Genomic DNA, 55409 nt, shown 5'->3' on the forward strand with positions numbered 1-55409 from the left:
GATCGCCTCGATCCGGGCCTTGAGCCCGAGGTCATTGTCCAGCGTCTCGCGATCCTCATAACCGCTGATCCCGACATCCTGCGCCTTCATGACGACGCAGGGCATGCCATTGTCGATCAGCGTGACGCGCACGCCCTCCACCTCGTCGCAGGCATTGCCGGTGGGGAGCAGCGCGCCGCAGGACGAACCGGCGGTGTCGCGGAACTCCAATGGGATCGGCGCGGCGGAACCGGGCACGCCATCAATCTTCGCTTCCCCGTCATAGCAAACCCTGCCGCCGGGCGTTTCGACCGTCGCAATGGCGATCTGCCCGGTATTTTCCATGAAGATGGCGACGCGGGTTTCGCCGTCCCGTGCCGCGACCAGTCCGCGTTCGATGGCGAAGGGGCCGACTCCGGCCAGGATATTGCCGCAATTCTGCGCGTCGCTGACAATGGCCTGGTCGACGAAGACCTGGAGAAAAAGATAGTCGACGTCGACGCCTTCCCGCTGCGATTTCCTGACCACGGCGACCTTGCTGGTCAGCGGGTCGGCGCCGCCCATGCCGTCGATCTGGCGCGGATCTGGCGACCCCATGATGCGCAGCAGGAAGGCGTCGCGCGCAGCCGCGTCGGCTGGCAGGTCTTCGCCCAGGAAATAGCCGCCCTTGGACGTGCCGCCGCGCATCCACATGACGCGGGCGCTGGCGTGCGGGGCGGAATCAGACATATTTCAGTCCCATTTCCTCAAGGCGCGGGCGCATATTGTAGATGTCGAGGCCCAGTTCCCCTGAAGCCAGACGCACGCGCTTGGCTTCCTCCGCAGCCTCCCGGGCCTGCGCCTTCTCCAGCACCGCGGCAGCATTCGCGCGCGGTACGACGCACACGCCGTCATCGTCCGCGATCACCACGTCGCCGGGATTGACCAGCGCATTGGCGCAGACGACCGGGATATTGACGCTGCCCAGCGTCGCCTTGATCGTGCCCTGCGCGTGGATGGCCTTCGACCAGACGGGGAAGTTCATCTGCTTCAAATCCCGCACGTCGCGTACACCGGCATCGATGATCAGGCCACGGCAGCCGCGTGCCTGCGCCGAGGTCGCCAGAAGATCGCCGAAATAGCCATCGGTGCAGGGACTGGTCGGCGCGAGCAGGAGGACATCGCCTTCCTTCAGTTGCTCGATCGCCACATGGACCATCCAGTTGTCACCCGGAGGCGCCGAAATCGTGACCGCGCTGCCCGCGATCCTCGCGCCGGTGTAGATCGGGCGCATGGTGGGGGCCAGCAGGCCCGTGCGGCCCTGCGCCTCATGTACGGTGGCGACGCCGCATTTCGCAAGGCCGTCGACAACGGAAAGGCTCGCCCGTTCGATATTCTGGACAACGATGCCGGACATGATCCTGCTCCCATGGAATAAAGTTGATTTCCCATGACGCAGCGGAGCGGTCCGGCCAAATCCGTTCTATGCGGCACCCATAAATTTTTGCTAATCATACTATATGTCCGCCGACCAGTTGAATATCCGCCACCTTGCCGCCATGGCCGCCGTCGTCGAACGGGGCAGCGTCTCGTTGGGCGCTCGCGCGGTGAATCTGACGCAGCCCGCCGTCACCCAGGGCATCGCCAAGCTGGAGGCGCAATTGGGCTTGCCCCTGTTCGAACGGCAACCCGGCGGCATGGTCCCGACCGAGGCGGCGCTGGTGTTGGCGCCGCGTGTCGATGCGGCGCTGCGCCTGATCGGCAGCAAACGGGTGACCGCGGCGCAGATCCGTGCATTCGTCACCCTCGCGCGGACGGGCAGCTACCCGGCGGCGGCGGCGGAAGCGGGCGTGACCGAACCCTCGCTGCATCGGGCGGTGGGCGATCTGGGGCTGGCCATGGGCTACAGGCTGGCCGACCGGCGCGGCCGGGGGCTGGTGCTGACCCGCCAGGGCGCGGCGTTGGCGCGCCGGCTGCGGCTGGCGCTGGCGGAGCTACGGTCGGGATTGGAGGATATAGCCGATATAAGGGGGCAGGAGAGCGGACGGATCGTGATCGGCGCCATGCCGCTGTCGCGCGCGCGGCTGTTGCCTGCCGCCATCGCGGGTTTCCGTGCCGATTTTCCGCAGGTCGACATCAGCGTTCATGAAGGGTCTCATGCGGAGCTTGTCGCGCCGCTGCGCGATGGCGAGGTCGACATGATGATCGGCGCGCTGCGCGATCCCTCCATCGGCCAGGATCTGGTGCAAAAACCCCTGTTCGAAGACCGGCCGATCATCATCGGCCGTGCGGGGCATCCGCTTGCGGACGGATGGCTTCCTGACGATCTGCGCCGCTTTCCCTGGATACTCCCGCCCGAAGGCGCGCCGCTGCGCCAGTTGTGGCGGCGCATGTTCGATGCTCTGGACATCGAACCGCCCCCGGTGCCGATCGAATGCGGGTCGGTCATGACGATCCGGCAATTGCTTCTGGGCGGCGATTATCTGACGTTGCTGTCGGTCGACCAACTGGCACTGGAACTGAAGGTGGGGGTGGTGATCGAAATCGGTTCCGCGCCGGGATCGGTCAGCCGGACCATCGGCATCACCACACGGGCCGACTGGCGTCCGACGCGCCTGCAAAGCCGTTTCCTGGATGCCGTGGAAAAGGAAAGCAGGAACATATATTCGTAAATTCTTATAGCGGACACATGGATTCGATTGGCGCGTTTGCAGGCGCTGCGCCATGTCGCCGTCCATGGAGCAGGAAGTCGGTCTGATTGGTTTTGGCGAAGCAGGCGCCACCTTTGCCCTGGCGGGCGAATGGCGCGAACGCGCCCATGCGTTCGACTGCAAGACGGACGATCCCGCCGATCGCGAAGCGATGCTGGCGGCTTATGCCGCTGCCCAAGTATCGGGCGCGGCGCTTCTGGAACAAGCCTTGTCGGGTGTCGGCCTCGTGCTTTCGCTGGTGACCGCGGACCAGGCGCTCGCCGTGGCGGAGAAGGCTGCTTCATGCCTCCCGGCCGGAGCGCTCTATTGCGACATGAACAGCGTGGCGCCACAGACCAAGCAGCAGGCCGCGCGCCTCATCGAGGCGGCGGGCGGCCATTATGTCGATGTCGCGGTGATGGCACCGGTCAACCCGGCGCGCCTGTCCGTCCCCCTGCTGCTGAGCGGGCCTGAGGCGGCGGAGGCCGGGCGACACCTGGCGGCTTTGGGCTTTGCCAGGACGCGGTTGGTGGGTGAAGCCGTCGGTCGCGCCTCTTCGATCAAGATGATCCGATCGGTCATGGTGAAGGGCATGGAGGCGCTGACCGCCGAATGCGTCCTTGCCGCGGAGGCCGCTGGCGTGCGCGAGGAGGTGCTCGCCTCCCTCGATGCCAGTGAAAAGGCGCAGTCCTGGGAAGATCGCGCGGACTATAATCTGGACCGCATGCTGGTCCACGGCCTGCGCCGTGCCGCCGAGATGGAAGAGGTGGTCCGGACGCTTGAAGGGTTCGGCACCGGCGCCGCGATGAGCCGGGGCACGGTGGCACGGCAGCGTGGGATGGGCATGCTGGGCGTCAAGACGCCGCGGGAGGGGCTGAGCGCGAAGATCAGCCAGATCATTCAATCGAACGCACGAAAGGCAGATGCCGCATGAGCCTGATCATTGACTGTCACGGCCATTATACGGTGCTCCCCAAGGGGCATGACGCGTGGCGCGAGGAACAGAAAGCCGCGTTCAAGGCTGGCGTTCCGGCCCCGGCCTATCCTGAGATCAGCGACGATGAAATCCGCGACACGATAGAGTCCAACCAGTTGCGTCTGATCAAGGAGCGCGGCGCGGACCTGACGATATTTTCCCCGCGCGCTTCGGCGATGGCCCCGCATGTCGGCGACGCCGCCATGGCGAAGGAATGGGCGATCCGCTGCAACGACCTGATCGCCCGCGTCGTGGCGATGTTCCCCGAAACCTTCGCCGGGGTGTGCATGCTGCCGCAATCGCCGCAGGCCGACATGGCGAACAGCATCGCGGAGCTGGAACGCTGCGTGGGGCTGGGCTTCATCGGCTGCAACCTCAATCCCGATCCGGGTGGCGGCCATTTCCGGCATCCGCCGCTGACCGACCGTTACTGGTATCCCTTCTATGAGAAGATGGTCGAGTTGGACGTGCCGGCGATGATCCATGTGTCGGGAAGCTGCAACCCAGCAATGCACGCCACCGGCGGCTATTATATCGCCGCCGACACCATAGCCTTCATGCAGTTGCTGGAAGGCGACCTGTTCGCGGACTTCCCGACGCTGCGCTTCATCATTCCGCATGGCGGCGGCGCCGTGCCCTATCATTGGGGACGCTACCGGGGGCTGGCGGACATGCTCAAGAAACCCAGCCTTGATATGCACCTCATGAACAACATCTTCTTCGACACCTGCGTCTATCACCAGCCTGGCATCGACCTGCTGGCCGACGTCATCGACAACAAGAACATCCTGTTCGGGTCGGAAATGGTCGGCGCGGTGCGCGGGATCGATCCGACCACGGGCCATTATTTCGACGATACCAAGCGCTACGTCGACGCGCTCGACATCAGCGACGCGGAGCGGCACGCCATTTTCGAAGGCAATGCCCGCCGCGTCTTCCCGCGTCTCGACGCGCAGTTGAAGGCGAGGGGCCTGTGAGCATCGACATTCACGAATATCTGGCCGAGTTCGACGATATTCCCGGCACCCGCGTCTATACCGCGAAACGGGCGCGTCAGGGCTATTGGATGAACCAGTTCGCGATGAGCCTGATGAAGGCGGAAAACCGAGAACGGTGGAAGGCGGACGAACGCGCCTATATCGACGAATGGCCGATGAGCGAGGCGCAGAAACAGGCTATATTGGATCGCGACTATAATCGCTGCCTCGATCTGGGTGGGAACATCTATTTTCTGGCGAAGGTCTTTTCGACCGATGGCCTCAGTTTCTTGCAGGCGGTCGGCACGATGACCGGCATGACGCCCGAAGACTATCAGGCGATGATGATAGCCGGCGGCCGTTCCCCGCAAGGCGTTCGTTCGATCAGGGAGAAGCGTTGATGGCTCGCATTACCGCCGGGGTCGCCACCAGCCATGTGCCCGCCATCGGCGCGGCCATGGATCTGGTCAAGACCGCCGAACCTTATTGGCAGCCCGTATTCGCGGGCTATGACTGGTCGCGGCGCTGGATAGCGCAGGAAAAGCCCGATGTCGTGATCCTGGTCTATAACGATCATGCCTCGGCCTTCGACATGAAGATCATTCCCACCTTCGCCATCGGCTGCGGCGAACGCTACAAGCCCGCGGACGAAGGCTGGGGCCCCCGCCCGGTTCCCGATGTGGAGGGCCATGCCGACCTCGCCTGGCATATCGCCCAGAGCTTGATCCTCGACGAGTTCGACATGACCATCATCAACGAGATGGATGTCGACCATGGCCTGACCGTGCCGATGAGCCTGATGTTCGGCCAGCCCGAGCAATGGCCGTGCAAGGTAATCCCGCTGGCGGTCAACGTCGTCACCTATCCGCCGCCGTCGGGCAACCGCTGCTGGCTGCTGGGCGAGGCGATTGCCCGCGCGGTGGAGAGCTTCCCCGAAGATCTGAACGTGCAGGTCTGGGGCACGGGCGGCATGAGCCATCAGTTGCAGGGGCCGCGCGCTGGTCTCATCAACAAGGAATGGGACAATCGTTTCCTCGACCTGATGAGCGATGACGATGGCGAGGCGCTGCGCGCCATTTCGCATATCGAATATCTGCGCGAAACCGGGTCCGAAGGTATCGAGATGGTGATGTGGCTGATCATGCGCGGCGCCTTGGGCAAGAAGGTGAGGCCGCTGCATCGCCATTATCATGTTCCCGCATCCAATACGGCGGTTGGGCATCTGGTGCTCGAACCCGTCCGCTAAGCTCGTTTCAAGGAGAACTCCCCATGCGCATTGCCCTCGCCGGCGCCGGTGCTTTCGGTGAAAAGCATCTAGACGGCCTCAAGAATATCGATGGCGTGACCGTCACCTCCCTCGTCGGCCGCAATCTGGAGCCGACCCAGACGGTTGCCGCCAAATATGGCATCGGCCATGCGACGACCGACCTCGATGAAACGCTCGCCCGCGAGGATGTCGACGCGGTCATTCTCTGTACGCCGACCCAGATGCATGCGCAGCAGGCCATCGCGTGCATGAATGCGGGCAAGCATGTTCAGGTCGAAATCCCCCTTGCAGACAGTTGGGCCGATGCACAGGCCGTGCTCGCCAAGCAGAAGGAAACCGGCCTTGTGTGCATGGTCGGGCACACCCGCCGCTTCAACCCGTCGCACCAATATGTCCATAATCTGATCCGCGCGGGCGAACTGACCATCCAGCAGATGGACGTCCAGACCTATTTCTTCCGCCGCAAGAATATCAATGCCAAGGGCGAACCGCGTAGCTGGACCGACCATCTGCTCTGGCACCACGCCGCGCATACCGTCGATCTCTTTGCCTATCAGGCGGGCAGGATCGTTGACGCGCACGCCATGCAGGGTCCGATCCATCCCGAACTTGGCATCGCCATGGATATGTCCATCCAGCTCAAGAGCGAGAGTGGCGCGATTTGCACCCTGTCCCTGAGCTTCAACAATGACGGGCCGCTCGGCACCTTCTTCCGCTATATCGGCGACAGCAGCACCTATATTGCCCGTTATGACGACCTGGTGAACGGCAAGGAAGAACCGATCGATGTCAGCAAGGTCGCTGTGTCGATGAACGGCATCGAACTTCAGGACCGTGAATTCATCGGCGCCATCCGCGAAGGCCGCGAACCCAATAGCAGCGTCGCCCAAGTATTCGACTGCTATCGCGTGCTCGGCGAACTGGAAAAACAACTCGCATAAGAGGGGCCGGCGAGCAGGGCGTTGTCCCTGCTCGCCGGCAAGGCAGTGTGCTTCGTGAGTTCCTTTTGCCTCGGCGCAAGGTCGGTCGAGCCAGCCTCTCGGCGATCGAGCTGCGCCGCATGAGTCCGTCCCGCGCCTATCTGCCAAAGGCCGAACCGGCCGATGCCGGGCGCCTGCTGCTCCACGCGTTCGATCTGGGCGTCACCTTTCGGTACGGCAGCGCTCCATGGCTTTGGCGCCCATGAAGAGCCGATCGGTCGAACGATCATGCATCGCCCTGCTGGTCGGGCGGCGCGGGGTACACATGACCGGCTGGAGGAAATGGCCGAGGGGGCGTGAAGGAGGGTTCAGGCCGGTCTTTCGTCGATCAGCATCCGCACCAACGGCTGCATGCCGGCGTCGAACTTGGCGAGCATGACATGATCGTCGGCCGTTTCGAAATGGGTGATGAGGCCATGGTCCGTCCAGCGATGCAGCGCATAGGCAGGTGGGTCCGCGACGATCATCGGGCGGTTGTCGGGGGTTTCGGGGTCCATGGGACGCATGTCGAGCGCCAGTTGTGGGGCGGTGGAGGAGCAGATCGCGATGGTCGTGCCGTTCCATGGCGCCGTGATCGCGCGATGGATATGGCCGCAGACGATCGCCTGAATGTTGGTCCGCCCGGCAATGGCGGCAGAAAAGCGCTGGACCCAGGGCTCTTCCGGATGCGTGTTCATCCAGTCTATGCCGACCTCGACAGGGGGGTGGTGCATGACGACCAATGTCGGCGTGGTGGCGTCCTCATCCAGCCGGGCGGTCAACCAGGCGGCGCGGCGTTCGCAAAAGGCGCCGCCATGGCGGTCCGGCTCCAGCGTGTCGAGCATGATGATCCGCCGTCCTTCCAGCGGGATCACATAGTGGAAGAAACCATCTTCCTGGGGGATATGAGGGAAATGCTGGGCGAAATGGGCTCGGTCGTCATGATTGCCCATGCAGGGCCAGACCGGGAAATCGCACTGGCTGAAGGCGTTGGCGAGGCGACGATAGCTGTCTGCATCGCCCCGGTCCGTCAGGTCGCCCGTTGCCAGGAGCAGGTCGGGCCGGTTCGGGCCATCGTTCAAGGCGCGCAGCACCTGGTCCAGCCGCTTGCGGTTGAATTCGGCGGGGTTGTCGGGATCGAACCCCAGATGGATATCCGTGACCTGTGCAATCAGCATGGCCTTGCTCCCCTTATATCTCTGGGCCGGTCTTGCGCGGTCTGTCTGCCTGATCCCGTCTGGCCGATCGGTCCGCGGGCGTCCGGGGCGCACCGTCGCCGATATGATAGCTGTGGCACATGGCGCAACCCGAAGGGACGTCCGCCTTCGCCTTTTCCCCGCCATGGCAGGTGCGGCAACTGTCGATGCCGGGCAGCAGCAATTGCCGGGCGTCGTGGGATTTGGGCGCGGCGTGGCAGCTCTCGCATTTCTCCGTCCGGTGCGCGGCATGGTCGAACCAGCCGTTCATCATATAACGCATCGGCTGATGCACCGGCAGCACCTGCCAGTTCGCATTGCCGTTGGCGCCGGGCGGAGTGACCGTGTGGCAATCGTAGCAGGCGCCCCCCTTCGAGAAGACCGCCCTGATGGCGTCGTCCGCGCGGGAAGGGCGGGCCGCAGCGGCGCCGAAATAGGCGTGATAAATCTGCCCCTGCGCATAGTCGCCGGGCCGCCGCCGCGCCATAGCGCCCAACGCAACCGGCTGGGCCGGGCCAGTCGAGCGATAATAGGCGCGCAGATCCGCGATCACCTGATCGGGCTGGCCGTGGCGCAAGGTGCGGACCGTGCCGCCGATCGTTTCGAAGGCCAGGCTGTGGCACATCTGGCAGTCGCGTTCCATCTCGACCGGCAGGAAGCGAACCCCGTCGGCGGTCGGCTTGTGGCAATCCTTGCAGGCGAGCGCGTCGCCGAAACCATATTGCGCCTTCATGGTGCGCGCCATCCTGGCGGCGCCGCCCGTGGCCGACAGGTGAATGTCGTGCGGGAATTTGAGACCGCTGTCGTCCATTGGTTTCGCATCGAGCGAGGCGCGGGTGAAGCGGGGGTGTTTGCCCGGCACCGTCTGAACGAGGGCCGAGAATTGCGGGTGACTGGTGCCGAAATCGGCTGCGTTGCCGAGTTTCGTATCCTTGAGACGATCCTTCAGCGTACCGTGGCAGTCGGCGCAGAAGGCTTGCGGAGCGGGCCGCATCGGCCCCGCGCCTTCATGTTCGCGATGGCAGTCGACGCAGGCGCCCTCGGGCGGCTTGCCGAAGGCCGATGCGACCCCCGCTAGGAATTTGCCGCCGAGCCCAGGTTCGGCGCGGGCCATGGTGATGCGGACGGCCGGGGCGTGGTCGTGGACATCCTGGTGACAGGTCTGGCAGGCATTGTCGCGAACCGAGACGAAGGCCTTCTGATGGCAGGTTTCGCAGCGGCCCTCGAGGGCGTGGTGGGCCTGGCTGAGCGGACCGGAGGACCAGGCCTTGTCGCCCACGACGGTATAGATGTTGCGCGTGTCGTTCGCCGGACGGCTGGCGTAGCTCCAGATCGGAATGGCGAGGAAGCCGATCAGGATCGCCAGCGCCATGCCCCATGCCGTCAGCCGCTTGGGCGGAGCGAGGCCCCGCAGGGAGAAGACCCTTGTCTCCTCCTTTTCCTCCGACGCCTCCGATACGGCGTCGACGCGGCGGATCGAGAGGATGGTGGCGCCATCCTCATCACGCGACACGGTGATGCGATGGCCGCCGAAGCGCAGTTCAGCACCCTTGGCGGGGTCGATTTCGGCGCGCAGGACCGTGCGGCCTTCAAGGTCGAAGCCCAGCGTGCCGGTGGCACGGACGCGGATGGTGCGTTCGTCGACCTGCTCGATCCGGGCATGGTCCGGTTCGAGCGCGAGGTCGGGAAGGTGGATGTCGTTTTCCGCGGACCGGCCGAGGGAGAGTTGCGCCTTTTCCAGCGTGGCGGCGCGGACGATTTCGCGGCCATCGGCGGTAAGGCTGATCTGACGTACCAGGAAGCTCATTGCATGCTCACCAGTAGAAGAAGACGCTGACGATGTGCGCGGTCAGCGCAGCCAGCAGGGCGAAGGTGGCGGGCACATGGACGTAGAGCCAGATTTCGAGCAGCGCCTTGAGCTTGAGATGCCGTCGCAGGCGTGCGAGCATCGCCTGCTTGCGTTCCAGCAGGGCGTCGATGCGTTCGAGCGGGTGGTTACTGGAATTTGGACCGGTGTCGGGCTGGTCGCCAGTCCATTGGCGGAGCGCGGCCTGCGCCCTGGCGGTGGCGCAGCGGGGGTAGCGGCCCGACAGGCGGTTAAGCAGGCTGCCGCCGAAGGGGTCCTGCTCCAGTGACTGGCGGACCAGCGCCGCTTTGTCGTGGGGCAAGGGTTGGGCGGCGTCGTGCAGTTGGCGGTCGATAGCGCGCACGGCGTCCAGCATCTGCACCTGCGTCATTTCGGCGCGGTTGTTGCTGAGCGCGGCGGGCAGGGTGGCATAGACGGTGATGCCGAACAGGCCCGACAGGATGACCAGCATCATCAGCGCATAGGCCAGGGTGTGGACGTTCCAGCCAAGCTGGAATCCCGTGTGCAGCGTGGCGATGACGATCAAGCTGAGGCCGAGATAGACGTGGGCGGAGGTCCAGGCCTTCAAGGACCAGCGGCCCCGCGTCATGGCCCGCTTGCGCAGGCCGAGCAGGGTCAGCCAGAGGATCAGCAGCACGCCGATCGTTCCCATGGTGTAGCCGTACCAGCTACCGCCATTATGGTGCGGCGTGACGTCGACCAGCATGTAACTGGCGATGGCGAGGACGCAGATCAGCGTCGCGATTTTCAGCCAGCGGAAACCGGCATGGCGCAGGAAACCGTCATGCAGCGCGTCTTTGGCGCGGTTGGGACCCTTGGTGCGACGGGTGGGAGCGGCTCTGGTTGCCATCAGTTTGCCTCCCGATCGAGGCGGGCGACGGTCAGGAAATCCTCTGGCGCGACGCGGATGGCGGCGCCGGTGGGGCAGGCGCGGACGCAGGCCGGGCCACCCTCGATACCGGAGCACATGTCGCATTTGATTGCCTTTTTCGGCTTTTCGACGCCCGGTTCCGCATTCTTGTACCGCCATTTCTTCGACGGTTCGCCGGGGCCGGGGCCTTGGCCGAAGAACATCCAGCTCAGCAGGCCGGGCTTCTTGGGTGGGACGCTGTCCATGCGGATCACGCCATAGGGGCAGTTGCGCTGGCAATTGCCGCAGCCGATGCAGGTCTCGTCGATGTAGACCTCGCCGTCCGGGCCGCGATGGATGGCGTTGGGCGGGCAGTCGGCCATGCAGTGCGGATGCTCGCAATGGCGGCAACTGGTAGGGACGTGGAGATGGGCGTAGGTGCGGCCCGCTTCGCGATCGAGGCGGGAAAGGCCGTCATGGCTGTCGGCGCAGGCCTTTTCGCAATTGTCGCAGCCCACGCACAGATGCTCGTCGATCAGCAGCACGTCGGTCGCTTCGCCGATGCCGTTGTCGACCAGGAATTTCGCCGTTTCCGAATACATGTCGACGACGGTCGAGAAGCTGTCCTTGCGGCTTTCGATGAAGGCGTTGACGTCCTGCCGGGCGGCCATGTCGCGGCGGGCGCGTTCCAGCAGGGCGGGCTTGGACGCCATCAGCCGGGCGAAGGCGTCGCCGTTCAGCTTGATGACTTCGGACTTGACCGTCGCCTTGACCGTGGCGGTACGGGCGCCGCCCGCGATGAGGGCCATTTCGCCCACATAGCTGCCTGCGGGCAGGTAGGAGAGGAAGACGTTCTTTCCTCCGATCTTCTTCTCCACGATCATCGATCCGACGCGAATGACGTAGATGTCGGTGCCGAGGTCGCCTTCCGTGATGACATGCTCGCCCGCCTTGACGGTCTGGATTTCCGCCGTGTCCAGCACTTCGGTGAGGTCCGCCGGGGTCAGGCCCGCGCCGAAGAGCTGCAGCAATTGCCGCTCGGTCGAGATGCGGGTGATGGCGCGCTTGGCCGGGGGGTTGGAGGACATGAGCTTCAGCGCCGCGGTGCGCGACACCTCCACCATGATCGAATCCGCGCCCGCCCGCACCGTCGCGCCCCGGCGGCGGCCGGAGATCAGACCGACTTCCCCGAAGATCGACCCCTGGTCGATGGGAACCTGGAGCGTGGGGCCGACCTCTACCAGCGCCTGTCCCTGCGCGACGCCGAACAGCGAGGAGCCGGGGTCATATTTCTCGAAGATCGCGTCGCCCTTGCGATAGGCGCGCACCTCGCTGTCGAGCATGAATTCGCGCATCTGAAGCGGCGAAAGCCCCTCTAGGATGGAGACGTTGGAACGCAGGAACTCCAGCCATTCATCGACGCTTTTCTTCTGGGGCAATTGCGCGAATTTGGCGGCCAATATGGGTTCGTCGGCGGGTTTCAGATCCTTGTTGCCGTTGATATACTCGACGACGTCATAGCCCTGGTTCATGCAATGCTTGATCAGCGGATAGCCCGCCAGAGCGCCGATCACGAAGATGCCGGGCGCGGTGCTTTCGAAGACCGGGGACAGTTTGGGGAAGGCGAGGCGATCGCCGCTGGTGAATTCGATGCCGCAGCTTTCCACGAAGGCACGGGGCGGGGCGGAGCCCATGCGGGCGATGATGCGGTCGCATTTCAGCTTCACCTCGCCGTCGCGGCTGTCGAGCGTGATATAGCCCGGCTCGATCTTCGCCGTGGTCGCCTCGGTCATGATGGTGAGACGGCCAGCCTCCGACGCGGCCATCAGCGCCTTGACATTGGCGGCCTTGGCGCTGGCGAATTCGGTGGATCGGTTGAGGATGGTGACGGCATTGCCCTGCGCCTCGTCTGCGGCTAGGCCGAGGGCGTTTTCTATGCCCGCGTCTCCTGTGCCGACCACGAAGATATGCTCGTCATTATAAGCAGCTGGATCATCCAGTTGATATTGGACATGAGGAAAGTCGGCGCCGGGCACGCGCATGAGGTTGGGGTTGCCCTGCGTGCCGATCGCCATGATCACGGCGTCGGCGATGACCTCCCGACCGTCGCTCAAGGTCAGGCGATAGGGCGGAGCGAGGCGCTGGATTTCCTTCGTGGCGGTGGTGCCGTCGCGCTTGCGCTCCACGATCTTCTGGACGCTGCCCGGGATGGGCTCACCGGTGCCGGTGATCGCCTCCACCTCCGCACGATAGGCCACGTTGATGCCCTGTTGTGCCGCCTGCGCGTTCCAGCGGTCGAGGATCGATTCGCGTTTTCCGGCCTCGAAATCGCAATCGGAACGCAGCACGAGCTGACTGGGCGTCGCCATCACATGCTTGCCCTTCTGATATTTGAAGATGGTGTCGGACAGATGGTCCGTCTTCTCGATCAGCAGGTGGGAAAGCCCCAGCCCGGCGGCACGCGCGGCCGCACTCAGACCCGCCGGCCCCGATCCGACGATCGCGATACGCACGCGGTCAGTCAAAGATTATCCCCCAAAATACCCCTGTGCTCCGGATGTTACCGGATGCCTGTCCCGGCCCCACTCTATCATTTCCGCAGCGTCACGCTAGAGAGGATCGGCGGGTAAAGATCGGGGAGAGCAAGAATAATGGGTTGGGGCTTTGGACGCGTCGTGCTGATGGGTGCGGTCGGCATTGCCGCCGTGTCGATCGGCTATAATATGATGCACACGCCCGATGAGGCGAAAGAGCCCGCGGCCCCGTCGCCCCTGATGAACGGGCAGGCGAGCGATCCGGAGGCGGTCATTCGGGGGCTTCAGGACAGGGTGGGGGCTAATCCCAACGATGCGGAGGGCTGGCAGAGGCTGGGCTGGGCCTATTTCGAGAACGGCCGCCATGCCGATGCGCTGCGCGCCTATCGCCATGCGACAAAGCTGGTGCCAGGCAATGCCACATTCTGGTCTTCGCTGGGCGAAGCGGGGTCGTGTCCGTCAATGTGGTGTAAATTCGGGTGTGGCCAGCGGGCGGCATTTTCAGGCGGCCTTTTGTGTAACCTGTAGCGGCTGAGCCTCCTCGATTGTTGGTGTGGCGAGCGCCGCCATGCCCTCGATCTGCATGTAGCGGTGCTGGAGCTGGTATTCGTCGTTTTGCTCGAGCAGGACGGCGCCGACGAGGCGGATGATGCTGTCCTCGTTGGGGAAGATGCCGACGACATCGGCGCGGCGCTTGACCTCCTTGTTCAGCCGTTCGAGCGGATTGGTGCTGTGGAGCTTGACCCGGTGCTGCTCAGGGAAGGTCATGTAGGCCAGCACGTCATGCTCGGCTTCATCCATGCAGGTGCCAAGCTTCGGCCAGCGGGCGCGCAGCTGGTCGGCGACCTGACGCCAGACCTGTGTCGCAGCGGCATGATCGGGCTGGAGGAAGACCTGACGGATGGCGGCGGCAACGACCGTGTTCTGCCCCTTGGGAACGTAGGCCAGCGCATTGCGCATGAAGTGGACGCGGCAGCGCTGCCAGGTGGCGCTGAGCACGCGGGTGATCGCGGCCTTGAGGCCCTCGTGGGCGTCCGAGATGACCAGCCTGACCCCCGTCAGCCCGCGGCGGGCGAGGTCCTTGAGGAAGTCCGACCAGAACACCTCGGCCTCCGAAGGGCCGATATGCAGGCCGACGATCTCGCGCTTGCCTTCGGTGTTGACGGCAACGGCGATTATCGCGGCAACGCTGACGATCCGGCCGCCCTGGCGCACCTTCAGGTAAGTGGCATCGAGCCAGAGATAGGGCCAGTCGCCTGCGAGCGGACGCTTGAGGAAGGCATGGACGCGCTCGTCGATGTCCTTGCACAGCTTCGAGACCGAGGATTTGGAGATGCCGGTCATGCCCATCGCCTGCACCAGATCATCGACGCGCCGGGTGCTGACGCCGGCGATCCATGCCTCCTGGATCACCGCGACCAAGGCCTTCTCCACCGTCTTGCGCGGCTCCAGGAAGCCCGGGAAGTATGCGCCGGTCCGCAGCTTGGGGATCTTCAGATTGAGCGTGCCGAGCCGGGTATCGAGGCTGCGGTCGCGGTAGCCGTTGCGCCAGGTCGTGCGCTCGCAGGAGCGCTCGTGCCGGGCGGCGCCGACCAGGCCCTCGACGTCGGCCTCCATGATGATCTGCAATACGCTCTCGGCAATGGTGCGCAGAAAATCTCCATCTCCGCTCTTCGCCAAAAGCTCGGCAAGCGGTAGTCTGTCTTCGGTCATCGGGATCAACTCCTTGGTTGGTGTGAAGTCTGGAAACTCCACCTTACCAATGAGCCCGGTGGCCACCGAGATCGAAATCGCATGGGGTGGGGCATGCCCCACCCCATGCGATCACCTCAATCTACACCAGAAATTACACCACGAGCGCGGACGCTAGCCGAAGCGGCGGTGATGGCGAGCGATCATGATCCGATGCCGCAGGAGGCGGCAGCCGCGTTCGACAAGGCGATCGCGATCGATCCCAAGGACCCCAGGGCGCGCTATTTCCTGGCGGTGCGAAAGGATCTGGCCAAGGATCATGAGGGCGCAATCCGGGACTGGCTGGCGCTGCTGGGCGACACGCCGCCGGGGGCACCGTGGGAGGCCGACCTGCGCCGGACCATCGAGCAGGTGGGGAAGATCAACAAGATCGACGTGGCCCCGCGATTGGCGGCGGTGAAGCCGGTCGCCCCCCATCCCCCCATGGGCGGCATGTCAGTGGCGGCGGCGGCAATTCCTGGGCCGAGCAGCGAGCAGATGCAGGCGGCCGCGCAGCTTCCCAAGGGGCAGCAGGATGCGATGGTGGAGGGAATGGTTTCGGGGCTCGAGGCCAAGCTGAAGGCGAATCCCGGCAATGTCGACGGCTGGATCATGCTGATGCGCAGCCGGATGACATTGGGCGAGACGGCCAAGGCGGCGGCGGCTTATGCGCAGGCGAAGGCGGCCAACCCGGCGCAGGCGGGACGGATCAGGGATGAGGCGCGGATTTTGGGGGTTCCGGGTGTTTGAGCGGACGTTCTATTGAACGCTTCCGATCCTGAGCAGGCGGCAGTTGCGGCTCGCCGCAGGATTTTTCTTCGCCGTTTGGACCGGGCTCCCTGTCGGCGCAGGAGCGCAAGGCGTTACTGGGTTTCGGCCCATGCCACAAATCGTAGCGGACCATGCTCCGTCGTTCCAAAGGGATAGCATGTCGTGAGCGCCAGCAACGCCCCTGCCGGATCGCGCGGATAGGCGAAACGATCCCAGCGCACGATCTGGAAGCCGGTGATGCGATAACGCCGCTTCCGTCCGTCGATGGACTGGACTTCGATCTCATCGCCCTTCCCCACCTTCTGCAGGAAGGCGAAATGAGTGTCTCGATGCGCCGCCATGACGCTGACGTGCGGATTGCCCAGGGGCATGAGCGTCGGACCGAAGGCCATGGCCTGTCCGGAACCGCCAGACAGCACGATCTCGCGGACGTCGAGGCGCGGTAGGGTGATGCGGGCGACGGGAGTCATATCGGCCCAAAACTAGGGCTTTACCGGGCGATGTTTCGACAAGCTCTGATCGAATGCGCGGTCGAGCAGGATTTGCGCGATCCATGCCTTGGCGGGGATCATCGCACCGTAGGCGATGAAGCACAGTCCGATGACGCAAAGGCCGATCAGCAGGGCGCGGGCGAGGGCGCCCCGCACGGCGCGCCCTCCTTTCATCACGGTCGTTATGACGGCGATCATGCCCGGACCTGCCGCTGCGCCCGGCGCAGGGCGAGGCCGCCAAGGCCGAGCGCCAGGAACAGCAGCCCCTGTCCGATCAACCCGACATAGCCGGTGGCGGTCTGGGGCAGGTCCATGGCTTCGGCTTCGCCCGCAGGCTGCACGCCACCCGGTTTTGCCGCCTTCGCCGCCTGTCCGCCGAACAGGACATCGAAATCCCAGCCGGCGGGAAGCAACAACGGCAGTTCCTCGCGGGTCAGGTTTACGCCTTCCGGACGCGCGGGGGTTTCGTCGATGGCGACCAGGCTGGTCTGGCTGGTGACGAGGCTGTAGGCGAGGCCGATCCGGGCAATGGCTTCATCGGTGGTGGCGTCATTGGTTTCGCCTGCCCAGCGTGCAGCCTCCACATCGGCGATGCGGCGATTGGCCCAGAGTTTGGCGACGGCGGGACTGTCGATCGCGTCCGACAGGTCGACGCTCTGCGACCAGGGTCTGCCGTCGATCAGGCCGGAGACGGTGAGCTTGCCTGACAGTCCCTCATTTTGGGCCTTGCCCTTGCCCAGCAACACCAGCGGTTCCCCGGCATAGAGATCGGGCAGGCGCCGCGGCGTCAGATCGAGGGGGGCGCCCTCCAAGCGGACCTTCAGGTCGCGCACCACCGGCGCCTTCAGGCGATCCAGCAGGGCGGTCATCTTCGCGGCGACATCCTCGCCCGAGCCGACATTGGTGAAGGTGCCACGCCCCGCTTCGGCCATGCGGCGCATCAGATATTGATTGGGCGCGGAGCCGATGCCGATCATGAAGATGCGGCTGCGTCCACCCTTCGCCGCAATGGTGGCCATCATCTCCTTTTCATTGGAGATGTTCCCGTCGGTCAGGAACAGCACCTGGCGGACATAATGGCTGTCATCGGGCGTGTTGTCCTCCAGCGCGGCGGTCAGGGCTGGCAGCATTTCGGTGCCGCCATCGGCCTCCAGCCCCTGAGTGAAGCGGCGACCCAGCGCGATCTGGTCGGGCGAGGCGGCGACGCTTTCGTGGAACAGCCGGGTCATGCTGTCGTCGAAGCGGATGATGTTGAACCGGTCCTGGGGGCGCAGCGTGCCGAGCGCGTAGAGCAGGCTGTCCTTGGCGGCGTCCATCGATGCGCCGCCCATGGAGCCGCTATTGTCGATCACGAAGGTCATGTCGCGCGGCGGCGCATCACGGTTCGCGGTCGTGGCTGGATCGCGGCGGGGCGGGGTGATGGCAGCCATCAGATAGGCCTCGCCCTCGTGCCGTTCGCGGAACAGGCCGATGGTGGGATCGGCATTGGCGGAGCGCCAGCGCAGTTCAAAATCGCGATCGGCGGGGACCTGGCCGTCGGCAAGGCGGATCGTCCGGGTTTCGGCGCCATCGCGGTCGATGGCGATGCGGTGGTAGGGGCTGATGAGATTGGCAGGTTTGAAGCCCGGGGCGAGATGGACGGTGATGGAGACCGGATTGATGCCCTTGCCCAGCGCGGGATGGGCGAGCGGGGCGCTGACATTGGCGGCGTCGGCAGCGGGCGTCTGCGCCGGGATGTAGCGGGTGCCGACCACCAGCGGCAGGCGCAGCGCATATTCGCCGCCCAGTTGCCGCACCGGCGCCTGATATTCGATGGCGATCAGCACGGTTTCGCCCGGTCCCACATTAGCAACGCTGTTGCGGAACAGGTTGGGCCGTTCGGATTCGACCAGCGCCGCTTTTTTGCCATCGTCACGCGCCTTTTCGTAAAGGGCGCGGGCTTCCTCGCGGCGTTTGATATGGCCGATGATGACACGCTGCCCGACCACCATCTTCAGGCTGTCGACCGCACCGTCGTCGGGCAGGGGATAGAGATAGCTTGCCTCCATCCACTGACTGCTGCCGTTGCGGAACGCCTGGGTGACGCGGACGCGGGCGATCTGGCCGCTGACGGTCACGTCCATGTCGGTGCCGAGGCGCATGGCTGGCATGGCGTTGGCCACCCCCTTGCCGCGCAGCATCAGCGTGCCGCTGCCGATCGCGTCGGGATCGGCCTCCACATCCGACGCGCAGAGGCGGTCGGTCAGGAAGATGAGGGCGAGGAGGCCGAGCATCAGTGTCAGGCCGAGCATCAGCCTGTGCCGTGACCGACGGGGGAGGGGAAAGGCGGGCATGGGTTCGCTCCTGTTCAAGGGAGCCTTTCCCATAGGGACCCGCCATGCCGGACAACCATCGGCAGACCATGCCGCTTTCCGCCGGAAGATGTGGAAGCGTCCGGGAAGACTTGACGGCTCGTCCGGTTTTGTGCGCATTTGTGCGGACTTGTGGGGAAGGGAAAGCATGGCGGATCAGGACGATGCGGTCGCGGCCCGTCTGCGCGAGGAACTGGCGCGGCGGCGCATGTCGCGCCAGGCGTTGGCGGACATGGCGCGGATCAGCCTCTCAACGCTGGAAAAGGCGCTGTCGGGCAGTCGCCCTTTCACGCTTTCCACCATCGTCCGGATCGAGGAAGTGCTGGGCGTGCCGTTGCGTTCAGCCCATCAGGCGGTGGGCGGCCGCGATCTCGCGCCGGAGCATATGGGCGCCTATAGCCGCGCCGCCGTGCACTGGATCGAACAGGATTATGTGACCTTGCGCGCCAGTTTCGGGACGCTGGGCGCGGTGATCGCCTATCGCACCCGTATCGCCTGGAATGAGGCGGCGGGGTATCTGAGTTTTGCGGAAGCCGACCGGGCCGATGGCGCCTTCGCCCAAACGGGCCATGTATCCATGCCCAATCTGTCGGGCCATATCTATCTGGCGACGAACGAATCCGGGCAGCATCGACTGATCATCCTCGGGCGGCCGACCCGCGACGGACAGATGTTCGGCCTGTTGACCACGCTTCAAGCCGGGGCGGGATCGCAGCTCGTGCCGGTAGCCTGTCCGGTGGCCTTCGTGCCACAGGCGCAATTGGCGGGTCTCGTCATGGGTGTGACGAGGCCGGACGATTCGATGTTCGGCACCTGCAAAGCCATTCTCGACCGGGCCTTGCAGGATGATTTCTGTCGTTGGCGTCAATAGGTCATTCCGGCGGCAGATGCCGTTTCAATCCAGGGGGGATCGGCCAGCTCCATTCTTCGTAAATCGCCGCGACGCTGCCGACCATGGTCGCCAGATGGGGCGAGTGATCGTCCTTCCGGTGGCTCATGATGATCGGCGAAACCGCCCTTTGGGCCAGTTCGCGGAATGCCAGATCGCGCCTGCCCATCAGGTGGATAGAGGAGGGGACGATGCAGATGCCGTCCTCCGCCGCCACCAGGCCGAGCGCGGTCTGCAATTCGCGCACCTCATGCACGGCGGCGGGGGCCACGCCATGGTCGTGCAGGAGCGACAGCACCTGATCGGCATAGCTGGGCCGGGGTTCGCGCGGGTAGACGATGACCGCTTCATCGGACAGGGCGGTAAGGTCGATCGGTCCGTCGTTACGGAGCAGCCGGTGGGCAAGGGGAAGGGCGGCGACCAGTTCCTCCTCGCGCAGCACTTCGCGTTCGATGGCGGAGTCCTCGAACCGCAGGCGCCCGAACCCGACGTCGATGCGGCCTTCCTTGAGCGCGGCCATCTGTTCGATGCTCATCATCTCGACGAGGTTGAGGTCGACATCGGGCGCCGCCTTCCGGAAATGGCGGATGATGTCGGGCAGGCGGGCAAAGAGTACCGATGGCACGAAGCCGACGACGAAGCGCGGGCGGTTGGCATTGACGAAACCGCGCATCGCCTCCTTCAACTCCTCCAATCGGCGCGTGACCTGGACGGCATGTTCGTAGAACAGGCGTCCGGCGTCTGTCAGAGTCATGGGGCGGGCGTCGCGGTCGAAGAGGGTGGCCCCGACCTCCTGCTCCAATTGCTGGATCTGTCGGCTGAGCGGCGGTTGAGCCATATGGAGCCGATCGGCCGCCCGGCTGAAATTACGCTCCGCCGCGACGGCGAGGAAATAGCGTAACTGGCGTATATCCATATATAATACCTTCAAGGTATGGAACTGGACCCAGTTAGTCTTTCACAGGTCAACCTTCAAGGCATATTCCTTCCACCGAAGGAGAGTATGCATGGATATGATCGATCGCATCGCCGGCGCCGTTGTCGAGGACCCGGCCAGGGGAATCTATCGCTGCCGCCGGGATGTCTTCACCGATCCCGCATTGTTCGACCTGGAAATGAAGCATATTTTCGAGGGTAATTGGGTGTTTCTGGCGCATGAAAGCCAGATTCCGGAGCCCAATGACTATTTCACGACCTGGATCGGCCGCAAACCCGTCGTCGTCACGCGCGACAAGGGCGGTGAACTTCATGCGCTGATCAATGCTTGTGCGCATCGCGGCGCGATGCTGTGCCGTCGGAAACATGGCAACAAAGGCAGCTTCACCTGTCCCTTCCACGGCTGGACCTTCAACAATGGCGGCAAGTTGCTGAAGGTGAAGGACGGTAAGACCGGCGACTATCCGGGCTCGTTCAACACCGAAGGGTCGCATGACATGACCCGGCTGGCGAAGTTCGAAAATTATCGCGGCTTCCTGTTCGGCAGCCTCAACGCTGACGTCCCCTCGCTGGAGGAGCATCTGGGCGGGGCACGAGCGGTGATCGACCAGATTGCCGATGCCGCGCCCGAAGGTCTGGAAGTGCTGCGTGGCAACAGTTCCTATACTTTCGACGGCAATTGGAAGTTGCAGATGGAAAATGGCGCCGACGGCTATCATGTCAGCTCTGTCCACTGGAATTATTCAGCGACCATGGGCCGCCGCAACTATGAGGCGGAAGGCACGCGCACGGTCGACGCCAATGGCTGGTCCAAGAGCGTCGGCGGCGTCTATGCCTTCGAGAACGGGCATATCCTGCTCTGGACCAATCTGCTCAATCCCGAAGTGCGGCCGATCCATGCGCATGCGCAGGAACTGGAGGCCCGGCTGGGCAGGGAGCGTGCGGCGCCGATCGTCGGCCAGACCCGTAATCTCTGCCTCTATCCCAATGTCTACCTGATGGACCAGTTTTCCACGCAGATCCGCGTCGTGCGGCCGATCAGCGTCGATAAGACCGAAGTCACCATCTACTGCTTCGCGCCCAAGGGGGAGAGCGCGGCCGAACGGACCCTGCGCATCCGCCAATATGAGGATTTCTTCAACGTCAGCGGCATGGGCACGCCGGACGATCTGGAGGAATTCCGCGCCTGCCAGACCGGCTATGCCGGGGCGGACGATCTGTGGAACGACCTGAGCCGCGGTGCGGTGCACTGGATCGATGGGCCGGATGAAAATGCGCTGGCTACAGGCTTGAAGCCGATCCTCAGCGGCGATCGCAGCGAGGATGAAGGGCTGTTCGTGCGCCAGCATGAATATTGGGCGCAGGCCTTGATCGCAGCGATCCGCCAGAGTGAAAGTGCCGAGCGGATGGGAGAAGCGGCATGAGCACGCTCGCCCGCATCACGCTGGAGCAGGTCGCGGCCTTTCTCTATCGCGAGGCCCGTCTTCTGGACGATCGCCAGTGGGAAGAATGGCTGGCCTGCTATTCGCCCGAGGCCATGTTCTGGATGCCGGCCTGGGACGATGACGACGAGTTGGTGGACGATCCGCACAGCCATATCTCGCTGATCTACTATCCCAATCGCGAAGGGTTGGAGGATCGGGTCTTCCGCATCAAGACCGAACGGTCGAGCGCCAGCATGCCCGAACCGCGCACCTGTCATTTCGTCAGCAATGTCGAAATCATCGGCCAGCAGGGCGAAACCGTCGATCTGCGCTTCAACTGGCAGACGCTCAGTCATCGCTACAAGAAGACGCAAAGTTTCTTCGGCACATCCTTCTACACGGTCGATTTCGGTGGGGAAACGCCCCTGATCACCTCGAAGAAGGTCGTTCTGAAGGACGATTATATCCACCAGGTCATCGACATCTACCACATCTGACCGGTGCTTTTGATCATCGCATTTTCCGGGCCGCTGACTCTCAGCCTGCTTGAAGATGTTCGGATGGGAGAGAAACCATGAGCTTTCGCATAGCCCTGAATTTCGAAGACGGCGCCACCCGCATCATCGATTGCAACGATGGCGAGAAGGTGCTGGACGCGGCCTATCGCCACAAGATCAACCTGCCGATGGACTGTTCCGACGGCGTGTGCGGCACCTGCAAATGCCATTGCGAGCAGGGCAGCTATGATCTGGGCGACGACTATATCGAGGACGCGCTCACCGAAGACGAGGCGGCGGAAGGCATGGTCCTCACCTGCCAGATGGTGCCGTCCTCCGACTGCGTGGTTCAGGTGCCGGTGCCGTCATCGGCCTGCAAGCTGGCACCCGCTGGGTTCGAGGCGGCCATTGCGTCCGTCGAACTGGTGTCGGACAGCACCATCCTCCTCAAGCTGGACCTGGACGATCCGGAAAAGCTGGCCTTCCTGCCCGGCCAATATGTGAACCTGGCCGTGCCCGGCACGGAAGAAAGCCGCGCCTACAGCTTCAGCTCCAGGCCGGGCGCGGAGCAGGCGAGCTTTCTTATCCGCAACGTTCCCGGCGGGCTGATGAGCGGCTGGCTGACGAGGCAGGCAAAGGGGGGCGACCGGATGCGCTTCGTCGGACCCAATGGCAGCTTCTTCCTGCGCGACGTCACCCGGCCGCTGGTCATGCTGGCGGGCGGGACCGGCCTCGCGCCGTTGCTTTCGATGCTGGAGGTGCTGGCCGATAGGGGCACCGACCAGCCGATCCGCCTGATCTATGGCGTGACCCATGACGGCGATCTGGTCGAGATCGAGCGGATCGAGGCACTGAGACGGCGGTTGCCGACGATGAGTTGGGCCGCCTGCGTCGCCGACGAGGCAAGCGCGCATCCGCTCAAGGGCTATGTCACCCATCATCTGACCGACGAGCATCTGAACGCGGGCGATTGCGACGTCTATCTGTGCGGCCCGCCGCCGATGGTCGAGGCGGTCAGGCAGTTCTTCAAGCAAAAGGGCGTGGAACCGGCCCACTTCCATTATGAGAAGTTCGCCGCCAGCGAGCCGGTGCCGGCATGATCTTCGCGGGACGCTTTGCGGGCAAGGCCATGGTCGTGACCGGCGCGGCGCAGGGGATTGGCCGGATGGTCGCCCTGCGTGCCGCTGCCGAGGGCGCCAGGGTGCTGCTGGTCGACCGGGCCGAATTCGTGGCCGATGTCGCGGCGGAAGCCGATGGCGAGGCATTCGGCTTCGTCGCCGATCTGGAGACATATGAAGGCGCGAGGGCCGCCATGGCGGCCGCGGGGGAGCGTTTCGGGGGCATCGACATCTTGATCAACAATGTCGGCGGGGCCATACGGATGCGACCCTATACCGCGTTCGAACCTGCGCAGATCGAGGCGGAGGTGCGCCGATCGCTCTTCCCGACGCTCTGGTGCTGTCATGCGGTGCTGCCCTATATGCTGGAGCACCGGAAGGGCACGATCGTCAACGTCTCCTCCAATGCCACGGGCGGGATCAACCGCGTGCCCTATTCGGCGGCCAAGGGCGGGGTGAACGCCATCACCCGGAGCCTGGCCATGGAATATGCGTCAGCTGGCATCCGCGTCGTCGCCACCGCGCCGGGCGGCACCGCTGCGCCCGAACGCCGCGTGCCGCGCAACCCGGACGGCAACAGCGCGCAGGAAGAGGCCTGGATGTCCGATGTGGTGGAGCAGGTCACGCAATCCAGCTTCATGAAGCGCTATGGCACGCTGGAGGAGCAGGCGGGGCCGATCCTGTTCCTGGCCTCGGACGAGGCGAGCTATGTCACCGGCAGCGTCCTGCCGGTCGCGGGCGGCGATCTGGGCTGAAGCTATTCCACGCTTCCGGCCCAGCCGGGGAGATGCGCCGCGTCCCGCGATCGCGCCAGCGTCAAGGCCTTGCCAAGACAGGCCTCGAACCCTTCGGCGAGGCGGGAGGACTTGATCCGCTGGCGCAGAAAATTGGCCCAGAGAAATTCGGAATAGAGAATATCCACCTTGGCATAGCCCCCAGCCCGCCGCAGTTCCCCTGCGAGCGAGCGATAAGGATCGTCCGTCAGCTTGCCGATATGCTTGGGCAACGCGTCATAGCCCTGCCGCCGTCCCTTTCCGTCGAAGGGGTGGAGCCAGTTGCGGTTGTCCATATAGGTCAGGAACGCGCTGGGCGTGAGATGCCCCAGATCGGCCACCACGCTGACCAGCACATGGACCACGCCCTCGTCATGCAGGGCGCGGGCGAGATGGTGATGATCGACCATCCAGCGCCGACCCTTCGGACCGATCACCACCGGGATCATGTGGCGGCCCAGGAAATCGGGCCGGTCGCGATCCGCGCGGACGCTCCATTCATGGCGTTTGCGCGCCACTTCGATCAGGCCGACGGTCATCTGGGTGGGGCGCAACTCGGCCAGTTCGACCGAATGCAGCAGGGGTTCGGGAATGACATGCGGCATCATCTTGCCTCCTGTTTGAGCGCCTGGACCGCGTCGTCGACGCTGTAGCTGCTGCGCGCGATCAGATCGGCAGCGCCCGCCGCCTGCATCAGGTCGCGGACATGATCGCGCACCCGCGCCAGTTGCAGCGTGATCCCTCTTGCCTTCATCAGCGTGTCGAATTCGATCAGGGCATCCAGCGCGGTGCTGTCGAGGTCGAAACTCTCCTCCAGGCTGAGGATCAGCTTGTGTCGGTCGGCTTGCACGCCCACCATCTCGACGACACGACCCAGCACCCGCTCCGCATTGGCGAAGAACAGCGGCTCGGCGGGACGCAGGATCATCATCCCCGGCGGGCTGACCGCATCGGGGTGACGAGCCATGTCGACATAATCATGTCCGGATGCCAATTGTCCCAACTGCCGCAGTTCCGGCGTTGCGAGCCGACGGATCAGCAGCGCCAACGACAAGGCAATGGCAAAGAGCATGCCGTTGAGCACGCCAAATATCAATACGCCCGCCGCCGCGCCCAGCGCCGCCACACCGTCCCGGCGGATGCGCCAGAGGCGGATCAGCGGTGCCGGATCGAGCGCATGGAGCAGCGCCGCCACGACCACCGCGGCCAGCACCGGTGCCGGCAAGCGGGCCACCAGAGGCATGGCCAGCATCACCAGCGCCGCGAGCGTGACGGCTGCCACCAGGCCGGTCCAACGGCTCTGCGCCCCTGCGGCCTCGGCCGCAGACCCGGCGGAAAAGCCTGCGCCGACAGGCATGCCCTGCACCATGGCGGCAGCGATATTGGCAAGGCCCAGCGCCGCCATTTCCCGGTTGGGCTCCACCTGGTCGCCGTGGCGCAGCGCCAAGGTGCGCATCGTGCCCCAGCTTTCGGCGAAGAGAATGAGGACGATGGGCGCCGCCAATTGCGCGACGCGGGACAATTGCTGCCAGCCCGGCCAGCGCATGCCTTCCCAATGGGGTATCAGGTCGATCATGCCCACGCTCGCCACGCCATGGCCGGGAAGATCGAACAACGCCGAGGCCGCAATACCGCCCGCAAGAACGAGGAAAGCGCCCGGAAGATGGGGCATGCGCCGCAACAGCAGCAGGGCGGCGAGGGCGGCAAGGGCCGTGAAGATGCTGGCGGCATGCCAGCTTCGTACGCTGCCCAGCAGGGCGAGCAGCAAGGTGCCGATGGTGGAACCATGCAGCGACAGGCCGACGGCGATCGGCCATTGCTTGACGATGATCGTGATCGCGAGGCCGAAGGCGAAACCGCGCAGCACGGGGCGCGAGATGAAACTGGCGAGGCCGCCCAGCCGGGCAGCCGCCATGACGCAGAACATCATGCCCACCATGATGATGATCAGGGTTGCGACGGTGCCGGTCGGTCCCGCGTCCGGCGGCAATGAGGCAAGCGCGGCCGCCAGGATTGCGGCGGAAGAAGAGGTGGGAGATATGATGGCGAAGCGGCTGCGTCCCAGGACCAGATAGGCGCAGGCGCCCGCCACCGCCGCCAGAATCGCGCGTTGGGGCGGCAGGCCCGCGATGCCGGCATAGGCAATGGCTTCAGGCAGCATGAGGCCCGCGATCGAAAGCCCGGCCATGGCGTCGCGCTTCTGCATGATCGGACGTTCCTCTGTGCAGCTTTGCCGCTCCGGTCAAAGCCCTGTTTTGCAAGCATCCGGGCAGTCAGCAAGCGCAGAAATGCGGAAGGCTGCGGGTACCGGCCCCCCGCCGGAAGGCGGCTTATCGCAGAAATGTTGCCCCGGCGCGGCAAGATGAGGGTAAATTTCCCATTATTCATTGTTAAACCACGGAATTTTCCGCAGTTGGAGAGGATGATGCGGTTCCCAAGGGAGGAATTGAATGGCGCATATCCTGGTTGCCGATGACGACGACCTCCTGGGCGAACTGGTCCGTTTCAAGCTGGAAGCGGCCGGGCATGACGTAACGATTCGGCAGGATGGCGCTTCCGCGCTTGAGGCGGCGCGCAGCGGGGGTGTCGACCTGCTGGTGTTGGATGCCATGATGCCGGTCATGTCCGGTGCGGACGTGCTGCGCGCAGTCACGCAGGAATTGCCGGATATTCCCGTCGTGATGCTGACCTCCCGGAAAGGGCAGGCGGATGTCATGGGCGCGCTGACGGCCGGGGCGCGGGATTATCTGACCAAGCCCTTCATCCCCGACGAACTGGTGATACGCGTCAACGCGATCCTCAAATCGGCCCGGGCGATGCAATGAGGGTGCTGTTCGCTTGCTCCTTGACGCTCGCGATGGCATCGGCGGCGCAGGCGGCGCCCGATAGTCCGCGCGCGGCGCAACTGGACGCGGCGGAGGCAGCGCTGGGACGGCGGGACGAAGGTGGGGCCATCGTTCTGCTGGAGCGGGCCGATGCCGATTTTCCCAATGATCCCCAAATCCTGCGTTTGCTGGGTACGGCCCATGCCCGTGCCGGGCACTATCCGCAGGCGATCGCCACGCTGAAGCACGCGCAGCAATTGGCGCCGACCGACAATGACATCGGCGCGGCGCTCGCCCGTGCCTATATATGGTCCGGCGACCGCGATGCCGCAGGGCGCGAGGTTGCGGCGATCGAGCAGCGATCGCCGCAGGATCCCGACGCCGCGGCCATTCGCCGTCAGCTCGACGCCAAGCCCGGCCCGCCCCCGCGCAGCCGTTTTGGCTTGGCCGCGGCCCAGGGCTTTTCCCATGTATCCTTCGACAATCGGCCGAGCCGGACATGGTCGACGACGACTTTGGCCATCTATGGCCGGGTCGGGGAGGGGACGACGTTGGCGCTGGCGGGAGAGCGGGAGGATCGTCAGAGCTTTGTCGATACACGCATCGAAGGGCGCATCGATCAGCGTATCGGCCCCAATCTGCGCGCCTACGCGGCCATTGCCGGGACACCGCATGCCGATTTCAGGGAAAAATGGAGCATCAGCGGTGGGATCGAGGCGGACATCCGCTCCTATGCCAGCCTGCTCGCGGACGTACGTCATGCCCAATATCGCGATGTGTCGGTGACGACGTTCCTGCCCGGTCTTCGCCTCAATGCCGCGAGGATCGGGGTGAGCGCCACGGTCCGGATGATCAACCTCTGGGACGAGCAGGGCACGCATCGCGCCGGTGTTTCCGGGCGGCTGGACGGCACGCTGCGCAGTGGCGCCACCCTCTATGCCGGTGCGGCGACCTATCCCGATACCGAAGCCGGCATCACCCGGCAGGTCCATTCGCTTTTCCTGGGAGGCACCGTGCCGATCGCCGAGCGGATCACGCTCCGGGCAGGTCTGGATTACGACCGCAGGCGATCCACCTACACGCGCAAGGGCGGGTCGGTCGGCCTGCAATTCGGATTCTGATCGTGACGACCATGCCGATCTCCGACCATGTCGCCCAGATCGCCATTTTCGTTTCCTTTTATGGCGCGCTGGGCATGGCGGCGCTGTTGCTGTTCCTTGTCATCCGTCGCGATCGAGCGGAGCGGGGCGAGGCGCAACGGGCCGCCCTGATCAAGGCTCTGATCCGCGAGATCATGGGTGGCGGGGAAGATGCACTGGCCAGCCCGGCCTTTCGCCGCGCGCGCACCGCCGACAAGCTGGCGGCGATTGGCCGCATGATCCAGTTGTTGCGTGGGGAGGATCGGAACAGGCTGATCGCGCTGGTGGAACGCGACGGCCTGTTGAAGAAGGCATTGCGCCGGACTCACAGTTCGCGACGCCGGGCCCAGGTGGACGCGATGCGCATGTTGGGCAGTATTGGCGGGACGCAAGCCGTCGAGGCGCTGATGGCCGTGCTGCATGAGGACCCCCATATCGATACCCGCCTGGAAGCCGCCTCGCTTCTGGCGCAGCTCGACGCCTTGCCCGCGCCGGAGAGTCTGATCGCGGATCTTTCGTTGCATGAAGCGCGGATCACGCCCCTGCATCGCACATTGTTCCGATTGATTGCGGTCAGCCATCCCGTTGAATTGCTGGCCCTCGGCCATTCCAGGCAATTACAGCCCGCCGTCCGCGCCTTGGTCATCGATGCGCTGGGGTGGACGGAGAATTTCGCGGCGTTGCCGTTGCTGGCGGCGGCGGCGGTCGATCCCCATCCGCCGGTGCGGCTTGCCGCGCTCGATTCCGCGACCCGGCTCGGCCATCCAGGCAGCGCGGGATGGATCATCCGCCTGCTGGACGATCCGGAACATCCGGTGCGTTCGCGCGCCATTCGAGCCTGCCAGATCATGAAGCTGTCCGCTGCCGTGCCGCTGCTGGCGGCGATGCGGAACGACCCTTCGCCCTGGGTGCGACTGCGCGCGCAGCAGGCGGTGCAGATGTTGCAGGTGGCGGCATGATGGACCGCATGCTTTCGGGGGCGGCCGATGTCGGCGTCGCGACACTGATCGCCATCGGCCTGCTTTGCTTCGTCGTCGTGACGGTCCGCAATCTGGTATCGACGATCCAACTGCTGCTGGCGGCCCGTATCTTCGTCACGCGGATCAAGCCGGCCAGCCGGTCCTACGATCTGTGGACCCGCTATGCCGATCTGGCGCTACCGGTGTCGGTGATCGCACCCTGTTATAATGAGGAGCTGTCGATCGCGGACAGCGTGCGTGCGCTGTTGGCGCTGGAATATCCCGATCATGAGGTGATATTGGTCAATGACGGTTCCAGCGATCGCACGCTGGCCGTACTGATCGAGGAATTCGACCTGCGCCCGATCGAACGGGAGCAATTGGCCGAGCTTCAGAAAACGCGGATCAACGGCATTTACGGGTCGGTACGCTACCCCAATCTGATCCTCGTCGACAAGCAGAACGGACGTAAAGCCGACGCCGTCAATGCCGGGCTGGGCTTTGCCGCCGCTCCGCTGGTGTGCGTGATCGACGCGGATTCGATCATCGAACCGGACGGCCTGCTGCGTGCCGCGGAACCCTTCATGACCGATGACGGATCGCTGATGGCGGTGGGCGGCGCGATCCGCATCGTCAACGGATCGGTGGTGGCGGGCGGTCATGTGCGCGAAATCCGCCTGCCGGGCAAATGGCTGCCGCGCTACCAGATACTGGAATATCTGCGCGCCTTCCTGACGGCGCGGATCGCCAATGCGCGGCTGGACATGCTGATGCTGATATCGGGTGCCTTCGGCATGTTCCGCCGGGCGACGCTGGTCGATATCGGCGGTTATCGCCACGACACGGTGGGTGAGGATCTGGAGGTCGTGACCCGTATCCATCGCCGCATGCGGGAGGAGAAAAAGCCTTATCGCATCGATTTCGTGCCGGAGATCGTCTGCTGGACCGACGCGCCGGAAAGCTGGACGGGCCTGCGCAACCAGCGGGCCCGCTGGGAACAGGGGGCGCTGGAGACGATCGTGGAGCATCGGCGCATGCTCGGCAATCCGCGCTATGGCCGGGTCGGCCTTGTCAGCATGCCGCTGATCGTGATCGAGGATGTGCTGGGGCCGCCCTGCGAGCTGTTGGGCTATCTGCTCATTCCGCTGCTCTGGCTGATGGGGGTGGAATCCGGAACGGTGGTGCTTGCCTTCTTCTCGCTGACGGTGCTGTTCGGCACGGCGCTCAGCCTGGGCACATTGGCGCTGGAGGAAGTGCAGTTGCGCCGCACGCCGCGGGCGCGCGACCTGGCGATGATCGGGATCGCCGCCGTCGTCGAGAATCTGGGCTACCGCCAGGCCAATCTGGTCTTCCGGCTCCATGGCATGTGGCGTTTCATCCGCAAGGACAACCGATGGGCCGCCGCCGGCCGTTCGGCCTTCGTGCGGCAATGAGGACGGTGCTCTTTTTCCTACTGGCGACGGCTGCGCCGCCCATGCTGGCCGGATGGCACCGCTTCGTCCTTTTCCGCGTCCATGGCTGGGACGAAGGCAGCAGGGAGACATCCGATGGATAGGAACGCGGACGGTCCGTCTCCCCCCTGGATGCCGGAAATGCTGGCACTTCAGGTGGCTGTGGCGGAATCCTTCGCCGATTTCCAGCAGATCATCGACGAAGTGGCCCGCCGCGCGTTGCGCATCATCCCTCTTGCGACAGGCGCCATTGTCGAGATGCGCGACGGCGAGGAAGTGGTCTATCGTGCCGCCAGCGGCACGTCGATCAGGCAGATCGGCCTGCGCCTGCGGTTGAGCGGCAGCCTGTCGGGGGTCTGCGTCGCGACGGGTGAAACCCAATTCTGCCACGACAGCGAAACCGATCCGCGCGTCGACCGCGATGCCTGCCGGAAGGTCGGCGTCCGATCCATGATGTTGGTGCCCTTGCCCTATCATGGCGAGACGGTCGGGGTGCTGAAGGTCTATTCCGATCAGTTGGCGGCCTTTTCCGGAGCCGATCTGGAGGTCGTGCGGCTGATGGCCGGCCCGATCGTCACCGGCTTTGCCAATGCGGCGCACAGCGATGCGGCGCGCCACTTCGCCGCGACCTTCGATCAGGCGGCGGTGGGCCTGGCCCATGCCTCGCCCGAGGGACGGTTCCTGCTGGTCAACGACCGGTTTTGCGAGATCGCGGGTTATGCGCGGGACGAACTGATCGGAACCGATTACCGGCAGATCACCCATCCCGCCGATTATGCGATCGATGCGCGACAGGTGGGCCGGCTACTGCTGGGCGAGATCAGCGAATTCGCCCATGAAAAACGCTATGTCCGCAAGGATGGCGGCGTCGTGTGGATCAACATGACCGTGTCGCTGGTACGGGATTCAGGGGGCGCCCCCGATTTCTTCGTCTGCGTGGTCGAGGACATATCGGCGCGGCATTCGGCGGAGATGGCGAGCGCGGCCAAGACCGGGTTCCTCGCCAATATGAGCCATGAGATCCGCACGCCGATGAACGGCATATTGGGCTTTGCCGACCTGCTGATGGGTGCGAAGCTGCCGCCCGAACAGCATCATCAGGTGAAGATGATCGCGGATTCCGGCCGGGCGATGATGCGGCTGCTGAACGACATACTGGACCTGTCCAAGGTGGAGGCAGGGCAGATGGAGATCGCGCATGAACCCTTCGACCTGGTCCATGCCCTGGACGCCTGCCTCAATCTGGTGCGGGAGAGCGCGGAGCAGAAGGGGCTCAAGCTGATCCGCGACCTGGCCGGGGACCTGCCCCGGATGATGCTGGGCGACGGGTTGCGGCTGCGCCAGATCGTCCTCAACCTGCTGGGCAATGCGATCAAGTTCACCGCCATGGGTCATGTGGCGCTGCGCGTGCACCGGGATGGCGCGGACCGGCTGGTGCTGATGGTGGAGGACAGCGGTCCCGGTATCGCCCCGGAGCGGCAGGCCGCCATTTTCGAGAAGTTCGTGCAGGCGGATGCGACCACCGCGGCCCATTATGGCGGCAGCGGCCTTGGCCTGGCAATCAGCGCCCAACTGGTGACGCTGATGAAGGGGGAACTGACGCTCGACAGCCGGTTGGGGCAGGGGAGCCGCTTCACCCTGCGTCTGCCCTTCGAGCAGGCGGAGGAGGGGGCCGTGCCTGTCCCCGCCCTGCCGCCGGTCGAGGGTGCGGCAATGCATTTCGACGATCTGCGCGTGCTGGTGGCGGAGGATCATGATGTCAACCAGGAACTGGTGCGCGCCCTGTTGGACCGGATCGGGTGTAGGACAACGATCGTTCCCGATGGGGGGGAGGCCGTCGCAGCCGTGTTGCGGGCTCGGGAGGATGGGATGCCCTATGACATCATACTCATGGACATGCAGATGCCGGTGATGGGCGGCCTTGGCGCCGCGCGCACGATCCGCGGGCATGGCGTCACGGCCGAGGAACTGCCGATCCTGGCATTGACCGCCAATGCCTTTGGCGAGGATGCGCATGCTTCGCTGAATGCCGGCATGCAGGCCCATCTGACCAAGCCGATCCGGTTGGCCGAGCTTCGCGAGGCGCTGGCGACATGGCTGCCGATGAAGACCGTGCGCGAAAGTCCGGCGGGCTTCGACCCGATCACCGAACGGCTGAGCGAACGCTTTCGCGAGCGGAAAGAGCAAACGCGCACCATATTGACAGCATTGCTGGATCAGCCGGCGCCTTCCCGCCAGGCATTGAAAGAAGCGGAAGAAGAATTGCACAAGATTGCCGGAACGGCGGGGATGTTCGGGGAGGTCCGGCTGGGGAGCGTGGCGGAGGCGGCCGAACAGGCGTTGAGGGAGAGGGGAGCGATGGATACCGTCATCGCAGGTAAGATCAGGGAGGTGATCGGGCTTTGCGGTTCCCCCGCTTGATCGGACGCATAGCCCCCATTCGGCATGACGGATCCGTTATGGGGTTACGACTTTCCCTGAACGGATATATTCTGGGTTCCCGGATTGGAGCCAGAGGCATGACCAACGAACCGTCCTCCCCGGTCTGCTATGCGACCGATGCAACCGATGCCTATATGGTCTATGCGGATCGTGACGAGATATTGTCGACGCTGAACATGCTGCTCGAAGCGGAACGGGCGGGCACCCGCGTGGCGCAGGGCAGCGGCAAATCGGCAACCCTGAGCGGCTATGCTCAACTGATGCGGGGCGTCCGCAAGGATGAGGCGCATTGGTGCGCCATGTTGACGCGCCAGATCCAGCGGCTGGGCGGAACGCCTTCGCGCAGGACAGGCGCCTTTCTGGACAAGGCGATGGCGATTCCAGCGCCGCTCGACCGGCTTGCCTTTCTCAACCGGGGGCAAGTCTGGGTGGTGCGGAAGCTGGACGAGTTGATGCCGCGGGTCCGGGACGCCGCGCTCCATGCGGACCTCAAGGATATGGCGGACAGGCATCGCGCGAATATCCGGTTGGCGGATGATTTTCTGGCACGATCGTCCGATGGCGCTTCAGGGTGAAAGCATCGCCATGATGGCCCGGCGTATCTGTTGCCGTCGGCGGGCCGGTTCATCGATATGGGCAAAGGCTTCCCGTCGCATCCGCCCCACCAGGAAACGCAGTGCCGCCCGGCTTGGCGGCTGTGCCGTGCCGATGCGGGCGACCAGAGCGGGGTAGGTCCACTTCATTTTCCGTTCCGTCCCGCGGAGATGTCGGGTTCGCTGGCGGAAATCCAAAGGAACAGCGCACCGCACAGGCCGCAGAGAGCGCTCAGCCGGACAAATTCGCTGTGGACCATGCCGCTCAGGAACAGGATCGACAGCAGGATCAGAATCAGGATCGCAGCCCAACCATGATGATGCAGGCGATCCGCGCTGATCATCGCCAGCCAACAGAGGAGCCCAGCGGTCAACGCGCTGCCGCCCACAAGGACAATGGATCGCAGGATGATGGCCATGACGAACATGGACGGCCTCCTCTTCTTCCGCTATTTATATCGTAATACGATATAAATGTCAAATGCCGGGTAGGCACGGCCCTGACCGCTCGGTAGTTGAGCAACCTTGGAGCGAGGCTTCGATCGAAGCGGAGGGTTCCCGAAACATGCGCATGCCCCTTTGCTGGGCTGCATATGATATATAATATCGTGGACGATTATTGAGGATGATGACGATGGAAGCCGCCGTCCTGGAGGATGAAGATTATGTGGCCCTGGCGGAATTCCGCTTCGCGCTGCGCCAGTTCCAGGCTTTCAGCGGCGAGCGGGCGGCGCAGGTCGGCCTGACGCCGCAGCAGCATCAGGCATTGCTGGCGCTACGCGCCGCGCCACCGGAAGATGCGACGGTAGGGTTCGTGGCGCGGCGCCTGTTGCTGAAGCCGCATAGCGCGACGGGGCTGGTCGACCGGCTGGAAAAGTTGGGCTTGGTGACACGCCATTCCATTGCCGCCGATCGCCGCCGGTCACAGTTGCAGTTGACGCCGCACGCCCTGGAATTGCTGGCCAGCCTGTCGGCAACGCACAGGGCCGAGATCAAGCGCCTTCGTCCACTGCTCCACGAATTGCTGGCCCGCTTCGCCTGATGTTCTTGCCCCGGGCGGTGAGACGGGACGCTCCTGACGGTCGCAGGCCGCCCCCGGCTTGCCGTGCGCGAGCCGCGTCCAGCAAAAGAACGAACTAAACCTTTGGCAGTTCCCGATAAAATCAGGAATCGGCGAGAAAATCCGCTACACATGCGCCAAACGCGATGGGTTGTTCGACATTGGCGAGGTGAGCGGCCTTGAGCATGGCAAGGCGGGAGCCTGCGATGGCTGTTGCGAGAGCGTTGCTGTGGGTTGGCGGTGTTGCGGGGTCGTGCGTTGCGCCGATGACGAGGGTGGGGGTTTGGATGAGGGCGACGGTGCGTCGCATGTCCATGTCGCGGATGGCGGCGCAGCAGCCGGCATAGCCCTGGGGGTCGGTGGCCTGGAGCATGGCGGCGATGGGGGCGATGGCATGCTGGCCGCTTTGGGCGAAGGCCTGGGTGAACCAGCGCTCGACCGAAGCCCTGGCGAGCGGGGCCATGCCCTGCTGGCGTACCAGGGCGATGCGCGCATCCCAGGCGTCGGGCGGTCCCATGAAGCTGGAGGTGTTGGCAAGGACCAGGCGGCGCAGCCGGTGCGGCTCGCGGATGCCGAGCCATTGCCCGACCATGCCGCCCAGCGACAGGCCGCAAAAATCGACCGTCGCGATGTCGAGCGCGTCGAGCAGTTCGATGACGTCGCGCCCCAGCCGGTCGATGGAATAGGCGCCCGCAGGGGCATCGGACGCGCCATGGCCGCGCTGGTCATAGCGCAGCACCCGGAAGCGGTGGGCCCATTGCTCCATCTGCGGCACCCACATGCCCATGTCGGTGCCCAGCGAGTTGGAGAGCAGGAGGATGGGAGCGCCTTCCGGTCCGTCGAAGCGCCAGGCGATGCGGCAGCCGTCGCCGGTGGTGATGAACGCCTTTTCCATCAGACCCGCTCCACCGCGGGCGCCGGCCCCCCATATGTCCCGATCTGCGGGTTCGGCTTGCCGGGATTGCCCGAGAACCCGAACCCGCCCGACATGATCATCATGCCGTCGAACGACAGTCCGTTCAGTGCGACCCGAGGGCTGTCGTGGATACAGGATGCCATGGAAAGCCTCTTCCCGCTTCAGGCCGCAGCGCGGATGCGGGACGAGAAGCCCTCGTCGCTGGCGACATCCGCCTTCTGGAGTTCGAAGTCGAAGGCGATGGTGGCGGTGTCGCCCTGCCGGTTGGGAACGGGCAGCAGGCCATCGCGCGTGGCGAAGGCGAAGTCGTCCGCGGCGAAGGGATCGTCGCCGAAGTTGATCTGCGTGGTCAGCGTGCGGTAGCCGGGCGCCTCGACGAAGAAATGGACATGGGCCGGACGGTTGCCGTGGCGGCCGAGCCCCTGCATCAGCCGGTCCGTGGCGCCCTGCGGCGGCACGCTGTAGCCGTTGGGCATCTTCGAATGGAAGGCGTAGCGCCCGTCGCTGCCGATGCGGATGCGGCGGCGGTTGTTGAACGGGGTCTGTTCGCGGGTCGGGTCGAAATGCGAATACCAGCCCTGGCTGTTGGCGTGCCAGACATGCAGGATCGCGCCTTCGACGGGCGCGCCGTCCGGTCCCTTGATCGTGCCGCTCATGAAGAGCGTGCCGGTGTCGTCGGCATCGTCGGTCAGGTTGACGTCGCCCTCCACCAGCGGCGCGCCCGCGACATAGAGCGGCCCTTCGATGGTGCGCGGGGTGCCGCCGGTCCTGCCGGCCTCGGCATCCCGGGCGTCCATCAGCAGGTCCATGAAATGTTCCAGCCCCACGCCCGGCACGATCAGGCCGAACTCCGCCGCGCCGTTCTGGAAATAGTGGATCGCGGCCCAGAACTCGCTCTCGCTCACCTCATGGCGCACGATCGTCTTCATCACCGCCTCGACCAGGTCGCGGGTGATCGCCTTGAGCCGCTTGTCGCCGCCCTGCGCGTCGACGCCGCTGGCGCGGTCGAGCAGGGCCTGTACCGGCGCGGATGCAACAAAATCTTCAGTCATCATGCCTCTCCAAAGGGTTGAATATCAGCGATCATCGTCATGCAGCGAGGAGGGATGGCGGCAGAGCGCCGTCACCTTCACCTCCATGAAGGGATAAAGCGGCAGGCCGGTCAGCAGGTCGTGGAGCTGCGCGTTGCTCTCCACATCGAAGATGCTGACATTGCTGTACTGGCCCACGACCCGCCAGATATGGCGCCAGGTCCCGGCCCGTTGCAGCTCCTGGAAGCGCGCCTTCTCGGCCGCCTTCAACGCTTCGAACCGGGCTGGATCATAATCCAGCGGGACACGCACATCCATTTCGACCTTGAAGAGCATGGGTCAGGCCATCCGTGCAGAGGGGAGGGAAATGGTGGTGCGCGCCGCGTCCCGGCGCAGGAAGGCGATCCGTTCCTCGTCCAGCGTCACGCCCAGGCCCGGGCCGTCCGGCACGCCCAGGCCGTAATCGGCATAGTCGAGCGGCTCGGCCAATATCTCCTCGGTCAGCAGCAGAGGGCCGAACAGTTCGGTGCCGAACGGCAGGGTGGGGAAGGTCGCGAAGACATGGGCCGATGCCGCCGTGCCCACCGCCGCTTCCAGCATCGTGCCGCCATAGACGGCGATCCCCGCCGCCTGCGCGATCGCCTGCACGTCCTTCGCCGCGTACAGCCCGCCCGACTGTTCGATCTTGACGGCGAAGACGTCGGCGGCGGCGGCGGTCGCATAGTCATAGGCGCTGGCGGGGCCCTGCAATGCCTCGTCCGCCATGATCGGGATCGGCGAGCGGGCGGCAAGACGCGCCATGCCCGCGCGGTTATGGCGCATGATCGGTTGTTCGACCAGGTCGCAGCCGGCATCGGCCAGCATCGCGACGCCCTGGCGCGCCACCGTCTCGTCCCACGCCATGTTGACGTCGACCCGCACGCTGGCCCGGTCGCCCAGCGCCCGCTTGATCGCCGCGACATGGGCCACATCCTCGCCCAGCGGCCGCTTGCCGATCTTGAGCTTGAACGCATTGTGACGACGGGAAGCGAGCATCGCCTCGGCCTCCTCGATATCGCGCCCGGTATCGCCGCTCGCCAGCGTCCAGAGCACCGGCAGCCGGTCCCGCACCCGACCGCCCAGCAGTTCGCTCACCGGAACGCCCAGCCGCTTGCCCTGCGCATCGAGCAGCGCGGTCTCCACCGCGCATTTGGCAAAGTGATTGCCCACCACATGCTTCCCGATCACGCCCATCAGCGACGCGATCCGGGTCGCATCCCCGGAACGCAACAGGGGATCGAAATAACGATCGATGGCAAGCTTGATACCCTCAGGGCTCTCCGGCCCATAGCTCAGCCCCCCAATCGTCGTCGCCTCGCCAACCCCCTCAATCCCGTCGCTGCAATGAAGCCGCACTAGGCAAACAACCTGCGCTTCCATCGTCGCCATCGCCAAAACATGCGGACGAACCGTAGGCACTTCCAATATATTCGTCTCAATACCCGTGATCGTGATGGAGGGGGGCATATGAATTCTCTCCGCTATCCGAAGCTGGAGAGTAATGAAGCTGTTCGATAAGGAAAAAGACTGTTTGAATCAGATACCATACCCAAAAGGTATCATAATGATTTTCGCTTCTCATTTTCGGGGTTAAGCGGCCTCTTTAGGCGTAGGCATGACATAGAATGTATTTAACATAATATATATTATCGATTTATGATATTCATCCTGGTGGATTCTAAATCGAAGTGCGAAATCCTTGGATTTATGAGGGTTTGATCCCCTTTCCAGGAAGGCACGCGATGAACGGCTATCAGCATGTAGGTTTAGATGATCGGCGGGAGATTTATCAGTTGATCGCGACTGGGCGGTCAGTGCGGCAGATTGCGGAAGCATTGGGACGTCATCCGGCAACGATCTATCGCGAGCTCAAGCGCAACCGGCACCTTGATGAGCATCCGCTGTTTCGTGGCTATTATCCCACGGTTGCCCAAGCCATAGCGCGCGGCCGTCGTGTGCGAGGCGGGAAGATCGCCCGCCAGCCGGAGCTCGCCGCTTACATCGCTGATCGCTTGTCGGCCGCCTGGTCGCCAGAACAGATTGCAGGCTACCTTCGACGTCATCGGGGCATGCGCGAGGCGGTGTGCCACGAAACCATCTACCAATATGTCTATGGACCTGATGGACGGCACCAAAAGCTGTGGCGCCATCTGCCCGTCGCCCGCCGTTCGCGCCGGCAACGCTACGGTCGAAAGCCGCGCGGTCTCCATATTCCCGTGGCCAACACGATCGGCGCACGGCCGCAGGAAATCGCCGATCGCAGCAGCTTCGGACATTGGGAAGGCGATCTCCTCATCTTCAGGCGAGAATATGGCAAAGCCAACCTCACCTCGCTGGTCGAACGCTGCAGCCGCTTCACTTTCCTTGCGCGTAATCCGAGCCGCCATTCTGCCGGTGTGATGGCCGGCATTGATCGGCATTTGCATGCTCTGCCCCCCTCCCTCCGACGCAGCATCACCTTCGATCGAGGCACGGAATTTGCCGCCTTTGCGACACTGCAAAACAGGCTCGGCATCACCAGTTACTTCTGCTTGCCGTCAGCGCCCTGGCAAAAAGGCTGCGTGGAAAATTGTAACGGACGGATCCGGCGCTTCCTACCCTCCGACACCGACATTGCACTGCTGTCGGACAAGGAGGTCCAGGCCGTTGCCGACCGCCTCAACAGCACACCGCGCAAGTGTCTAGGCTATCGCACTCCGCAGGAGGTCCTGGGAGAGCAGATCGCCCTCCTCAAGGCCGGATAAATTTGGCCATCCGGGGTGGGGCTCGCCCCACCCCGGATGAAATGCTACGCATCACGTTGGATGTCGCGCTTCAAATCGAAACCGCCCCTGCCGTTGAGATGATGGCATTAGGAGACGACCACTTCCACGGCTTTCCCCTTGCACATCGTCGATCCGCGCGGTAATACTGAACCATATGGTTCATCTTCCTTCGGCTCGGCTGGACGCCTCTTTCGCAGCCCTGTCGGATGCCACCCGACGCGGCGTTCTCGAACAGCTTGGGCATGCGGACTCTTCGATCACGGACCTGGCCACGAAGTTCCACATGACACTCACGGGCATGCAGAAGCATGTCGGCATCCTGGAGCAAACCGGATTCGTGGTCACGGAGAAGATTGGGCGCGTGAGGACGTGCAAGCTCGGCCCGCGGCGGCTGGCCGAAGAGATGGCCTGGATCGAAGAATATCGCCAGCGGTGGGCTTCACGCTTCGACGAGTTGGACAAGCTTGTCGAGGAACTGAAACAGAAGGAGAAGGTCGATGGACGCCAAAGGACAGGGTGATCCCATCCCTGAGAGGAACCCTATAACGGTAGAACGAAAGTCCGAGCGCGAACTGATCGTCAGACGGACCTTCAACGCCCCACCCAACATCCTGTTCGAGGCCTGGACCAAACCTGAATTGCTCAAACGCTGGTGGGCACCAAAGTCGTTTGGCGTGTCCTTCATTTCCTGCGAGGCCGATGTCCGCACCGGGGGCGCATATCGCTTCATATTTGGGCACGCGGCATCGGAAGAACCGATGGAATTCTTCGGAAGATATATCGAAGTCTCCCCATATTCCCGTCTCGTCTGGACCAATGATGAAGGCGGCGAAAACGGGGCCGTTACCACGGTGACCTTTGAAGAAAGGGATGGCCGGACACTGGTCGTCATGCACGATCTCTATCCGTCGAAGGAGGCCTGCGATGAGGCCATAGCTTCCGGCGGCACGAGTGGGTTCGGCGAGACGTTCGCGCAATTGGACGAGCTTCTCGCGATCGGCGATATGGGCGAATCGCAGGCATGATGGTTGCGGCGGCCGGATTCTACCGGCCTTCGCGCGACAATATCCGCCTTGCCTCTTCTGTGATCGTATATACCGCCTCCCGTTGAGCACCGCGATTGGGATGGTCGACCCGATAGCCCTGATAGTGCCTTCTGAGCAGGTCAGCCTTGACAAGATCGGACACCGCCCGGCTTACGCTCGTCCGCCCCGATCGGGTGATCCGGGCTTGCAACTGCGCGTCGATTTCCCGTTCCAGATCATGAGGATCGGCTGCCTCGCCCGCTTTCGACGTCACTTCGGACCTGACCGCCTCTATAAGTGCCAGACGGCGGCAATCGCGCTTCGCCAGAGGAGAGAGCGCAGAACATAGCCAATCGCGCACAGCCACCCTCCCCTGGTCGGTTGGGACATGCGGTCCAACTCTTCCATCCGTGCCCGCCTGCCGTGCTATCAAATCCAACACCAGAAGCGCGTATCGTGGTCGCCTGCTGATAGCGGAAATCCGATCCACCAACTCCGCCAAGCTGGTCAGCGGCGCTGTGATCCGTGTCGGCCGCGCGGGTGAATGTGGTTGTGAACGCGCCTGGCAACGCGATTGTTCGAAGAGATCGGCCTGATAGAACATATCAGGAATCTAGCATATACTGAGTCGGTGTGAATCCCTTTCCTTTCCTGCGCAACAGATAAAACCCAAGTGTCACTTTACCAGTGGGCCGCAATCTCAGGCCTAGGCAGATACCCAAATCATGTAGGAAACCTTCAGGTTGCTGCGACACCTCTCTTCGTTCAACCTCCCGTGTCACTTTACCGTGAAACGATGGTAAAGTGACACGGGAGGCACTTAATCGCCTTCATGGTCAATCTTCAGCGACGGCCGAACATGCCAGGTCGATCATATCGCAGCGGTCGGGCGTCACGCCGCCAGCGGTTCGAACTTCTCAAATTGTTGAGTGCTCGGACAATCGGCGCAGTCCCCGGCCGGATGAGCACGTTGATGCATCCTCAATTGCCGTGGCAAGGCGTCCAGATCTCCCGGATCGTGAAGATCATCGATCGAAATGTCGAAATGGTCCGGAATGAAACTGCATGGCGCGATGCGTCCAGCCTCATCGATGAACAAGAAGGTTTCCGCCACCCGGCAATCGGCGATGGGGAGCGATCGCCCAGCCACCGTATCCGCGATCCGTTGGAGATAACTCGTCCCTCCGACGAGGACCGTGCCGACGCGGTGAAGTTCCGTACGCAGCGGCGGCACCAGCCTGGTCAGCAGAGCGACATCGTCGGGACGGAGGCGATGGCCAGGGTAGAATTCGGGCCGGTCCCGCCCACCCAATTGATTGAAGCTGATTTCATCGACTCCCCAGCCGGCGAGAACGCGGCACAGAGCCGGGAATGCCGCGATATTGTCGCGCATCAACACCACATTCACGCGCACCTTCAGCCGAGCACCCGCTGCATCCCGTTCGGCCACCAATGCCGGCAGGGTCTGCGAAAGCTTGTCGAACGCACCCCACCAGCCGCGCATCGCATCGTGGAAGTCGGCCACGCCGTCGACGCTGACGGTAATCTCGCGATAATGTCTCACCAGTTGCGCACGGACACGCGGAGAACACAGTCGCGTACCGTTGGTCGTGAGACTGAGCCCGACACCCTGTTGCGCGGCCCGCTCGTCCAGTTTGTCGCGCGGCGTCCACAATAATGGCTCGCCGCCAAGCCAACTCAGCAAAACCTCCCGCCCATATTCCCGCCTCCACGCGCCCAGCAGATCAATGAACCGCGCAACCTGCACCGGATCGGCCTCTTCGCGCGCGATGCCCAGACGCTTGTCATAGGCACAGAATGGGCAAGCGAGATTGCAGTGGTTCGACACGCGCCACAGGATGATCATATCCCCTCCTCCAGCCCGACCGGTTTGCCGGCGAAGTCGGCTTCAATGACCTGCTCGATCGACCGGGCGATGCCGCAACTCAGTCCTTCCGGCACCTGGACGGCAAAGCCGCGTGCGACCAGGCCGTCGATCGCCCAGCGCACGCAATAATCGGCGGCGACGCCGATCACCGCCACGTCCCTTACCCCTGCCGTCATCAGCGTATCGAAGAATGCGTCACGCGCAATCTTGCCGCCCGTGGCGGCCGCTTCGATCACGCGATCCGGCTCCGCCCACATGTCGAACACGCCCTTTTCGAGACGGTAAACCGGGATTGCCGGATCGAGCGCGTCGGGATCGAGGACGTTCGCCCATCCGGGCGTGTCGCGCACGCAATGGAGTGGAAACTGTTCCGCCTCCGCCGAACCGGAATAAGCCTCGGCGGAATGAGTGTCGAAGGTGAACAACACCCCCTCCACCTCCCCTGACTCGAACGCAGCAAGCCAGGCGCGCATCGGCTCGATCAGCATTTCGGCGCCGGCGATGGAGAGTGCGCCATCCGCCCGCATGAAATCGGCCTGCGTATCCACCACCACGACAAAGCGCTTCATATCCGACTCTCCGATGTCGGCATTGACATAATCGCAATATGAATATAAGTAAAGCGCATGACGGATATAAGTGGTGATGCCGCATTTCTGAAAGAATATGACCCGACGGCCTATGACCGCCCGTCGATCACGGTCGACCTCGTGCTGCTGGGCATGCATCGTGGGCGATTGTCGGCGCTGCTCGTCAGGCGCGACCAAGCGCCGCAGGCCGGCTATTGGGCGTTGCCGGGAGGCTTCGTCGCGATGGATGAAAGCCTGGACGCCGCCGCAGCGCGCCTGCTCCACGACAAGGCGGGGCTGGATGAAGCGCATCTGGAACAACTCTATACTTTTGGAGCAGTGGATCGCGATCCGCGCATGCGGGTGATCACCATCGCCTATCTCGCCTTGCTGCGCGAAGATCGCATTGCCGCGGCTGCGGGTGGCGGACGAGTGACGGTCGCCGCGCTAGAAGGTGAGGCAGCCGAGGCGGTGAGCGAGGACGGAAAACCATTGCCACTCGCATTCGATCACCAGCATATCCTGGCGCTGGCGCGCGACCGATTGCGCGGCAAGATCGACTATTCGGATATCGCCTTTGCCTTGCTGCCGGATCGGTTCACCCTGCGGGCATTGCAGGACGTGCATGAGGCGGTGCTCGGCACGACGCTCAACAAACCCGCATTCCGCCGCCGCATGCTCGATCGCGGCCGGCTGGTAGCGACAGGCATGCGCGAGGAGGATGCATCGCACCGCCCCGCCGAACTATTCTCCCTCGCCGGTCCAGACCGTCCCTCATCCCGGAGCCATTGATGGTTTACACCGACATCGCGGCGCGCACCTATAATCATAGCTGGCGGCTCGACCCGATCGTGCGGAGCCTGCTCGACACCGATTTCTACAAACTGCTCATGCTACAGCTGATATGGCGGCGGCACCGCGACACGCACGCCACTTTCGCGTTGATCAACCGGACCAGGTCGGTTCGCCTCGCCGATGTCGTCGACGAGGGTGAACTGCGCGCGCAACTCGATCATGCGCGCACATTGCGGCTGGGCAAGAAGGAACTGATCTGGCTTGCGGGCAATAGCTTCTACGGCGAGACACGGATGTTCGAGCCCGATTTCCTCGCCTGGCTCGCCCACTTCCAGTTGCCCCCATATGAGTTGCGCAGGGTCGACGGCCAGTTCGAACTGCTGTTCGCGGGCCCCTGGACGCATACGACCATGTGGGAAATTCCCGCCCTGTCGATCGTCAATGAACTAAGGGCGCGCGCTGCGCTGCGCGGCAAGGGTCGCTTCACCCTGGACGTGCTCTACGCCCGTGCCAAGGCTGCGCTCTGGAACAAAGTGGAACGGCTGCGCGCCCTCCCCGACCTTGCCCTTTCCGATTTCGGCACGCGCCGACGGCACGGGTTCCTGTGGCAGCGCTGGTGTGTGGAGGCGCTCAAGGAAGGGCTCGGGCCGCGCTTCATCGGGACGTCCAACGTGCTGCTGGCGATGGATAGCGACCTGGAGGCGATCGGAACCAACGCTCATGAATTGCCGATGGTCGCCGCCGCGCTGGCAAAGGACGATGCGGCACTGGCGGCGGCCCCCTATGCCGTGCTCGATGAGTGGCGGCATGCCTATGGCGGCAACCTGCTGATCGCGCTGCCCGACGCCTTTGGCACGACCGCCTTCCTGCGCCACGCTCCAGATTGGATCGCCGACTGGACCGGCTTCCGCCCCGACAGCGCTCCGCCCATCGCCTCGGGTGAACAGATCATCCAGTGGTGGCGTGCGCATGGCCGCGACCCAAAGGAGAAGCTGCTGATCTTCTCGGATGGCATGGATGTGGACTCGATCGAGGCCACCTATCGCCATTTCCACGGCCGGGTTCGCCTGAGTTTCGGCTGGGGCACCAATCTCACCAACGACTTTCACGGTTGCGACCCGGAGGGCCTACCCGGCCTCGAACCGATCTCGCTCGTGTGCAAGGTGATCAGCGCCAATGGTCGTCCGGCGGTGAAGCTGTCCGACAATCCGGAAAAGGCGACCGGGACCGCGGAAGAAATCGCACGCTATATCCGCATTTTCGGGAATGCGGACAGAAATGCCGAGCCGGTCAAGGTCTGAGGGCAATCGGCCATCAAGGGCACGAAAAACTGTCGCTGATGCGCGGGCCTGCTCCGTAAGGGAGCAGGCCCGTCGATCAGGTCACATACGGACGCGCAGGCCCACCGACACCATGCGGCCGATCGGGTTCGACACAAAGCCGTTATAGCCCCATGCGCCGCCCAAAATGCCGTTGGTGTTGCCGTTGTAGAAGGGCGGATTCTTGTCGAAGATGTTCTGGGCGTCGATATAGACCTGCCACCCCCTGGCGAAGCTGTCGCCCTGGAATTCATATTGCAGATGCAGGTCGAACAGGTCGTTGGCCTTCACCTTGTCGCCGCCGCCGACCGGATTGCCGATAGAATTGACCGTGATCGGTATGACCGACGTGCTGATCCAGTTGTGGTAGGACCCGGTATGATTCCAGAACAGATCGGCTGACAATCCACCCTTTGTCCAACCGAACTGCGCGCGGTTCTTGAACTGGACCGACGGGAAGGTGGTGTTGTAACCGGATGTATTGAGAATACTGAATTCCGTGCCGCCACCGAAATTCTGCCGGAACTTCGTGAAATAGGTGAATCCGGTGCCGATGACGAAGCTGCCCAGTTCACCGATGTCGGAACGGTAACTGAACTGGCCGTCAATACCTTCGACCGTCAGGTTGAGTGCGTTGCGGCTGCTCTGGTCGATCAGGAAATAGACCTGCGGTGGGATCGCGCCGGAGACTGTCGCGCCATTGGCGATGTTGGCGAATTCATCGATCTGTGCCTGCGAACAGGTTTGCGGACAAATGGTCAGCAGATTGCGCAGCCCCGCCGAGTTCACGATCGCGCTCGGGCTGGGCGAGGAGACGCCTCCGATGAACTTGTTGTGGAAATAGGTGAAGGCGGCGGTGAAACCAGGCAGGAAGCGCGGTGCAAGATCGATGCCCGCGGACCAGCTCCGTCCCTTTTGCGGGGTCATGTTGGAAAAGCCGCCGCCAAGCTGCCGGCGCATCCCCTGGATCGCGGGCGTGCCGATGGTGCAGGTCGTGCTATTGCACTGGACGCCGGGAATATTCACCACGTCGGGATAATTGGCGATCGGCACGGCGATCTGCGTACCGTTCACGCCCACGCTGCCCGATGCATAGAGATAACCCTGGGTCGGATCGCCGATGACCGCTGTCGGCGGCGCCACGAAGGCACGGGAATAGTTGCCGCGCAACTTGACGCCTTCCACCGGCTCCCAGTTCGCTGCGAACTTCGGATTGGTGGTCGAGCCGACATCGCTGTAGCTGTCGTAGCGGCCGGAGATGCTGAGATCGAAGCTATGGACCAGCGGTACGCCCATATCCGGAGAGATGACCGGAATATAAAGTTCGGCATAGAGCGACTTCACATCGCGCTTGTAATTATAGACGCGGAAGTTTGAGCCTGTGGTGGTCGGTCCGGTATTGTTGGAGCCTGTGATCTTCTGCGTCTGTTCATACCAGAGATATTCGCCGCCGACCGCGATCTTGAGTTTGCCTGCGGGAAGATTGAACAGCGATCCGTTGAGGTCCAGCTTCATCTGGTTGAACGTGTTGTAGTTCGTATTCTCGCTGTTGTTCCGATAAAGCGAGCGGATGACGGCTTCCGAACTGCGGTTGGTGCCGTCGAACGCTCTCCAGACGTCGAGCGCATTGGCCGCTGTCAGAGGCAGGTTGAGGGCGATGACATTCTGGCCTGGAATGTCCGTCGCCGTGGTGCTGCCGCTGAGCTGCGCGGTGCCGTTCAGCGCCAGCAGGGCGCAGGCCGAGCAGAAGCCGTTGACGGTATTGAGCGCCGAACGGTTCCAGCCGAAGGCATCGCTGAACGTCAGCGTCCAGTCGTCATTGACATGATATTCGGCAACCGCCGTCGAATAGATCGAATCCGATTGCGATTCCTGTTCGCCATAATTGCCGTCGGGCAGCAGGGCAAGCCAGGTGACCGTCTGCTGGGTAGCGCCGGGCGCTCCGGCGGGAGCCTGATAGAAGGGATTGATCTGTCCACCACGGCCCGATCCGGGACCGAAGACGGTCGCATTGGTCAGGCCGCCTGGGCCTGAGGCATTATGCGTTTCCTGGCGGTTATAATTCAGCATCGCCGTGACGGTGAACTTGTCCGAAAAATCGTTCGTGACCTTGATCATCGCATTTGCGCGGAACTGCGACGGCAGCAGATTGGCGTAGACCGAATTATTGCACGGCGCATTGGCCTGCGTATTGGCGACGGTCGTGGTCGCACTGGGCGACAGGAACACACCGCTCACACCTGGTGCGATGATGGTCGCGGGGCTGCACTGATAGCTGTTCGTGTTGGTGCCGCCGACCGGACGGTAATCGCCCAGGCTGGAAAAACCGCGGTCCTTGTTCTTCAGTTCCGACTGGTCGGAATAGGAACCGGCGACATAGACGCCGCCCGTGTCCCACTTCTTGCCCCAGATGAAGTTGAAATTCTTATTGTGATAGCTGTCGGCAAAGCCCGCCTGCACATTCGCCTCGAAACCGTCGAAAGTCCGCCGGGTGATGAAGTTGACCACGCCAGCGACCGCGTCGGAACCGTACACGGACGATGCGCCGTCGGCGAGAACCTCGACCCGCTGGATCGCGCTTACCGGGATGATATTGGGGTCGGTCTGGGCGAATTGCGTGCCGCCGCCGGGCAGGCGCAGACCATCGAGGATCACCAGCGTGGTATTGGACGAAGAGCCCGCGAGGCTGTGGATCTGGGGCGAATAATAGGAATAGGCATTCTCACCCTGCGCTACCGAACCGGCGGTGGAAATGGACGGTACGGTGTTCACGAGCTGCGACACGTTGACCGGGGCGGTCTTCTCGATCGTGTCCTGGCCGACGGAAATCAGGTTCGACCCGACCGGCGCGACGCCGCGAATGGCGGAACCGGTGACGACGATGTCGGTATCGGTAACGGGTTGCGCGCTGCGTGGCGACGCGATCGTGGGGTTGTCCTGAGCGAGTACCGGCTGGCCGGCCACCATCACGGCGGCGATGGCAATAAGCGAACTGTTCAACCTTGCGGGCAGAATATCTCCCAACATCGTTCCTCTCCCTTTATATAGTGATCATATACTATAGGATTTTTCATTAAATTTATGGCATCCCGGAGGCTGAATCTCGCTCCGGGGTCGGTATGCATTCCGCGGAATGCTGGATCAGTGCGGTTGGAAGCTGTGCAGTCCGCGCGGATAGGGATTGATGGCGACCCGCGTGGCCATCTGGCCCGGCTGTCCGCCGAAGCTGGCCCTGTGCCAACGGCCTTGCGCAGCGGTCACCACATCGCCGGGCGACGCCGTGAAGAAGGGGATACCCTCGATCTGATAATCAATCTTGCCTTCCATGACGAACCAGAATTCGTCATAGCCGAAATGGAAATGGCCTAGATCGCTCGCGGGCGGCGTCTTCGTCGCAGGCCCCCGGATATTGTTCACGAACATATGATCGCCGGCGATGAACGCACCGGCCCGCTCCCCGCCGTTCACCACATCCTTGTAATAGTCGAGATAAGGGCGATCGGCCGGGCCATAACGGCCGTCCCCGCCCATCAGGGCAGCCTTCACATAGGTGAAGCCCGGTACATCCCTGGGTTTGTCCGGCGTCGTCGCGGTGAGATAGAGCGGCACGTCGCCCGCGCCATGCACCTCTAGCCACAGCGCCGGTTCATCCCCCACACTCTCCAGCGTGAAGGGTAACCGATAGGGGATATGGACCTCCCCCCCTTGACCGCGACGAACGGCTCCTGCCCCTTGATGCTCACGCGAAGCTGCCCGCCCCATATGATCAGTGCCGTGGCATTGTCGGCGTACATCAACGGTTCGGTTCGTTGGCCGGCCGCCATCTGGTGCCAGTCGGCCTCCAGATTATGGTTGCGGACAATCGGATGTATCCAGCTTTTCTGGCCTTTGTGCACCGCAAGAATGTCGGCGAGTTTCCACCAGGAACGGTTCGGCGCCTCGTAAGCACGCGGCGGCGTCCGCTTGGGCGACCAGGCGCTTTCCATGGGAGGACGGGCCGGCGGCCCGGAGGGCGACGCCGTCTGCGCAGCGGCGCCCCATATGAGTAAAGCAGGCGAACACAGACAGAATGCGGCCTTGATGAGCACCATCAATCCTCCCCTCGAGCAGACTTTTGTGTCTTGTAATTTATCATATAGGATATGATATGAGAGCATTAGTCAAACAAATTATGACGGGAAAAAGGAGAAGGGCGTGAAAAGCATATGGAAACTGGCCGTGACCGGCACGATCGCGTTGTTTCCACATCATGTCGCTCATGCCCAGGATGACCGGTGCGCACGCATAGACGAACCCTCCGCGCGCCTCGCCTGTTATGACAGGCAGTCGGGGCGCGCCGCACCGGACAGTCGACCGATTCCCCTTCCCACCCCTGCGAGTGCCGCGTCGGCGGCTACGATCGATGGCTATCAGGATCACCACGACGCTCTCAAAAGCCGCACCGATTTCGACAGCCGGTTGAAGACGGCGATCCCTCTGCGTCACGGCTATTACCGGTTGGAGCTGGAGGATGGCACCGCCTACGACACGACAACGGTGGGGCCGCCGCCATCGGTGGGCGCTGAGATTCACGTCCGCCGCACCCCTTTCGGCACCACCTTCTTCGACCTTGAGGGGCGCAAGCCCCTGACCGTCAGGCTGTCGCGCCGCCAATAGGCGTCATGCCGCCCTCGTCCACCGGCTGTTCAAGCAGCCGGTTCGGATCGACCACCATCCAGGCGAGCACCCCTGTCAACACCACCGCCGCACCAGCGACGAAAGCGGCGGTCCAGCCGAATTGCGCGGCGATCATCGGCGTCAACGTGGAGGTCAGCGCCCCGCCGATCTGGCAGCCCATGTTCATGAAGCCGGACACGACGCCGCTATGCGGGCCGGCAATGTCAGCCGTTACCGACCAGAAGGAGCTTTGCGAGAGGTAGATCGCGCCCGCGCCCCCAGCCAGGATCAGCACGGCGAGCGGCGCATTGTCGACCATCGATCCGCTGGCCAGAAACAGGCCGGTGAGGATGAAGGACAGGATGCCAAGGCCGGAACGGCCCCAGTAGAGGCCGTAACGCGCAGACACCCGGTCGTTGATGACGCCGCCGAGGAGACAGCCGAAGGTCATGCACAGAAAAGGCAGCATGGAGAAGACGGCGCTCGATTTGACATCAAGCTGCCGCGCTTCGGCAAGATAGATGAAGAACCAGCTGAAGAAGATCCAGATCACATAGCCGAACGCGAAATAGCTGATGAACAGACCCCAGACGTTGCGGCTGGAAAATATGGTGCTCCATGGGATAGGCCCGGCGGAAACCGCCTTGGCCGACGGCAGGCCCGCCTCGATATGCGCCAGTTCGGCGGCGTTGACGGAGGGATGCTCCTGCGGCCGGTCCCGAGCCAGCAAGTACCAGATGGCGGCGGCGGCAAGGCCCACGGCTGCGCAGACATAGAAGGATGCGCGCCAGCCGCCCCACAGGATGATGGCAGTGATCAGCGGCGGCGTGATGCCGGAACCCGCGCCCACGCCCGCGAATATCCATCCATTCGCCTTCCCCCTTTCCTGGGCGGGAATCCAGCGCGACAGGAATTGGTTGCCGCATGGATAGACGACCGATTCGCCAATGCCGAGCGCGAAGCGGGTCAGTGCCAGCAGCAGCAGCGCGCTGCGGCCCTCCGGATGGATGATCGCCGTCGCCGCGGTGAACAGGCCCCACCAGAGCAACGCACCGGTCAGGACGATGCGAGGACCATAGCGCGCCGCAAGCCAGCCCGCCGGCACCTGGAACAAGGCATAGCCGATCAGGAAGGCGCTGAAGACCCAGCCCAGCTCGATCTGGTCGATGCCGTATTCCTTCCGCATCTCGACACCCGCGACCGAAATGTTCGTGCGATCGAGAAAGGCGATGGCGCTGATGATGAACAACAGAAAGATCAGACCCAGCCTGACCCTGGAACGTGCGGTCCCCTTCATGACATCCCTCCGCTTTAGTGATCCATCAACAATATAGTATATGATTCTTGATGGGATGGATGTATGTGCGCATAAACAGACAAGAGCAAGCGTCGGAGAGGATGGGATGAGCAGGGGTTCGCCGCGCGCCGGACTGGTCGCAGCACTGATGGCCTTTTCAATGGCCGCCGCCGCGCAGGCCGCGCCGTCGCTGGCGGACCGCATCGGCCGCAGCGACCCCGACCACATGAGGGTGGCGACCGGCGTGCATGGCGGCGCAGGCACGATGCAATTCGGCCCGCTGCTCGGCGCGAACGCGCTCAGCACCAACCTCATCTTCCTGCACCGGGGCACCATCGCGCCGAAAAGCGGCATCGGCCAGCATTTCCACAATGATTGCGAGGAGATGTTCGTCATCCTCGACGGCGAGGCGGAATTCACGATCGACGGCCGCACTTCGCCTCTGGCCGGACCCGTCGGCGTGCCTGACCGCATGGGTCATGCCCATGGCATCTACAATCCGACCGACAAGCCCCTACAATGGCTGAACATCAACGTCGGCATGACGAAGAACTACGATAATTTCGATCTGGGCGACCCGCGCACCGGCGTGACGCTCGATCCCGTGCCGCAATTCATCACGATGCGACTGGACCGCTCTCTTCTGAGGCCGGCGGCAAACATTCTGCCCGATACTGCGGGTGCCGTCCTCTATCGCCGTGCCCTCGGCCCGACCGTCTTTTCCACGCCCTGGTCCTATGTGGACCATATCCTGTTGCCCGCAGGATCAAGCCTGGGTCGCCGGACGCAGGCCGATATGAGCGAGGTCTATTATATCATGTCCGGTTCCGGCGAAGTGTCGTTGGGCGAGGAGACGGTTCCGATCAAGGCGGGCGATGCCGTGCCCGTCGATCTGGGAGAGGCGCGAGCGATCCGCCAGACGGGCCGGCAACCCCTTGAACTGATGGTCATCGGTGTCGCCCGCGATCTGGCGGCAAAGGCCCGTTACCGTGCGGAGACCGACGCGCGCATCCAGCAACGCCGATAAGCTCGGGCCACGCACTTCCCCGCCAGTGGCGAGGCATCACAACGAGGAGAAAAAGCCATGAACAGGCGTCATTTGCTGAAAGGTCTCGCCCTGCTGGGCATCGGCACGAGCGTGGGGACGATCCGTGCCGGTGCGCAGGCCGCAACGCCCCCCGCACGCAAGCCCATCGTCCTTTATTGCGACCTCGCCGTCGATCCGGCGCGCGAACGGGAAATGCTGGATGCGTTCCACAATCACTTCAAGCCCGCCGCCGAAAGCTTCCGCGGACGCGGCTATATCGACCTCAAGATGCTGAAACTGCGGTCCGTGATTCAAGGTGGCCCCGCCCCCGCCTCCAGCATCAACTACCGCTTCCAGCTCACTTATGAGAGTGAGGAGCAGCGGCAGGTCTGGATCAGGTCCGATGTGCATGAAAAGAACTGGCCGCTGATCGAGAATACCGTGCTCAACAAGGATTATCTCGTCCTGCTGACCGACAGCGTCTGACGCATCCCAAGCGCCCATCCTCTATCTGCAACCCATTCATCAAAGGACCAGCCCATGTCGTCCCGTCTTCGCGCCACCCTGCTTGCGGCAGCGCTCTGTCATCTGAGTTGCGCCCCGCTGCTGGCGCAAAGCCCTGTTCCAGCCGCTTCGATCGAACGGCTCGACCCCGCACTCGACACCATCATCGCGCCGGGCACGTCGATCGAGCGCGTGGCGACCGGCTTCGGTTTCACCGAGGGGCCGTTATGGCATGAGGGGCGCCTCTGGTTTTCCGATGTGACCGGGGACAAGATGCGGGCCGTGGCCCCGGACGGAAAGGTCGAGGAACTGATCGCCAATTCGGGCGGCCTTCCCAATCCGCCCGCCGGGGCCAGCATCGGCTCCAACGGCATGGCCCCCGCCCCCGATGGCACGGTGCTGATGACCCAAATGGGTGCCCGCCGTATCGTGAAGGTGAGCAGGGACGGACGCCTGCACCCCTTTCTGTCGGAATATGACGGCAAGAGGCTGAACAGCCCCAACGACCTAGTCTATGATAAAAGCGGCGCATTGTGGTTCACAGACCCGCCCTTCGGCCTGTTCAACGGCCTGGACAAGGACCCGGCCAAGGAACTGCCGTTCAACGGCGTGTTCCGCTATGCGGACGGCAAGCTGACGCCCGTCATCACGGATATGAGCCTGCCCAACGGCATCGGCTTCTCGCCCGATTTCAAGACCCTCTATGTCGGCAATTACGGGCCGGAGATGGTCGTCCGCGCCTATCATGTGGGTCCGGACGGCGCCTTGTCCGCGCCGCGCGAACTGATCCGTTTTACCAGCGGTCGTGGCGGCCCGGACGGGCTGAAGGTCGATACGGCCGGCAATATCTGGATGACGGGGCCTGGGGGCATCCGCATCGTCACGCCGAAGGGCAAGATACTGGGGCAGATCAAGCTGCCGGAAACGGCCGCCAACCTCGCCTTCGCGGATGACGGCCACAGCGTCTACATCACCGGCAGCACCAGCATCTACCGCCTGCGCAGCAAGGTGAAGGGCATGCTGCCGCTCTACGCCGATGGGAAGTGAAGGCGCGGGAAACCCGGTATCGAAGGGTTGAGCGCGACCTCAGCCCTTTGATGTGCCATGTGCCCTTTCAACGGCCGCCTGCACTCGGCCCTGCGCCGGGTGCCGTGGCATAATATTTCGTCAGATAGGCGGTGATCGTCTTGATCTCTTCGGGTGACACCTCGGCCCCGCGATCCGCCATGCCCTGCACGGTCGTCGCCCACTCCGCGTCGCTCCGCCGCTTCTGGAAGACTTGCCCGATCGTGTGGCAGAAACCGCAGCGTTCGTTGATGAGGTCCAGACCAGGGCCAGGCGGCGGCGTGGCCGTAGCGACTGGCGCAGGTGCCTGCTGGGCCAGCGCGCCGGCCCCGATCAGGGGCAGGGCGAACGCCATGATCGTCAGTCCGATTTTGTGCATGTCATGTCCTCAAGGAAGCGCATAGGCCACAACCTCGTCGCTGGTGGCGGGTGAAAAGGCGAAGCCCCCTGTCGCCACGACGGCGACCATCTGCCGTTTACCCGCAGCATAGGTCATGGGCGTCCCGTAGCTCGAACCGGGCAGTTCGGTGGTCCAGAGCAGTCTGCCGGTCTTCGTTTCGAACGCGCGCAGGCGCTGATCCTTGGTCGCGCCGATGAAGGTCAGGCCGCCGGATGTCGTGAACGGCCCGCCTGCGCTGGTGATGCCCGCATGCTTGAGCGCCGGGTGGCCGGTATCGCCCAGCGGACGGCGCCACGCCACCGTGCCCTTCACCACATCCACCGCCACCAGTTCGCCCCATGGCGGCTTGTGGCAGGGAAATCCGCTCTCCATGTCCGCGAAATAAGCATAGCCGCCCTTCATGCCCCAGCTTCCGTCCGGCTGCTGTTCCAATTGCTGGGGGCTGGCGAGTTCGTTGAGGTTGATGATGTAGAGTCCCAGGCTGGGGTCGAACGCTCCCCCGCCCCAGTCGACGCCACCCAGGCTGCCGGGAAAGAAGTTGATCGCGCTGTCCGCGCGCAGCGGCTGGAACGGCTTGCTGGGGGTGATGTTCAGTCTCTTCACCAGCGCCTCGCACCGGGCCTTCAGTTCCGGCGTGACATCCAGAATGTCCTCGGCGTTGTAGGACAGGCGAGTCAGCGGCGGCGGCGCGACCGGCATCGGCTGGGTCGGCCAGGGCTGCTCGCCCGGAACATCGGTCTCGGTCGGAACCGGCATTTCGTGCACATCGAACAGCGGCTTGCCCGTCACGCGGTCGAGGATGAACATGATCGCGGTCTTGTTCATCGCCACCAATGCCGGGACCACCCGGCCGCCGCGCCTGATGTCGATCAGCGTCAGCGTCGGCAGGTCGAGGTCCCAAATGTCGTGATGGACCGTCTGGAAATGCCAGAGATATTTGCCGGTCGCGGCTTCCACCGCGACCACCGAATTGGAATAGAGGTTGGTGCCCCTGCGGTCGGCACCCCAGCGGTCGAAGGTCGGTGCGCCGACGGGCAGATAGGCGATACCGCGTTTTTCATCGACCTGGACGAAGGTCCAGACATTGGTGCCCGACCGCGCTTTCGCGCTGTCCCCTTCCCATGTCTCTGCGCCCTTCTCTCCCGTCTGGGGGATGGTGTGGAAGGTCCAGACCAGCTTGCCTGTACGCGCGTCCCAGGCGCGCACATCGCCCGCAGCGCCCTTGACCGGCATTTCCTGAACCCGCGACCCGGTGATGACCAGATCCTTGTAGATGGCGGGCGGACTGCTCATGCCGAGCGGCGCGGCCTTCAGGCCGTTCATCACCTCGGGCGTCTTCATGTTGACGATCCCGGCCTCGCCGAAATCGGCGGCAGGCTGGCCGGTGGC

General features: G+C 63.7%; 58 protein-coding genes and 1 pseudogene (2 of these 59 running past the window's edge). 30 read left to right on the forward strand and 29 right to left on the reverse strand.

What is annotated here, in order from left to right; genetic code table 11:
- Together CAF53_RS18775 and ligK are read right to left on the reverse strand one after the other, a co-directional pair.
- Positions 1-708, reverse strand: the 5' portion of a protein-coding gene (locus CAF53_RS18775) for a 4-oxalomesaconate tautomerase (protein WP_100239184.1). The gene continues 363 nt to the left of window position 1, outside the view; only the first 708 of its 1071 coding nucleotides appear in the window; the start codon lies at positions 706-708; its stop codon lies beyond the left edge, outside the window.
- Complete coding sequence (gene ligK / locus CAF53_RS18780; RefSeq protein ID WP_046764041.1) at positions 701-1375, reverse strand: 4-carboxy-4-hydroxy-2-oxoadipate aldolase/oxaloacetate decarboxylase; 675 nt, start codon at positions 1373-1375, stop codon at positions 701-703. Before ligK ends, CAF53_RS18775 begins: the two co-directional genes overlap by 8 nt.
- A 103-nt stretch (positions 1376-1478) precedes the next feature.
- Here ligK and CAF53_RS18785 point away from each other — a divergent pair, with 103 nt between their 5' ends.
- From CAF53_RS18785 to CAF53_RS27595, 7 genes are all read left to right on the forward strand, one after another.
- Complete coding sequence (locus tag CAF53_RS18785) at positions 1479-2630, forward strand: LysR family transcriptional regulator (protein ID WP_100239185.1); 1152 nt, start codon at positions 1479-1481, stop codon at positions 2628-2630.
- Positions 2631-2694: 64 nt separating this feature from the next.
- Entirely contained in the window at positions 2695-3582 is an 888-nt protein-coding gene (locus CAF53_RS18790) for an NAD(P)-dependent oxidoreductase (RefSeq protein ID WP_100239561.1), read from the forward strand.
- Positions 3579-4601: an amidohydrolase family protein gene (locus CAF53_RS18795; RefSeq protein WP_100239186.1), complete on the forward strand. Its 1023-nt coding sequence runs from the start codon at positions 3579-3581 to the stop codon at positions 4599-4601. The genes CAF53_RS18790 and CAF53_RS18795 overlap by 4 nt, the downstream gene beginning before the upstream one ends.
- On the forward strand, positions 4598-5002 hold the full coding sequence (gene ligA / locus CAF53_RS18800) for a protocatechuate 4,5-dioxygenase subunit alpha (protein ID WP_046764044.1): 405 nt from the start codon (positions 4598-4600) through the stop codon (positions 5000-5002). Before CAF53_RS18795 ends, ligA begins: the two co-directional genes overlap by 4 nt.
- A complete protein-coding gene (locus CAF53_RS18805; RefSeq protein WP_100239187.1) occupies positions 5002-5847 on the forward strand; it encodes a class III extradiol dioxygenase subunit beta in 846 nt (281 codons plus the stop codon). Before ligA ends, CAF53_RS18805 begins: the two co-directional genes overlap by 1 nt.
- A gap of 23 nt (positions 5848-5870) precedes the next feature.
- Positions 5871-6809 carry a Gfo/Idh/MocA family oxidoreductase gene (locus CAF53_RS18810; protein WP_100239188.1) on the forward strand — a complete coding sequence of 313 codons (939 nt, stop codon included), beginning with the start codon at positions 5871-5873 and terminating at the stop codon, positions 6807-6809.
- 47 nt (positions 6810-6856) lie between these two features.
- Positions 6857-7054 carry a hypothetical protein gene (locus CAF53_RS27595; RefSeq protein ID WP_100239189.1) on the forward strand — a complete coding sequence of 66 codons (198 nt, stop codon included), beginning with the start codon at positions 6857-6859 and terminating at the stop codon, positions 7052-7054.
- Between the two features lie 102 nt (positions 7055-7156).
- On the opposite strand, the gene CAF53_RS18820 is transcribed toward CAF53_RS27595, so the two are convergent.
- From CAF53_RS18820 to CAF53_RS18835, 4 genes are read right to left on the reverse strand one after another with little or no spacing between them, the layout of a single operon-like run.
- Positions 7157-8005 (reverse strand): metallophosphoesterase, encoded by an 849-nt coding sequence (locus CAF53_RS18820; RefSeq protein WP_100239190.1) that lies wholly within the window; start codon positions 8003-8005, stop codon positions 7157-7159.
- Positions 8006-8018: 13 nt separating this feature from the next.
- Positions 8019-9830 carry a cytochrome c3 family protein gene (locus CAF53_RS18825; RefSeq protein ID WP_100239191.1) on the reverse strand — a complete coding sequence of 604 codons (1812 nt, stop codon included), beginning with the start codon at positions 9828-9830 and terminating at the stop codon, positions 8019-8021.
- A 7-nt stretch (positions 9831-9837) separates the two neighbouring features.
- Positions 9838-10740 (reverse strand): hypothetical protein, encoded by a 903-nt coding sequence (locus tag CAF53_RS18830; protein ID WP_100239192.1) that lies wholly within the window; start codon positions 10738-10740, stop codon positions 9838-9840.
- Positions 10740-13265 (reverse strand): cyclic nucleotide-binding domain-containing protein, encoded by a 2526-nt coding sequence (locus tag CAF53_RS18835; protein ID WP_242443514.1) that lies wholly within the window; start codon positions 13263-13265, stop codon positions 10740-10742. Before CAF53_RS18835 ends, CAF53_RS18830 begins: the two co-directional genes overlap by 1 nt.
- A gap of 126 nt (positions 13266-13391) precedes the next feature.
- Between CAF53_RS18835 and CAF53_RS18840 the strand changes: the two genes are divergently transcribed.
- Positions 13392-13802: a tetratricopeptide repeat protein gene (locus tag CAF53_RS18840; protein ID WP_242443515.1), complete on the forward strand. Its 411-nt coding sequence runs from the start codon at positions 13392-13394 to the stop codon at positions 13800-13802.
- On the opposite strand, the gene CAF53_RS18845 is transcribed toward CAF53_RS18840, so the two are convergent.
- Entirely contained in the window at positions 13776-14987 is a 1212-nt protein-coding gene (locus CAF53_RS18845; RefSeq protein WP_086619578.1) for an IS256 family transposase, read from the reverse strand. The two genes, CAF53_RS18840 and CAF53_RS18845, sit on opposite strands and share 27 nt — an antisense overlap.
- A gap of 171 nt (positions 14988-15158) precedes the next feature.
- Between CAF53_RS18845 and CAF53_RS18850 the strand changes: the two genes are divergently transcribed.
- Positions 15159-15755, forward strand: coding sequence for a hypothetical protein (locus CAF53_RS18850; protein WP_242443516.1), 597 nt, complete (start codon positions 15159-15161; stop codon positions 15753-15755).
- Between the two features lie 113 nt (positions 15756-15868).
- Here the strand turns inward: CAF53_RS18850 and CAF53_RS18855 are convergent, their stop codons facing one another.
- Genes CAF53_RS18855 through CAF53_RS18865 form a run of 3 tightly spaced genes read right to left on the reverse strand, consistent with a single transcriptional unit; the run spans position 15869 to position 18600 of the window.
- Positions 15869-16246, reverse strand: coding sequence for a class D sortase (locus tag CAF53_RS18855; RefSeq protein WP_100239194.1), 378 nt, complete (start codon positions 16244-16246; stop codon positions 15869-15871).
- A gap of 12 nt (positions 16247-16258) precedes the next feature.
- Entirely contained in the window at positions 16259-16423 is a 165-nt protein-coding gene (locus CAF53_RS18860; protein ID WP_157801304.1) for a hypothetical protein, read from the reverse strand.
- A gap of 38 nt (positions 16424-16461) precedes the next feature.
- Positions 16462-18600, reverse strand: a complete 2139-nt coding sequence (locus tag CAF53_RS18865) for a marine proteobacterial sortase target protein (protein WP_242443517.1) — start codon at positions 18598-18600, stop codon at positions 16462-16464.
- A 166-nt stretch (positions 18601-18766) separates the two neighbouring features.
- Here CAF53_RS18865 and CAF53_RS18870 point away from each other — a divergent pair, with 166 nt between their 5' ends.
- The gene (locus tag CAF53_RS18870; RefSeq protein WP_046764052.1) at positions 18767-19489 is read left to right on the forward strand and encodes a helix-turn-helix transcriptional regulator; all 723 of its coding nucleotides are present in this window, start codon (positions 18767-18769) and stop codon (positions 19487-19489) included.
- A 1-nt stretch (position 19490) separates the two neighbouring features.
- Here the strand turns inward: CAF53_RS18870 and CAF53_RS18875 are convergent, their stop codons facing one another.
- A complete protein-coding gene (locus CAF53_RS18875; RefSeq protein WP_046764053.1) occupies positions 19491-20423 on the reverse strand; it encodes a LysR substrate-binding domain-containing protein in 933 nt (310 codons plus the stop codon).
- Between the two features lie 91 nt (positions 20424-20514).
- On the opposite strand from CAF53_RS18875, the gene CAF53_RS18880 reads away from it, so the two are divergent.
- The 4 genes from CAF53_RS18880 (at position 20515) to benD (ending at position 24237) form a co-directional block, all read left to right on the forward strand.
- The gene (locus CAF53_RS18880; RefSeq protein WP_046764054.1) at positions 20515-21867 is read left to right on the forward strand and encodes a Rieske 2Fe-2S domain-containing protein; all 1353 of its coding nucleotides are present in this window, start codon (positions 20515-20517) and stop codon (positions 21865-21867) included.
- Positions 21864-22364, forward strand: a complete 501-nt coding sequence (gene benB / locus CAF53_RS18885) for a benzoate 1,2-dioxygenase small subunit (protein ID WP_046764055.1) — start codon at positions 21864-21866, stop codon at positions 22362-22364. Before CAF53_RS18880 ends, benB begins: the two co-directional genes overlap by 4 nt.
- Positions 22365-22441: 77 nt before the next feature.
- Positions 22442-23464, forward strand: coding sequence for a benzoate 1,2-dioxygenase electron transfer component BenC (gene benC / locus CAF53_RS18890; protein ID WP_100239197.1), 1023 nt, complete (start codon positions 22442-22444; stop codon positions 23462-23464).
- Positions 23461-24237, forward strand: coding sequence for a benzoate diol dehydrogenase BenD (benD, locus tag CAF53_RS18895; protein WP_046764057.1), 777 nt, complete (start codon positions 23461-23463; stop codon positions 24235-24237). The genes benC and benD overlap by 4 nt, the downstream gene beginning before the upstream one ends.
- A 2-nt stretch (positions 24238-24239) precedes the next feature.
- Here benD and CAF53_RS18900 read toward each other — a convergent pair whose 3' ends face one another.
- On the reverse strand, positions 24240-24863 hold the full coding sequence (locus tag CAF53_RS18900) for a ParB-like protein (protein WP_242443518.1): 624 nt from the start codon (positions 24861-24863) through the stop codon (positions 24240-24242).
- On the reverse strand, positions 24860-26461 hold the full coding sequence (locus CAF53_RS18905; protein ID WP_100239199.1) for a SulP family inorganic anion transporter: 1602 nt from the start codon (positions 26459-26461) through the stop codon (positions 24860-24862). Before CAF53_RS18905 ends, CAF53_RS18900 begins: the two co-directional genes overlap by 4 nt.
- Before the next feature lie 244 nt (positions 26462-26705).
- On the opposite strand from CAF53_RS18905, the gene CAF53_RS18910 reads away from it, so the two are divergent.
- The 6 genes from CAF53_RS18910 to CAF53_RS18935 all read left to right on the forward strand — a co-directional run bounded on the left by CAF53_RS18910 (position 26706) and on the right by CAF53_RS18935 (position 33646).
- Positions 26706-27080, forward strand: coding sequence for a response regulator (locus tag CAF53_RS18910; RefSeq protein WP_046764059.1), 375 nt, complete (start codon positions 26706-26708; stop codon positions 27078-27080).
- Positions 27077-28201: a YaiO family outer membrane beta-barrel protein gene (locus tag CAF53_RS18915; protein ID WP_100239200.1), complete on the forward strand. Its 1125-nt coding sequence runs from the start codon at positions 27077-27079 to the stop codon at positions 28199-28201. Before CAF53_RS18910 ends, CAF53_RS18915 begins: the two co-directional genes overlap by 4 nt.
- Positions 28202-28212: 11 nt before the next feature.
- Positions 28213-29178, forward strand: coding sequence for a HEAT repeat domain-containing protein (locus CAF53_RS18920; protein WP_232307542.1), 966 nt, complete (start codon positions 28213-28215; stop codon positions 29176-29178).
- Positions 29175-30611: a glycosyltransferase gene (locus CAF53_RS18925; protein WP_242443519.1), complete on the forward strand. Its 1437-nt coding sequence runs from the start codon at positions 29175-29177 to the stop codon at positions 30609-30611. Before CAF53_RS18920 ends, CAF53_RS18925 begins: the two co-directional genes overlap by 4 nt.
- Before the next feature lie 114 nt (positions 30612-30725).
- On the forward strand, positions 30726-33050 hold the full coding sequence (locus CAF53_RS18930) for an ATP-binding protein (protein WP_197707482.1): 2325 nt from the start codon (positions 30726-30728) through the stop codon (positions 33048-33050).
- Between the two features lie 98 nt (positions 33051-33148).
- Positions 33149-33646 carry a DUF6306 domain-containing protein gene (locus CAF53_RS18935; RefSeq protein ID WP_100239202.1) on the forward strand — a complete coding sequence of 166 codons (498 nt, stop codon included), beginning with the start codon at positions 33149-33151 and terminating at the stop codon, positions 33644-33646.
- On the opposite strand, the gene CAF53_RS27155 is transcribed toward CAF53_RS18935, so the two are convergent.
- Both CAF53_RS27155 and CAF53_RS18940 read right to left on the reverse strand, forming a co-directional pair.
- Positions 33638-33814 (reverse strand): hypothetical protein, encoded by a 177-nt coding sequence (locus CAF53_RS27155; RefSeq protein WP_157035778.1) that lies wholly within the window; start codon positions 33812-33814, stop codon positions 33638-33640. The genes CAF53_RS18935 and CAF53_RS27155 overlap by 9 nt on opposite strands.
- Positions 33811-34092, reverse strand: coding sequence for a hypothetical protein (locus CAF53_RS18940; protein WP_100239203.1), 282 nt, complete (start codon positions 34090-34092; stop codon positions 33811-33813). The genes CAF53_RS27155 and CAF53_RS18940 overlap by 4 nt, the downstream gene beginning before the upstream one ends.
- Positions 34093-34292: 200 nt before the next feature.
- On the opposite strand from CAF53_RS18940, the gene CAF53_RS18945 reads away from it, so the two are divergent.
- Positions 34293-34706: a MarR family transcriptional regulator gene (locus CAF53_RS18945; protein ID WP_046764149.1), complete on the forward strand. Its 414-nt coding sequence runs from the start codon at positions 34293-34295 to the stop codon at positions 34704-34706.
- A 121-nt stretch (positions 34707-34827) separates the two neighbouring features.
- On the opposite strand, the gene pcaD is transcribed toward CAF53_RS18945, so the two are convergent.
- The 5 genes and pseudogenes from pcaD to CAF53_RS18970 all read right to left on the reverse strand — a co-directional run bounded on the left by pcaD (position 34828) and on the right by CAF53_RS18970 (position 38177).
- Positions 34828-35619: a 3-oxoadipate enol-lactonase gene (gene pcaD / locus CAF53_RS18950; protein WP_197707483.1), complete on the reverse strand. Its 792-nt coding sequence runs from the start codon at positions 35617-35619 to the stop codon at positions 34828-34830.
- A gap of 62 nt (positions 35620-35681) precedes the next feature.
- Positions 35682-35783 (reverse strand): annotated as a pseudogene (locus CAF53_RS18955) (succinyl-CoA--3-ketoacid-CoA transferase); the annotation flags it as partial.
- Between the two features lie 18 nt (positions 35784-35801).
- The gene (locus tag CAF53_RS18960) at positions 35802-36692 is read right to left on the reverse strand and encodes a dioxygenase (RefSeq protein ID WP_046765340.1); all 891 of its coding nucleotides are present in this window, start codon (positions 36690-36692) and stop codon (positions 35802-35804) included.
- A gap of 24 nt (positions 36693-36716) precedes the next feature.
- Entirely contained in the window at positions 36717-37007 is a 291-nt protein-coding gene (gene catC / locus CAF53_RS18965) for a muconolactone Delta-isomerase (protein WP_046764065.1), read from the reverse strand.
- Positions 37008-37010: 3 nt separating this feature from the next.
- Positions 37011-38177: a muconate/chloromuconate family cycloisomerase gene (locus CAF53_RS18970; RefSeq protein ID WP_100239205.1), complete on the reverse strand. Its 1167-nt coding sequence runs from the start codon at positions 38175-38177 to the stop codon at positions 37011-37013.
- Between the two features lie 275 nt (positions 38178-38452).
- Between CAF53_RS18970 and CAF53_RS18975 the strand changes: the two genes are divergently transcribed.
- The 3 genes from CAF53_RS18975 (at position 38453) to CAF53_RS18985 (ending at position 40500) form a co-directional block, all read left to right on the forward strand.
- Positions 38453-39454 carry an IS30 family transposase gene (locus CAF53_RS18975; protein WP_100238542.1) on the forward strand — a complete coding sequence of 334 codons (1002 nt, stop codon included), beginning with the start codon at positions 38453-38455 and terminating at the stop codon, positions 39452-39454.
- Between the two features lie 175 nt (positions 39455-39629).
- Positions 39630-39995 carry a helix-turn-helix domain-containing protein gene (locus tag CAF53_RS18980; RefSeq protein ID WP_100239206.1) on the forward strand — a complete coding sequence of 122 codons (366 nt, stop codon included), beginning with the start codon at positions 39630-39632 and terminating at the stop codon, positions 39993-39995.
- Positions 39973-40500, forward strand: coding sequence for an SRPBCC family protein (locus CAF53_RS18985; RefSeq protein ID WP_100239207.1), 528 nt, complete (start codon positions 39973-39975; stop codon positions 40498-40500). The genes CAF53_RS18980 and CAF53_RS18985 overlap by 23 nt, the downstream gene beginning before the upstream one ends.
- A 19-nt stretch (positions 40501-40519) precedes the next feature.
- Here CAF53_RS18985 and CAF53_RS28265 read toward each other — a convergent pair whose 3' ends face one another.
- From CAF53_RS28265 to CAF53_RS19000, 3 genes are all read right to left on the reverse strand, one after another.
- Entirely contained in the window at positions 40520-40867 is a 348-nt protein-coding gene (locus CAF53_RS28265; protein ID WP_242443520.1) for a hypothetical protein, read from the reverse strand.
- Between the two features lie 525 nt (positions 40868-41392).
- Positions 41393-42367: a radical SAM protein gene (locus tag CAF53_RS18995; protein WP_100239209.1), complete on the reverse strand. Its 975-nt coding sequence runs from the start codon at positions 42365-42367 to the stop codon at positions 41393-41395.
- The gene (locus CAF53_RS19000) at positions 42364-42957 is read right to left on the reverse strand and encodes a cysteine hydrolase family protein (RefSeq protein ID WP_100239210.1); all 594 of its coding nucleotides are present in this window, start codon (positions 42955-42957) and stop codon (positions 42364-42366) included. The genes CAF53_RS18995 and CAF53_RS19000 overlap by 4 nt, the downstream gene beginning before the upstream one ends.
- Before the next feature lie 57 nt (positions 42958-43014).
- On the opposite strand from CAF53_RS19000, the gene CAF53_RS19005 reads away from it, so the two are divergent.
- On the forward strand, positions 43015-43749 hold the full coding sequence (locus tag CAF53_RS19005) for an NUDIX domain-containing protein (protein ID WP_100239211.1): 735 nt from the start codon (positions 43015-43017) through the stop codon (positions 43747-43749).
- Positions 43749-45053, forward strand: coding sequence for a nicotinate phosphoribosyltransferase (gene pncB, locus CAF53_RS19010; protein ID WP_100239212.1), 1305 nt, complete (start codon positions 43749-43751; stop codon positions 45051-45053). The genes CAF53_RS19005 and pncB overlap by 1 nt, the downstream gene beginning before the upstream one ends.
- A gap of 81 nt (positions 45054-45134) precedes the next feature.
- On the opposite strand, the gene CAF53_RS19015 is transcribed toward pncB, so the two are convergent.
- From CAF53_RS19015 to CAF53_RS28275, 3 genes are all read right to left on the reverse strand, one after another.
- Positions 45135-48098, reverse strand: a complete 2964-nt coding sequence (locus CAF53_RS19015; protein ID WP_100239213.1) for a TonB-dependent receptor — start codon at positions 48096-48098, stop codon at positions 45135-45137.
- Positions 48099-48212: 114 nt separating this feature from the next.
- The gene (locus tag CAF53_RS28270; RefSeq protein ID WP_242443521.1) at positions 48213-48728 is read right to left on the reverse strand and encodes a cupin domain-containing protein; all 516 of its coding nucleotides are present in this window, start codon (positions 48726-48728) and stop codon (positions 48213-48215) included.
- Positions 48701-49162, reverse strand: a complete 462-nt coding sequence (locus tag CAF53_RS28275) for a hypothetical protein (protein ID WP_242443522.1) — start codon at positions 49160-49162, stop codon at positions 48701-48703. Before CAF53_RS28275 ends, CAF53_RS28270 begins: the two co-directional genes overlap by 28 nt.
- Positions 49163-49265: 103 nt before the next feature.
- Here CAF53_RS28275 and CAF53_RS19025 point away from each other — a divergent pair, with 103 nt between their 5' ends.
- On the forward strand, positions 49266-49727 hold the full coding sequence (locus tag CAF53_RS19025; RefSeq protein ID WP_100239214.1) for a hypothetical protein: 462 nt from the start codon (positions 49266-49268) through the stop codon (positions 49725-49727).
- Here the strand turns inward: CAF53_RS19025 and CAF53_RS19030 are convergent.
- Entirely contained in the window at positions 49705-51024 is a 1320-nt protein-coding gene (locus CAF53_RS19030; RefSeq protein ID WP_100239215.1) for an MFS transporter, read from the reverse strand. The genes CAF53_RS19025 and CAF53_RS19030 overlap by 23 nt on opposite strands.
- 106 nt (positions 51025-51130) lie before the next feature.
- Between CAF53_RS19030 and CAF53_RS19035 the strand changes: the two genes are divergently transcribed.
- From CAF53_RS19035 to CAF53_RS19045, 3 genes are read left to right on the forward strand one after another with little or no spacing between them, the layout of a single operon-like run.
- Entirely contained in the window at positions 51131-52051 is a 921-nt protein-coding gene (locus tag CAF53_RS19035; protein WP_100239216.1) for a cupin domain-containing protein, read from the forward strand.
- A gap of 57 nt (positions 52052-52108) precedes the next feature.
- On the forward strand, positions 52109-52537 hold the full coding sequence (locus tag CAF53_RS19040) for a hypothetical protein (protein WP_100239217.1): 429 nt from the start codon (positions 52109-52111) through the stop codon (positions 52535-52537).
- Positions 52538-52591: 54 nt separating this feature from the next.
- Entirely contained in the window at positions 52592-53602 is a 1011-nt protein-coding gene (locus CAF53_RS19045; protein ID WP_100239218.1) for an SMP-30/gluconolactonase/LRE family protein, read from the forward strand.
- A 67-nt stretch (positions 53603-53669) separates the two neighbouring features.
- Here CAF53_RS19045 and CAF53_RS19050 read toward each other — a convergent pair whose 3' ends face one another.
- Both CAF53_RS19050 and CAF53_RS19055 read right to left on the reverse strand, forming a co-directional pair.
- Entirely contained in the window at positions 53670-53999 is a 330-nt protein-coding gene (locus CAF53_RS19050; RefSeq protein ID WP_100239219.1) for a hypothetical protein, read from the reverse strand.
- Between the two features lie 9 nt (positions 54000-54008).
- Positions 54009-55409 carry the 3' portion of a pyrroloquinoline quinone-dependent dehydrogenase gene (locus tag CAF53_RS19055; RefSeq protein ID WP_100239220.1) on the reverse strand. The gene runs 525 nt beyond the window's last position, so 1401 of the gene's 1926 nt are visible here — the last part of the coding sequence; its start codon lies beyond the right edge, outside the window; the stop codon is at positions 54009-54011.

The organism is Sphingobium sp. LB126 (assembly GCF_002795205.1).
Classification (GTDB): Bacteria; Pseudomonadota; Alphaproteobacteria; order Sphingomonadales; family Sphingomonadaceae; genus Sphingobium; species Sphingobium chungbukense.

Bases quoted from the DNA above. Each gene is read 5' to 3' on its own strand.
- ligK (WP_046764041.1), bottom strand. From the start codon at position 1,375: ATGTCCGGCATCGTTGTCCAGAATATCGAACGGGCGAGCCTTTCCGTT.
- CAF53_RS18785 (WP_100239185.1), top strand. From the start codon at position 1,479: ATGTCCGCCGACCAGTTGAATATCCGCCACCTTGCCGCCATGGCCGCC.
- CAF53_RS18790 (WP_100239561.1), top strand. From the start codon at position 2,695: ATGGAGCAGGAAGTCGGTCTGATTGGTTTTGGCGAAGCAGGCGCCACC.
- CAF53_RS18795 (WP_100239186.1), top strand. From the start codon at position 3,579: ATGAGCCTGATCATTGACTGTCACGGCCATTATACGGTGCTCCCCAAG.
- CAF53_RS18805 (WP_100239187.1), top strand. From the start codon at position 5,002: ATGGCTCGCATTACCGCCGGGGTCGCCACCAGCCATGTGCCCGCCATC.
- CAF53_RS18810 (WP_100239188.1), top strand. From the start codon at position 5,871: ATGCGCATTGCCCTCGCCGGCGCCGGTGCTTTCGGTGAAAAGCATCTA.
- CAF53_RS18820 (WP_100239190.1), bottom strand. From the start codon at position 8,005: ATGCTGATTGCACAGGTCACGGATATCCATCTGGGGTTCGATCCCGAC.
- CAF53_RS18825 (WP_100239191.1), bottom strand. From the start codon at position 9,830: ATGAGCTTCCTGGTACGTCAGATCAGCCTTACCGCCGATGGCCGCGAA.
- CAF53_RS18830 (WP_100239192.1), bottom strand. From the start codon at position 10,740: ATGGCAACCAGAGCCGCTCCCACCCGTCGCACCAAGGGTCCCAACCGC.
- CAF53_RS18840 (WP_242443515.1), top strand. From the start codon at position 13,392: ATGGGTTGGGGCTTTGGACGCGTCGTGCTGATGGGTGCGGTCGGCATT.
- CAF53_RS18845 (WP_086619578.1), bottom strand. From the start codon at position 14,987: ATGACCGAAGACAGACTACCGCTTGCCGAGCTTTTGGCGAAGAGCGGA.
- CAF53_RS18850 (WP_242443516.1), top strand. From the start codon at position 15,159: ATGGCGAGCGATCATGATCCGATGCCGCAGGAGGCGGCAGCCGCGTTC.
- CAF53_RS18855 (WP_100239194.1), bottom strand. From the start codon at position 16,246: ATGACTCCCGTCGCCCGCATCACCCTACCGCGCCTCGACGTCCGCGAG.
- CAF53_RS18865 (WP_242443517.1), bottom strand. From the start codon at position 18,600: ATGCCCGCCTTTCCCCTCCCCCGTCGGTCACGGCACAGGCTGATGCTC.
- CAF53_RS18870 (WP_046764052.1), top strand. From the start codon at position 18,767: ATGGCGGATCAGGACGATGCGGTCGCGGCCCGTCTGCGCGAGGAACTG.
- CAF53_RS18875 (WP_046764053.1), bottom strand. From the start codon at position 20,423: ATGGATATACGCCAGTTACGCTATTTCCTCGCCGTCGCGGCGGAGCGT.
- CAF53_RS18880 (WP_046764054.1), top strand. From the start codon at position 20,515: ATGGATATGATCGATCGCATCGCCGGCGCCGTTGTCGAGGACCCGGCC.
- benB (WP_046764055.1), top strand. From the start codon at position 21,864: ATGAGCACGCTCGCCCGCATCACGCTGGAGCAGGTCGCGGCCTTTCTC.
- benC (WP_100239197.1), top strand. From the start codon at position 22,442: ATGAGCTTTCGCATAGCCCTGAATTTCGAAGACGGCGCCACCCGCATC.
- benD (WP_046764057.1), top strand. From the start codon at position 23,461: ATGATCTTCGCGGGACGCTTTGCGGGCAAGGCCATGGTCGTGACCGGC.
- CAF53_RS18900 (WP_242443518.1), bottom strand. From the start codon at position 24,863: ATGATGCCGCATGTCATTCCCGAACCCCTGCTGCATTCGGTCGAACTG.
- CAF53_RS18905 (WP_100239199.1), bottom strand. From the start codon at position 26,461: ATGCAGAAGCGCGACGCCATGGCCGGGCTTTCGATCGCGGGCCTCATG.
- CAF53_RS18910 (WP_046764059.1), top strand. From the start codon at position 26,706: ATGGCGCATATCCTGGTTGCCGATGACGACGACCTCCTGGGCGAACTG.
- CAF53_RS18915 (WP_100239200.1), top strand. From the start codon at position 27,077: ATGAGGGTGCTGTTCGCTTGCTCCTTGACGCTCGCGATGGCATCGGCG.
- CAF53_RS18920 (WP_232307542.1), top strand. From the start codon at position 28,213: ATGCCGATCTCCGACCATGTCGCCCAGATCGCCATTTTCGTTTCCTTT.
- CAF53_RS18925 (WP_242443519.1), top strand. From the start codon at position 29,175: ATGATGGACCGCATGCTTTCGGGGGCGGCCGATGTCGGCGTCGCGACA.
- CAF53_RS18930 (WP_197707482.1), top strand. From the start codon at position 30,726: ATGGATAGGAACGCGGACGGTCCGTCTCCCCCCTGGATGCCGGAAATG.
- CAF53_RS18935 (WP_100239202.1), top strand. From the start codon at position 33,149: ATGACCAACGAACCGTCCTCCCCGGTCTGCTATGCGACCGATGCAACC.
- CAF53_RS27155 (WP_157035778.1), bottom strand. From the start codon at position 33,814: ATGAAGTGGACCTACCCCGCTCTGGTCGCCCGCATCGGCACGGCACAG.
- CAF53_RS18940 (WP_100239203.1), bottom strand. From the start codon at position 34,092: ATGTTCGTCATGGCCATCATCCTGCGATCCATTGTCCTTGTGGGCGGC.
- CAF53_RS18945 (WP_046764149.1), top strand. From the start codon at position 34,293: ATGACGATGGAAGCCGCCGTCCTGGAGGATGAAGATTATGTGGCCCTG.
- pcaD (WP_197707483.1), bottom strand. From the start codon at position 35,619: ATGGAAAAGGCGTTCATCACCACCGGCGACGGCTGCCGCATCGCCTGG.
- CAF53_RS18960 (WP_046765340.1), bottom strand. From the start codon at position 36,692: ATGACTGAAGATTTTGTTGCATCCGCGCCGGTACAGGCCCTGCTCGAC.
- catC (WP_046764065.1), bottom strand. From the start codon at position 37,007: ATGCTCTTCAAGGTCGAAATGGATGTGCGTGTCCCGCTGGATTATGAT.
- CAF53_RS18970 (WP_100239205.1), bottom strand. From the start codon at position 38,177: ATGCCCCCCTCCATCACGATCACGGGTATTGAGACGAATATATTGGAA.
- CAF53_RS18975 (WP_100238542.1), top strand. From the start codon at position 38,453: ATGAACGGCTATCAGCATGTAGGTTTAGATGATCGGCGGGAGATTTAT.
- CAF53_RS18980 (WP_100239206.1), top strand. From the start codon at position 39,630: ATGGTTCATCTTCCTTCGGCTCGGCTGGACGCCTCTTTCGCAGCCCTG.
- CAF53_RS18985 (WP_100239207.1), top strand. From the start codon at position 39,973: ATGGACGCCAAAGGACAGGGTGATCCCATCCCTGAGAGGAACCCTATA.
- CAF53_RS18995 (WP_100239209.1), bottom strand. From the start codon at position 42,367: ATGATCATCCTGTGGCGCGTGTCGAACCACTGCAATCTCGCTTGCCCA.
- CAF53_RS19000 (WP_100239210.1), bottom strand. From the start codon at position 42,957: ATGAAGCGCTTTGTCGTGGTGGTGGATACGCAGGCCGATTTCATGCGG.
- CAF53_RS19005 (WP_100239211.1), top strand. From the start codon at position 43,015: ATGACGGATATAAGTGGTGATGCCGCATTTCTGAAAGAATATGACCCG.
- pncB (WP_100239212.1), top strand. From the start codon at position 43,749: ATGGTTTACACCGACATCGCGGCGCGCACCTATAATCATAGCTGGCGG.
- CAF53_RS19015 (WP_100239213.1), bottom strand. From the start codon at position 48,098: ATGTTGGGAGATATTCTGCCCGCAAGGTTGAACAGTTCGCTTATTGCC.
- CAF53_RS28275 (WP_242443522.1), bottom strand. From the start codon at position 49,162: ATGGTGCTCATCAAGGCCGCATTCTGTCTGTGTTCGCCTGCTTTACTC.
- CAF53_RS19030 (WP_100239215.1), bottom strand. From the start codon at position 51,024: ATGAAGGGGACCGCACGTTCCAGGGTCAGGCTGGGTCTGATCTTTCTG.
- CAF53_RS19035 (WP_100239216.1), top strand. From the start codon at position 51,131: ATGAGCAGGGGTTCGCCGCGCGCCGGACTGGTCGCAGCACTGATGGCC.
- CAF53_RS19040 (WP_100239217.1), top strand. From the start codon at position 52,109: ATGAACAGGCGTCATTTGCTGAAAGGTCTCGCCCTGCTGGGCATCGGC.
- CAF53_RS19045 (WP_100239218.1), top strand. From the start codon at position 52,592: ATGTCGTCCCGTCTTCGCGCCACCCTGCTTGCGGCAGCGCTCTGTCAT.
- CAF53_RS19050 (WP_100239219.1), bottom strand. From the start codon at position 53,999: ATGCACAAAATCGGACTGACGATCATGGCGTTCGCCCTGCCCCTGATC.